Source organism: Streptococcus sanguinis, from assembly GCF_026781265.1.
Taxonomy (GTDB): domain Bacteria; phylum Bacillota; class Bacilli; order Lactobacillales; family Streptococcaceae; genus Streptococcus; species Streptococcus sanguinis_T.
The window spans coordinates 1-57,671 of the sequence record NZ_JAKUVC010000015.1; the positions used below are offsets into that span (position 1 = coordinate 1).

A 57,671-nucleotide genomic window follows, 5' to 3' on the forward strand; every position below is an offset into this window, starting at 1 on the left:
AATTGTCTAACTTTTTGGGGTCAGTACAATTTTGTCCCGGCCTCTTTTTATATTTAACTTTTTACTCTGTAGTCGCATTGACTACTGGCTGACTTTGTGGGGCGCTGACACTAACATCTGCCGCTGGGGCGGAGGAAGCTGCCGGAGCAACTGGAGTCGTATTCGTAGTTCCAACTGTTGTATCTGTCGTCGGATAAGAGTAATTCTCATAGCCATTATTATAAGTTGGCTGATTATAAGGAGGCACGTAGTTACTATTGCTTTCTGTACTGATAGACGTACTGCTGCTATTGCTGCTTCTTAGACTGTTGCCGCCCATAATATCTTCATAGAGAACAGCGTTGGTCTTCAGACTCTTGACTTTGTCCAAGCCCAGAGACTTGCGGATTAGATTCTGCATGCTCAGCAAATGCTCTGAAGTCACCAGCTGATAGCTTCCACCGTCAGGCAAGGTCGCATCTTCTCCACGCAGCTGCTCAGATTTGATGTTTTTAAAGGCATCCTGATAGCCTAGCAGTTGGGGAATGCTTTTTGAATCAAGCGCGATATTGGTCTGCATATTGTTGCTGACAGCTTTTAAAATGGCCTGATAATGGCTGACACTGTTGAGACTGAGAACTTTTTCAACCACTTTCTTAATTACTTCACGTTGACGTTTTTGGCGGCCATAGTCACCCTCTGGATCCTGATAGCGCATGCGAGCATAGACCAGCGCCTGATCACCATTGATGGTTTGCTTGCCAGGTTCCACCTTAGCAGTATACTCAGGCTCATTATCCTCAATAGAAATTGGGAAGTCAAAGGTATTATTGACCTCAATACCACCTACTGCGTCTACTAACTGAACCAAGCCCTGCATATTGATCATCACATAGCGGTCGATGTGGATATTCATCAAGCCCTCAATAGTCGAAATGGCTAACTCTGCTCCGCCAGTTGCATAGGCTGCATTCAGCTTGGCTTCAACTGTCTGACCGTTCTCATCAATCTGAGTCAGAATATCACGTTCCAAACTCATCATGACCGTTTTCTTGGTCTTGGGATTGACACTCAGGAGAATCATGGTATCGCTGTTCCCGACCCAAGTATCCTCGCGGGAGCCGCTCCCTGTATCTACACCCATCAGCAAGATGGTCATGGGCTTAGTCGCAGAAATGACATCTGTCTCATTTCCCAAGCCCTTATAAGTCTTGGACAGTTCATCTGTTGACTGACCATAGATTGTCCAAGCATAAGTACCGATACCAGCTGTCGTTACGACCACGAGGCTGAGAAACATCATTATAATCTTTTTAAACATATCTTTTTTAGTCTATCAGTTTACCCATCAGGTAAACATCAAGAAATATCCCTTCTTTTAAATAGGCTCCTCTTTTTTGTAAGCCTTCAATTTCAAATCCTAAATCTTTATAAAGGTGAACTGCTCGTTCATTTCTAACCTGAACGCTCAATTCCAAACGTCTAATAACTTGAGAATCTTCTGCCCAAGTCAGTGCCTCTTCCAGCAATATGCGTCCCAGTCCTTGGTTCCAGAAAGCTTTCTTCACAACAACAAAGACTTGACCAATATGGCGAATTCGCTCATGGAAATCAGCTGTGATGCTGACTAAGCCAGCAATCTCACCATTTAAAAGCGCCAACAGATAAAGCTGATTACTAGAAGCAGCCTGATGTTCAATGAACGAAGCCATCTCCTCTTGATTCATCAAAATTCCAGCCTCGTCCAGCGTCATATAATCTGACTCAGACCCGACCTGATTGAGGAAGGCAATCAGATTAGCAGCATCTGTTTTTTCTGCTTCACGCAAGCATAATTCATATTCAGTCATTCTGCAGTCCCTCAAGTAGCTCTTGGGCTCGCTTTCCTTGGGCTTCAAAAACCAATTCACGCCCATCTTCCTTTTTCAAGAGACTTAATTTGAGATAGTCTTCAGGTAGATTTTCTCCCAGCAGCTCCCCCCATTCAATGACCGTCACACCCTCCCCAAAGAGAAAGTCATCCAAATCAATGGAATCTGGATCGTCTCCGATGCGGTAGACATCCAGATGATAGAGCGGCAAGCGCCCCTCGTATTCCCGAACAATGGTATAGGTTGGACTTTTAATTATCTGACTGATGCGCAACCCTAGAGCCAGACCCTTAGTAAAGGTTGTCTTCCCTGCTCCTAAATCTCCCGTTAAAACCAGTACATCCCCCGCCTGAAGCAATTTGCCCAGACGCTGACCCCACTGGATTAATTCTTCCTCATTATGACTAAACATTCTCTTATTATACCAGAAAAAATTTTTTTCTGCTTAATTTTGCAAAAGAAAAATCAGCCGCAAAAAGCTGATTTTTTATACTAAAAATATAAGCTATCCAAACTTCACTAGACACAAGGAAATCCAGCAATGCTTAGACTTAATTTAATGCCAGATTTACGAAATTCAAAATAAAGAGAAGATCCAAAATCCAAATCATAGAATGCACATCCTTGGCTTGACCTTTGAAGATTTTGACCAAGGTGTAGGTGATAAATCCAGCTGCTATCCCGTGAGTGATAGAGTAGGCAAATCCCATAAAAATAGAAGTAAAGAAAGCTGGAATGGCTTCTGCCATATCATCCCAATGGATGTTTTTCAGACTAGCCAGCATCATAATCCCCACGATAATGAGAATCGGTGCAGTTGCAGCATTAGGAACAATAGCCAAGAGTGGGCTAAAGAAGCTTGACACCGTAAAGCAGATGGCTACGACCAAGGCGGTCAGACCTGTTCGGCCGCCAGCTCCGATACCAGCTGCAGACTCCACATAAGTCGTCACGTTAGAGGTTCCAGCAATGGCTCCGATAGAGGTCCCGATGAGGTCTGCATAGAGAGCCTTATCCAAGCCTTCTGATTCATGGTTTTCCCAGAAGTCGCCACAATCCCGACCTTTTCACCAGTACCGATTAAGGTACCAATGGTGTCAAAAATATCTGTCAAGGAGAAAGCCAGAATAGCCATAAATGTCTGAGGCCAGCGAGCTGAATCTGCTAAAAGGGCACCCAGACCTTTCGGACCTACTGCCACCCCAAAAATCTGCCCCAGTTCACTAACAGCAGTGCCAATGTTATTCTGCCCAAAGTCAATAGCTGACAAATCAACCAAGCCAACCAGAATAGCTACCACTGTCGTGACCAGAATAGATAGGATAACACCACCCTTGATATTTTTCACGATAAAGAAGATTGTGATGGCCAAACCGACTAAGGCTACGATGACAGCTGGATTGTTAAAGTCTACCAGACCGGGAGTTGCTGCCGAATTAGCCGTAATAGCCGCTGCAGCCTTATCTGCTCCCTTACCAGCTACTGTATAATTGCCTGGATCGATTGAAAACTTGAGCAAGCCAGCATTTTTAATACCTACATAGGCCAGAAAGACCCCGATCCCAGCTGAAATAGCTGCTCGCAAAGAACCTGGAATTGACTCAATGATCATCTTACGCACCTTGGTCAGAGTGATAATGAGCGAAATAATCCCGCAGATAAAGACCATAGCCAAGGCTTCCTGCCAAGTGTAGCCCAAGGCAAAGACGACCGTAAAAGTGAAAAAGGCATTCAAACCCATGCCCGGTGCCTGCGCATAAGGCAAGTTGGCAAAGAAGGCCATCATCAAGGTTCCGGCAACAGCTCCGATAATCGTAGCTAGAAAAACACCCTGCTTGGGCATACCTGTCTGAGCCAGCATGGCCGGATTGACGAATAAAATGTAGGACATGGCAAAAAAAGTCGTCAGACCCGCCAAAACTTCTGTCCGGACATTTGTCCCTTTTTCGGTCAGTTTGAAAAATTTATCCATTTTTCAACAAATCTCCTTTTGAGTAAAATTTCTAATATCTAGTTCAATAACAAAGAAAAACAGATTGGATTTCGTTTATTTGCGAACAATATTTTAAATTATAATAAAAAACATTCACTTTTTCAAGATGAATGTCTCGCTTTCTTATTTTTTATTATCTCTCATCAGAAATACCAAACTCATAAACTGTAAAAAAGTAAAACCAAGAATAAATGGCAGACGATCAGACTGTAAAGTTTGCAAGAGCTTCTGTAGAACCAGCTGAGGATGAAGCAATAAATCCCAGCTATTGAGGCGATCATAACGTCCTATGTAGATAGCCAGACTGGACACAGCCGACAGAGCTGCCGTCAGCAATAAGTCCAAATACCAGTTAAGCTTCCAGCGTTCCTTAATGACATACCAGCTCTCCATACCACAGAAAATACCGAATAAAATACTGGAAACAAAAGCTAAAAAGAGCAGGAAAACACTTGGCTTACTTAGAACATCTGCCACCCAAGTCATATGAATCAAATCAGTAATCATATAGAAAGTGTTGGGGAAGAAAAGCAACCACAGCAGGAAAAGAAGAGGATATACCCACTTCTGCTTCTTGAATAAAAGTGTCAAGACAGCTGCATCATAGCTGATTAAGGCCAAGGTCATATTCCAGATGAGATAGGTCGGACCGCCATTTAGAGATTGGATATAGATAAAAAAGGCAATCATCAGAAAAAGAGCATGAATCATGATTGGTTTACGCATAAAAAAAAGCTCCTCCTTAGTGTGTCATAATTGTGACTGATTAGAGCACCATTATAACATAAGTCGTGTTATTTACACTGAATTCTGTTATAATAGTCTGTATTATCACTGAAAAGAGACTCACATGGCAAAAAAAGTAATCGCTGTGGACTTGGACGGAACCTTGCTGGATTCTAACAGCAATCTGTCTGACTTCACCAAAGAAACTATCAAAAAAATTTCCCAAAAGGGCCACAAGGTTATTATCACAACAGGCCGGCCCTACCGCATGGCTTTGAAATATTATAAAGAATTAGAGCTCAATACGCCCATGATCAACTTCAATGGCTCTTTGACTCACATTCCAGAAAAGAAATGGGACTTTGAAAAATCGCTGACGCTGGATAAATCCTTTCTGCTGGATATGGTTAAGCGCAAGGATGAGATTGAAGCGGATTTCATTGCTGGCGAATACCGCAATAAATTCTATATCACCAATCCCAATGAAGAAATCGCTGATCCCAAACTCTTTGGCATCGATGCTTTCAAACCAGAAAACCAGTTTCAAGCTAATCTGGTAACGGAGAATCCTAACGCCATTCTCCTGCAGACGCGAGCAGCTGACAAATATGCTCTTGCAGAGGAAATGAATGCTTTTTACCAGCATGAACTTTCTATCAACTCTTGGGGCGGCCCACTCAACATCCTCGAGTGTGCTCCCAAAGGGGTCAATAAGGCCTTTGCCCTTCAGTACCTACTTAATATTCTCAATGTAGACCGTAAAAATCTGATTGCCTTTGGCGATGAGCAAAATGATACTGAGATGCTGTCCTTTGCTGGCACTGGCTATGCCATGAAAAATGCTAATGCCGCCCTGCTGCCCTACGCCGACCAGCAATTATCTTTGACCAATGACCAAGATGGCGTTGCCCACGAACTTAACAAACTTTTTTTATAAAAGTAGACAATTAGGCAAACTCTGTTCGAGAGTTTGTCTTTTCTTTTTTGTCTTCTCTCGACCTCAATCATGCTCAAAAGCTTTAAAAATAGGAGCTTATCAGCTATGTCAGAATATTGGAGTGAATTTACGCTTGGATTTTTAAGCGTTTGCTATTTGTTTGAGTTTGTAATATATTTAACATAATCAAAAACTAAATAACAGGAGGAAACTACTTATGAAAGCAGTTGTTGTAAATCCATAGGGAACTAATGTCCAACTCATCGAAAATAAAGAAATGAGTCCTCTTGAAACAGGGTAAGCTCTCGTTGATATCAGATACTGTGGTGTCTGCCATACTGATTTGCACGTCGCACATGGTGACTTTGGCAAGGTATCAGGTCGCGTTCTTGGGCATGAAGGTATCGGTATTGTCAAAGAAAGCGCACTAGATGTCAAAAGTCTCACAGTCGGAGATCGCGTCAGCGTCGCTTGGTTCTTTGAAGGATGTGGTGCTTGTGAATACTGTACAACTGCCCGCGAAACCCTTTGCCGGACAGTAAAAAACGCTGGTTATTCCGTTGACGGTGGGATGGCAGAGCAATGTATCGTAACAGCAGACTACGCTGTAAAAGTCTCAGAAGGACTGGATCCTGCCCAAGCTTCTTCTATCACCTGTGCCTGCGTAACCACCTACAAGGCAATCAAAGAAGCCCAGCTGCAGCCAGGCCAATGGACAGTTATTTTTGGAGCAAGTGGTTTGGGTAACCTAGCGGTTCAATACGCCAAGAAAGTCTTTAATGCCCATGTTGTCGCTGTTGATATCAACAATGATAAACCAGTTTTTGCCAAAGAAGTTGGTGCTGATATCGTCATCAACGGCCATGAAGTTGAAGATGTTGCTGCTCTTATCCAAGAAAAAACTGGCGGTGCGCATTCTGCAGTAGTAACAGCTGTTTCTAAAGTTGACTTCAACCAAGCTGTTGATTCTGTTCGTGCTGGCGGTCGGGTAGTCGCCGTTGGATTGCCATCTGAAATGATGGACCTCAGTATTGTCAAAACCGTTTTAGATGGTATCCAAGTCATCGGTTCCCTCGTGGGTACTCGCAAGGACTTGGAAGAAGCCTTTCAGTTTGGTGCTGAAGGATTAGTGGTTCCTGTCGTTCAAAAACGCTCTGTTTCAGATGCTGTGGATGTCTTTGACGAAATAGAAGCGGGTACCATTCAGAGACGTATGGTACTTGACTTCACACACTAATACTTTAAAGCATTTCAGTCCCAACATTTACCAAACTCTTGGAAACTTATGATGGACAGACTTGATATTATTTAGAAACTTTTGCCATTATAGAGGGAGACTAAAGACATAAGATGCGATTTTCTGTCTTTGGTTCTCCTCTTTCTTTTTTGATAAACAAACACTTTCTCAAACACGATTCTTTTCTTTCATTTCAAAAGTCTCTTTCATATTATTTCATATTTTTTCATATATTAATCTGTTGTATTTTCTGTTTTCCTAATTTATTAAAACATTCCTATAGCTAAGGTTTGCTTATACCTATATTTATCAGGGGTTCAGCAAATAATGACATTTTTGAAAGAAAAAGTCGTTTTTAGGAACAAACGCTTGCATTTTTCATGAAAACGTTTTATAATAAACTTGCCTTAAAGTTTTCTTAAAACTTAAGTCAAACATTTTATAAGGAGGAATGTCAATAATGAGTATCGGAATCATTATTGCTAGCCACGGTGAATTTGCTGCTGGTATTCATCAATCAGGTTCTATGATTTTCGGTGAGCAGGAAAAAGTACAAGTTGTAACTTTCATGCCCAACGAAGGACCAGATGATCTTTATGCAAAGTTCAATGACGCTGTGGCTTCGTTTGATGCGGACGATGAAGTGTTAGTCTTGGCTGACCTTTGGAGTGGCTCTCCATTCAACCAAGCTAGCCGTGTCATGGGTGAAAATCCAGACCGCAAGTTCGCTATCATTACAGGCTTGAACCTGCCTATGCTGATTCAAGCTTATACAGAAAGAATGATGGATGCCAATGCCGGCGTTGAAGCTGTTGTTGCTAACATCATCAAAGAAGCCAAGGAAGGAGTCAAAGCTCTGCCTGAAGAGCTGAATCCTGTTGCTGAAGAAGCAAATGCTCCTGCTGCAGCTGCTCCAGTTGCCCAAGCAGCAATCCCTGAAGGGACTGTAATCGGTGACGGCAAGCTCAAAATCAACCTTGCCCGGATCGACACACGCTTGCTGCACGGTCAGGTAGCAACAGCTTGGACGCCAGATTCAAAAGCAGATCGTATTATTGTTGCTTCTGACTCAGTAGCTCAAGATGAACTTCGTAAAGAATTGATTAAGCAAGCTGCACCAGGAAATGTCAAAGCCAATGTAGTTCCAATTGACAAATTGATTGCTGTTTCAAAAGACCCTCGCTTTGGCAACACACATGCCTTGATTCTATTTGAAACTCCTCAAGATGCCCTCCGTGCTATTGAAGGCGGTGTGCCAATCAAGACCCTTAACGTTGGTTCTATGGCTCACTCAACTGGTAAAACGATGGTCAACAACGTACTTTCAATGGACAAGGAAGATGTTGCTACTTATGAAAAGCTGCGTGACCTTGGCGTTGAATTCGACGTACGTAAAGTACCAAATGACTCTAAAAAAGATTTGTTTGATTTGATTAAGAAAGCCAACGTGCAGTAGAATCAAACGTTTTGCTTTTATTAATTTACGAAAGGATTTAGAACATGTCTATTATTTCTATGGTTTTAGTAGTCTTTGTTGCCTTCTTAGCTGGTCTAGAAGGTATCTTAGACCAATTCCAATTCCACCAACCACTGGTTGCTTGTACCTTAATTGGACTGGTAACTGGTAATTTGGCTGCCGGTGTTATGCTGGGTGGCTCTCTCCAGCTAATCGCTCTTGGCTGGGCTAATATCGGAGCTGCTGTAGCACCTGATGCTGCCCTCGCTTCTGTTGCCGCTGCCATCATCATGGTACTAGGTGGAGACTTCTCAAGCAAAGGAATTGCTGTAGCACAAGGTGTTGCTATTCCGCTTGCTGTTGCTGGTCTCTTCTTGACTATGATTGTCCGTACTTTGTCAGTCGGTTTGGTTCACGGTGCAGATGCTGCTGCGAAAAAAGGAGACATTAAAGGAGTTGAACGCGCTCACTTTATCGCTCTCTTCATGCAAGGAGCACGTATTGCTATCCCGGCAGCACTTCTTTTGATGATTCCAGCTGAGTCTGTTAAATCTGCTCTTGAAGCTATGCCAGCTTGGCTATCAGAAGGTATGCAAATCGGTGGTGGTATGGTTGTAGCCGTTGGTTATGCAATGGTTATCAACATGATGGCAACTCGTGAAGTATGGCCATTCTTCGCTATTGGTTTTGCTTTGGCTGCTGTCAGCGAACTCACTCTGATTGCCCTCGGTGCAATTGGTGTCGCTATTGCCCTCATCTACCTTGCCTTGTCTAAAAAAGGCGGAAATGGTGGCGGTGGAGCAACAGCTTCATCTAACGATCCAATCGGCGACATCCTAGAAGACTACTAAGAAAGGAGACACACTATCATGACAGAATTAAATACTGTAAAACCTGATGAGTCAGGAAAATTGACTCTTTCAAAGGCTGACCGTCAAAAAGTTTGGTGGCGTTCTACTTTCTTGCAAGGTTCTTGGAACTACGAACGTATGCAAAACTTGGGCTGGGCTTATTCACTGATTCCAGCTATTAAGAAACTTTATACTAAAAAAGAAGATCAAGCTGCAGCTCTTGAGCGTCACTTGGAATTCTTCAACACTCACCCATATGTTGCAGCTCCAATCATCGGAGTTACACTTGCGCTTGAAGAAGAAAAAGCAAATGGTGCAGCAATTGACGATGCGGCTATCCAAGGGGTTAAAATCGGTATGATGGGACCTCTGGCTGGTATCGGAGACCCTGTCTTCTGGTTCACAGTTCGTCCTATCCTTGGTGCACTTGGGGCATCTCTTGCTTTGACTGGAAATATCATTGGTCCACTTATCTTCTTCTTAGCTTGGAATGCTATCCGGATGGCTTTCCTCTGGTACACACAAGAATTGGGCTACAAGGCTGGTTCTGAAATCACTAAGGACATGTCTGGTGGTATCCTCCAAGACATTACCAAAGGTGCTTCAATCCTAGGTATGTTTATCTTGGCTGTTCTGGTTGAGCGCTGGGTATCTATTAAGTTTGTCTTTAACGTTTCATCTGTTAAGCTAGATGATAAAGCATATATTCATTGGGACAAATTGTCTAGTGGCTATAAGGGTATCCAAGAAGCCTTTGCTCAAGTAGGTCAAGGACTATCTCAAACCCCTGAAAAAGTTACAACTTTCCAACAAAACTTGGATTCCTTGATTCCTGGTTTGATGGGACTACTTCTAACTTTCGCTTGTATGTGGTTGCTTAAGAAGAAAGTATCCCCTATCACTATCATCATCGCCCTCTTTGTAGTTGGTGTACTAGCTCACGTTGCTGGTTTGATGTAATCAAAAAGAAGGTTTCGGCCTTCTTTTTATTGTGGTATAATAGCTATATTATCTAAAAGGGAGTTACTCTATGGCAAAGTCACAAAACAAAACAGTTGAGTTTAATACTACTGGCGTATCCTATCTTGGATTAGGCGGAAAGGTTGGGAAATTTTTAATCGGCGAGACTGCTCTGGAGTTTTACGCTGATGCCAATGTAGAAGACTATATCCAGCTGCCTTGGACGAGCATAACTGCTATCGGTGCTAATGTTTCTGGCAAGAAAGTCAGCCGCCATTTTGAAATATGGACTGACAAAGGAAAGTTTCTCTTTGCCTCCAAAGACTCTGGTAAGATTCTCAAAATCGCGCGAGAACATATCGGCAACGACAAGGTCGTTAGATTGCCGACCTTGATGCAAAATATTGGCAAATTTTTTAAAAACCTATTTGCAAAAAAATAAATTTTCTAGTATAATCTAGGAAACGGATAAGTACTATTGGGCACTTTTCAGAAAGTCTGCGGTGGCTGTGAGCAGATAAGGAGAAAATAGGAAATTCTACCGTTAGTTTAAAAATGAATAATTAAGCAAGTGCACTTTTGTGAAGTTGGATGGAACCGCGGTTATGCCGCTCCAACAGTTTCATAAAGTGCTTTTTATTTTTGGAGGTACCTATGTTAGATTTAAAACGAATCCGTACGGACTTTGATTCTGTTGCTGAAAAATTAGCTACGAGAGGTGTTGACGCCGCTACCCTTAACCAAATGAAAACCATTGACAAAGAACGCCGGGATTTGTTAGTCAAGGTCGAAGAACTCAAGGCTGAGCGCAATACTGTTTCCGCTGAAATTGCTCAAGCTAAACGCAACAAGGAAAATGCAGATGACAAGATTGATGCTATGCAAAAACTTTCTGCTGAGGTCAAGAACTTAGACGCAAGCTTGGCTGAGCTGGATGCTAAGTTGACTGAATTCACTACCACTCTGCCTAATATCCCGCACGATAGTGTTCCTGTGGGAGCAGATGAGGACGAAAACGTCGAAGTTCGTCGCTGGGGTACGCCGCGCCAATTTGACTTTGAAGCTAAAGCTCACTGGGATCTTGGTGAAGAACTCGACATCCTCGACTGGGAGCGTGGGGCAAAAGTTACTGGTGCTCGCTTCCTCTTCTATAAGGGCTTGGGAGCAAGACTTGAGCGTGCTATCTACAATTTTATGCTGGACGAGCATGGCAAAGAAGGCTACACAGAAGTCATCACTCCCTACATGGTCAACCATGATTCTATGTTTGGGACTGGGCAATATCCTAAGTTCAAAGAAGATACGTTTGAGCTAAGCGATACCAACTTCGTTCTGATTCCGACTGCTGAAGTTCCGCTGACCAACTACTACCGAGATGAAATTTTGGACGGCAAAGAATTGCCAATCTACTTCACAGCTATGAGTCCATCATTCCGCTCTGAAGCTGGTTCTGCCGGTCGTGACACGCGCGGTCTCATTCGTTTGCACCAATTCCACAAGGTTGAAATGGTGAAATTTGCCAAGCCAGAAGAATCATATGAAGAGCTAGAAAAGATGACTGCCAACGCTGAAAACATCCTGCAAAAGTTGAATCTGCCTTACCGCGTTGTAGCACTCTGTACTGGAGATATGGGCTTCTCAGCTGCTAAGACCTACGACTTGGAAGTTTGGATTCCAGCTCAGAACACCTACCGTGAAATCTCTAGTTGCTCTAACACAGAAGATTTCCAAGCTCGTCGAGCTCAAATCCGCTACCGTGACGAAGCAGATGGCAAGGTCAAACTCCTTCATACTCTCAACGGTTCTGGACTGGCTGTCGGACGCACAGTGGCAGCTATCTTAGAGAATTACCAAAACGAAGATGGCTCTGTGACTATCCCAGAGGTTCTTCGTCCTTACATGGGTGGATTAGAAGTTATAGCGCCAAAATAATTCACCTCATCTAACAGATAGTTTGTAGCAGAGATATAAGTCTAGCTCATATCAAAAGCCAGCGCCAAAAGACGCTGGCTTTCACTTTGTTCGAGCCTCATTGCTCTTGACTCGTCACAAGCCTCCCAAAGAGGCGTTTGCATTACTTGCCACTATCTCTACTTAGATATTCACCTTCTTTCAAACTTAATCTATCCATTGCTATATTGTGCTTTTCCTGCTCTTGTATATCTTTCTTGATTGTGGCTTCGTTGAGTTCAACTGTACTCACGTAATAGCTTTCTGCTCAGAAATACCTCTTCTCAAATTTATACTTAGGATTGGCATGTTTACAAAACATCGCAAGAGTACTTTTACCTTTCAAGTAACCCATAAAATTTGAAACACCTGTTTTTGATGGGATATTCAATAACATACACGATCCGGTATAAAGTGTCCTTCTATAATTTCAATATCCCTATAAACACATAATATTCCACCTAAACTACTTTGATATTGATTTTCAATTTATACTTAAGTGTAAACACAATGCGATAGAACACATCCACTTTATATGTGATAAACTATGTACTTTTTGCGCTTTTTTCTCCTTTCACTTTACAATTTGGCTTGAACACCTTTATTGTATCGTATTTGGATTTTTTTTAATATAATCCTTGATGCGCTGCAGAATAGCGGGTGGTTTATTTGTCTCGTACCTTACGGAGCGAGACGAACTGAATGTCACAAATCAAAAAAAGGTCAAGACACTTGTCTTGACCTTCATTTTATTCAACTTATTCAACGATAAATTGACTCAAAATCCCATTAATGAACTTACTGGACTTTTCGTCAGAAAATTGCTTGGAAAGCTCAATGGCTTCATTGACTGCTACCAACTGTGGCGTGTCAAACTCTGTAATCTCAAAGATACCTAGACGCAGGATATTTTTCTCTACCAGCGTCAGACGATCCACAGTCCAGCCCTTTTTGAGGTGCTGGGCAATTTTCTTGTCCAAGTCGTCCTTGGACTGGACCACACCGGAGACCAGATTGAGCAAGAAGGCTGGAATATCAGCTTCCGCTGCTTTGTCAGCCCCTTCGTCCTTATCATAAGAATAGGCAAAGCGACAAGCTTCTACAAGATCCCCTTCATACTCTAGGCTCATCAGGGCCTGAAAAGCCCGCTGGCGCAGACCTCTTCTGGATTCCAACAATATATCAGTCATTGAGGAAGTCCTCATCAAATAGATCTTTCAAGTCTGGCTTCGGTGCCTTTTCTGGAACAATGCCTGCCACATGGATATTGACAGCAGACAGCTCTACCTCAGCCATATCAAAAACAGCGCTTTTTACAGCCTTCTGGATTGCTACTGCAACAGTCGGAACGCTGACACCGTATTCCAAATACAGATAGATGTCTACAGTCACATCACCTGTCTCATCTGTATGGAGCGATACTCCACGACCGAGTGAGCGCATAGAAAGACTGTCTGACATACTCTTATTTGCGAAGGAATAAACACCTTCTACCTTTGCCGTTGCAATGGCAATGATTTTTTCCAAAACACGTGGCGCAATGACGATTTCACCTAATTGTTCAGCTGCCATAGTTATTACCTCTTCTATATTATGCGCGAGAAACGTAAGTTCCTTCTGCTGTGTTGATGATTAATTTTTGTCCAACTTCGATGAAATCTGGTACGTTGACAACAAGACCAGTCTCAAGTGTCGCTGGCTTACCAGATCCGGTAACAGTAGCTCCCTTGATAGATGGCTGAGTATCTGTCACGACCAATTCAACTGTTGTTGGTACTGTCACACCAATCACTTCTGTTCCGTAGAACTGGATTTTCACATCAGAGTTTTCAAGGATGAATTTCAATTCTTCTTCTACATTGACTACTGGAATTTCATATTGATCGTAAGTCTCAGTATTCATGAAATAAGCAGTGTCATCCATTTGGTACAAGTATTGAGCTGGAACAGTTTCAATAATGGCTTGTTCAAATTTTTCTTCAGGACGGTAGCTGGTATCAAAGGTAGAGCCAGTACGAACATCGCGCAACTTCATACGCATAATCGTATTTCCCTTACCTGGCTTGTGGTGGCTCGCTTCCAAAACGCGGATGAGTTTCCCATCAGCTGTTTCGAAGGTCATTCCAGCTTTCAGCTTACTTGCTTCAATCATTCTATATTACCTCTTTTTAAAATTATATTTCTATTTATTCTATCATAAAGCCTGATAATTCTCAAATAACAATCAACTCTTTCGGCGCAAGAGTTAGGACTTCGCAGCCTGTTTCTGTGATGAGGAGATCGTCTTCGATGCGGACGCCGTATTTGCCGTCCAGATAAATACCCGGCTCATCCGTCAGGACCATGCCCGCCTCAATCGGCTCTTCTGACTTGCCAAAGTAAGGAATCTCATGGATGTCCAGTCCGATACCGTGACCAATCCCATGGCTAAAGTAAGGACCGTAGCCAGCATCGTTAATAATCTGGCGCGGAATCCGGTCAAAATCAATCCGGCTAAGCCCAGCCTTGGCTGCTTCTATCAGAGCTTGATTGCTGCGCAGGACAATATCATAAATCTCCCGCTCTTCATCTGACACCTGCCCCACATGAACAGTCCGCGTCATATCACTAACATAGTGATTGTAGTAGCAGCCAAAGTCCATGGTCAGGGTTTCACCCTTTTGAATAACCTTGTCACTAGCCACACCATGCGGCATAGCAGAGCGGTAGCCCGAAGCGATGATGAAGTCAAAAGAGGCACCTGAAGCACCTAGTTGACGCATACGGGCATCTAAAAAGTTCATAACAGCCAGCTCTGTCGTCTCATCAGGCTTGATAAAATCCAGCACATCTAGGAAAGCTTGATCCGAAATCTGACAGGCCTTGCGAATGGTCGCGATTTCGTGCTCATCTTTAATCATGCGCAGATTTTCAATAAAGCCTGTCATGGGAACCAGCTCGTAGGCCGAGAAGACACTTTCCAGCATCTTGAAGTAGGCATAGGAAATCTCATCCTCAAAACCGATTTTTTGCAGCTTGTCATCCGCAATAATCTTGACAATCTCTCTAATCGCGTCGCGGGTTTCGACAATATCAAAACCTTGGACTACTCCCTTGGCAATCAGCGTATAGCGCGCATCCGTCAGGAAAATCCGACGATTCTTGCTGATAAAAACTGTCGCTTCTGTCCCGCTGAAACCAGTCAGATAGTAAATATTTTTCAGATTGGTTACTAAAACAGCATCGCAGTCTGTCTGAGCCAACGTTGCTTCAAACTTTTCAACTCTTGATAACATGAGGCACCTCCGTGAAATAACTAAGCTTATTATATCAAAAAACCAGTCAAATAGGACATTTTTTGACAAAACTTATCTAGGTCTTAGAATCCAACGAGCACTCTCTGACATGAAAAATCCCTGTTTTTAATATCTAACAGGGATTTGATAAATTATTTCACGTGCAGTTTACCTTTCAAGTACTGGCCGGTATAGCTGGCTGGATTAGCAGCGACTTCTTCCGGTGTCCCTGTCGCAATAATCGTACCGCCACCGACACCGCCTTCCGGTCCTAAGTCGATGATATGGTCAGCTGTCTTGATAACATCCAGATTGTGCTCGATAACGAGTACTGTATTGCCATCGTCCACAAAGCGTGATAGCACTTGAAGGAGCTTGGCAATGTCTTCAGAATGCAGACCCGTAGTCGGCTCATCCAGGATATAGAAGGACTTTCCAGTCGAGCGCTTGTGAAGTTCGCTGGCCAGCTTCATCCGCTGGGCTTCACCACCTGACAAGGTTGTGGCTGGCTGCCCTAGAGTCACATAGCCTAGTCCCACATCCTTGATAGTCTGGAGTTTGCGGGCAATCTTGGGAATATGCTGGAAGAACTCTACTGCATCATTGACCGTCATGTCCAGAACCTGAGCGATATTCTTCTCCTTGTAGTGAACCTCTAGAGTTTCGCTATTATAGCGGGTGCCGTGGCAGACCTCACAGGCCACATAGACGTCAGGCAGGAAGTGCATCTCAATCTTGATAATCCCATCACCCGAGCAGGCCTCACAGCGACCGCCCTTGACATTAAAGCTGAAACGGCCCTTCTTATAGCCACGAATCTTGGCTTCATTGGTTTTAGCAAACAGATCGCGAATATCGTCAAAGACTCCAGTATAAGTAGCTGGATTAGAGCGCGGTGTCCGGCCAATCGGACTTTGGTCAATATCAATCAGTCGATCCACATGCTCAATGCCGCTGATTTTCTTGAACTTACCTGGCTTGGCAGAGTTGCGGTTGAGTTTCTGGGCAATGGCCTTTTTGAGAATAGAGTTGACCAGCGTTGACTTACCGGATCCAGAAACTCCTGTCACAGCTATAAATTTGCCCAAGGGGAATCTGGCCGTGATATTCTGCAGATTATTTTCCTGAGCCCCGATCACTTCAATAAAGCGACCATTGCCTACACGGCGTTCCAATGGTACTGGGATCTCGCGCTTACCTGACAGGTATTGGCCAGTGATGGATTTTTTGCTCTTAGCCACTTGTGCAGGAGTGCCGGCTGCGACGATTTCACCGCCGAAAACACCGGCTCCTGGTCCCACGTCAATCAGCCAGTCAGCCTCCCGCATGGTGTCCTCATCGTGCTCAACCACGATAAGGGTATTTCCCAGGTCGCGCATCTTCTTGAGGCTGGCAATCAGGCGGTCATTATCACGCTGGTGCAAGCCAATAGAGGGCTCGTCCAAGATATAGAGGACACCACTCAAGTTAGAACCAATCTGAGTCGCCAAGCGAATCCGCTGACTCTCACCTCCCGATAAAGTCCCAGCCGAGCGAGACAAAGTCAGGTAATTAAGGCCAACGTTATTAAGGAAGGTCAGACGGTCATGAATTTCTTTGAGAATAGGACGCGCAATCGTAGCTTCATTGTCAGTCAAGCTAAGCTTGTCCAACTGAAGCAAATGATCTGCAATGGACAAGTCTGAAACTTCACCGATGTGCAAGCCATCTTCGCCACCAACACGGACAGACAAGGCCTGGTCATTGAGACGGTAGCCCTGGCATGTTCCACAGGTCAGCTCATTCATGTAGAGACGCATATGGGTGCGGGTGTAGTCACTATTGGTTTCATGGTAGCGACGCTTGATATTATTGACAACTCCTTCAAAAGGAATATCGATATCGCGCACACCACCAAATTCATTTTCATAGTGGAAATGGAATTCCTTGCCATCTGAGCCGTAGAGAATCAAGCTCTTATCTTCTTCTGACAAGTCCTCAAAAGGCTTATCCATATCCAATCCAAAGGCTGTCATGGCCTGCTCTAGCATGTTTAGATAGTAGTTAGACGAGATAGGATTCCAAGGCGCAAGAGCTCCCTCACGCAAAGTTTTGCTGGTATCAGGAACCACCAAGTCAACATCCACCTCCAGCTTGATGCCCAAACCATCACACTCACTACAAGAGCCAAAAGGCGCATTGAAGGAGAAGAGACGTGGCTCTAGCTCTGGCACCGTAAAGCCACAGACTGGACAGGCATAGTGCTCCGAAAAGAGCAACTCCTCGCCGTCCATAGTGTCAATCACCACATAGCCCTCAGCAATCCGCAGAGCAGCTTCGACCGAGTCAAAGAGGCGGCTGCGCACCCCTTCCTTGATAACAATTCTGTCTACTACGACTTCAATATCATGCTGCTTGCTCTTAGAAAGCTCTGGCAATTCCGTCACATCGTAAATATCCCCATCCACTCGCACCCGGACATAACCGTCCTTCTGAACCTTGTCAAAAACGGTCTTATGCTGGCCCTTTTTCTTACGAATGACCGGCGCTAAAATCTGCAACCGCTGACGCTCCGGCAATTCCAAGACCTTGTCAACGATCTGCTCGACAGACGAAGCCGTAATAGCTCCATGACCGTTGATACAGTATGGCGTTCCAACACGAGCATAGAGCAGACGCAGGTAGTCATTGATTTCGGTTGCAGTTCCCACTGTTGAGCGGGGATTTTTGCTGGTTGTCTTCTGGTCGATGGAAATAGCCGGGCTGAGACCATCAATCGAGTCCACATCAGGCTTTTCCATATTGCCCAAAAACTGCCGAGCATAGGCCGACAGACTCTCCACATAGCGGCGCTGCCCCTCAGCATAGAGGGTGTCAAAAGCCAGACTAGACTTGCCTGAACCAGACAACCCCGTCACCACGACTAGCTTGTCCCGTGGAATTTCTACATCAATATTTTTTAAATTATGAGCTCGCGCTCCATGAATCACAATTTTATCTTGCATCTTGACCTCGTTTCACTTATAAACCTTCTCCATTATAACAAATTTTTCTGCAAACTTTTGCCCCAAAAGCCTGAATTTGTAGTATAATAGTACGGTATGCAAAAAACACTCTGGAAAGGAAAAGATCATGAAGCAAGTCTTTTTATCAACTACGACAGAATTCAAAGAGATTGATGCGCTCGAATCGGGCACTTGGATCAATCTTGTCAACCCTTCCCAGAGTGAATCAATCGAAATCGCCAACGCCTTTTGCATTGACATCACCGACCTGCGAGCGCCGCTCGATGCAGAAGAAATGTCCCGGGTCACCATCGAGGATGAGTACACGCTGATCATCGTTGACGTGCCCATCACAGAGGAGAGGAATAACCAGACTTACTATGTCACAATCCCCCTTGGTATTATCATCACGGAAGAGGCTATTATTACCACTTGTTTGGAAAAATTACCTCTGCTGGACATCTTCATTCACAGGCGCCTGCGCAACTTCTATACTTTTATGAAGTCACGTTTCATCTTTCAGATTCTCTACCACAATGCTGAACTATATCTGACAGCCCTGCGCTCCATTGAACGCAAGAGTGAGCAGATTGAAAGCCAGCTGCACAAGTCCACGCGAAATGAAGAACTGATTGAGCTCATGGAGTTGGAAAAGACCATCGTCTATTTCAAGGCCTCTCTCAAAACAAATGAGCGCGTGATTAAGAAGCTGACCAGCTCCACTAGCAATATCAAGAAATACCTAGAAGACGAGGACTTGCTGGAAGATACCTTGATTGAGACCCAGCAGGCCATTGAGATGGCTGATATCTACGGCAACATCCTCCACAGTATGACTGAGACCTTTGCCTCTATCATTTCTAATAACCAGAACAATATCATGAAAGCCTTGGCTCTGGTGACCATTGTCATGTCCATCCCGACCATGATTTTCTCAGCCTATGGGATGAACTTCAAAAATAACGAACTGCCTCTCAACGGCGAACCACATGCCTTCTGGATTATCATGTTCATCGCCTTTGCCATGAGTGCCTCGATCATGGCCTATCTTATGCACAAAAAACTATTTTAACCTTTAGAAAGAACGCCTATGTCACAAGTATCCCTCGACAAACTCAGCAAAAAAAACAAAGAATTTATCCATATCGCGACTAACCAGCTCTTACAAGACGGCAAATCCGATCAGGAAATCCAGACAATCTTAGAAGGCATTCTGCCGGAAATCCTGGAAAATCAAGTCAAGGGAATCACTGCCCGCGGTCTCTACGGAGCCCCAACTACTTGGGCATCTTCTCTGACCGCAAAAGAGCACTATGATGCCGAACATCCAAAAGAAAATGACGATCCTAAATGGATGATGCTGGACTCTGTTCTCTTCATCTTTGGTTTCTTTACCCTCCTGACCTCAATCGTCAATCTAGCTTCCTCTCAGCCATCTGTCTATGGACTGACGACTCTCGTACTCGGAAGCATCGTCGGCGGCCTTTCTTTCTATGCCCTCTACCACTTTATCTACCGTTTCTACGGACCAGATAAGGACCGCAGTCAGCGCCCTAAGCTGCTCAAATCTATCCTTACAATGGCAGCGGCTATTCTCCTCTGGAGCATGTCCATCGTATTGACCAGCCTCCTGCCTGAATTCCTCAATCCTCGCCTGTCCAATATCGTAGTTGCTATTGTCGGTGCTATTACCCTAGCCCTGCGTTTCTATCTCAAAAAACGCTTCAACATCAAGAGCGCGACTATGGGACCGACGAGGTACTAATCAGAAAATCAAATGAAAATAATGAAAAGACAGTTCAACTTTGACTGTCTTTTCATTATGTTTTCTTCAATCATATAGTATTTAAAAATCCCCCGCCATAGGCAGGGAATCTAATTAGTCTTCATTTACGAAAGGCATCAAAGCCATTACGCGAGCGCGTTTGATAGCTGTTGTTACTTTACGTTGGTTTTTAGCTGAAGTTCCTGTTACGCGACGAGGAAGGATTTTCCCACGTTCTGAAACGAAACGGCTAAGAAGCTCAGTATCTTTGTAATCAACATATTCAATTTTGTTCGCTGCGATGTAATCAACTTTTTTACGGCGTTTGAATCCGCCACGACGTTGTTGAGCCATGTGTTTTCTCCTTTATATTATAGTTAGATTCAATCCTTAGAAAGGTAGATCGTCGTCTGAGATATCCATCGGGTTAGAATTGCCAAATGGGCTCTCATCACGAGAAAAGTTCGGTACTTGGTTAGACGAGTCTGCACTGCCATAACTTGGAGCAGAGCTGCCGCCGAAGCTGTTTCCACCGTAAGCGCCAGATGATTGACCATCACGATTAGAGCGGCTTTCCAAGAGTTGGAAATTGTCCGCAACAACTTCTGTAACATAGACACGCTGGCCTTGCTGATTCTCGTAGTTACGCGTTTGAATACGACCTGTAATTCCGATTAGGGCTCCTTTTTTAGCCCAATTTGCAAGATTTTCTGCCTGCTGACGCCAGATGACAACATTGATAAAATCTGCTTCTCGCTCGCCACTTTGATTTTTAAAGTTGCGATTGACAGCCAGAGTAAATGTTGCGACCGCTTGGTTCTGCGGTGTATAGCGAAGCTCGGCATCACGGGTCATGCGACCCACCAGTACAACGTTATTAATCATAGTCTACCTTCTTAAGCGTCAAGTTTGACGATCATGTGACGAAGAATGTCAGCGTTGATTTTTGAAAGACGGTCAAACTCTTTAAGAGCTACGTCGTCGTTTGCTTCAACGTTAACGATGTGGTAAAGTCCTTCACGGAAATCTTGGATTTCGTATGCAAGACGACGTTTTTCCCAGTCTTTTGATTCAACAACAGTTGCACCATTGTCAGTCAAGATAGAGTCAAAGCGTGCTACCAAAGCGTTTTTAGCTTCTTCTTCAATGTTTGGACGAATAATATAAAGAATTTCGTATTTAGCCATTGATTTTTCCTCCTTTTGGTCTAATGACCCCAAGACTTTGCAAGGGGTAAGTGAGGTTTGCTCACAAATAATTATTATAGCAGACTTCCAGCAGAATGGCAAGGGAAAGTTTTGATATAAAGAAAACTCTCCCTGTCACCAGAGAGAGTCCGAAAAATACGATTCGTTTGTAGAGAGGCTAGACAATTCTTCCTTGATCGACGACCAGTTTTCCTGCCTTGTAAACCTGATGGGTCAGGTTAGTCGCAAAGAAATAAAGTGGATAATCAATATTCTTAGCATCTAGGATGGTAATGTCAGCCTGCTTGCCAGTATCAAAGCTACCAATCCTATCTTGACGGTTAACTGAGTAGGCCGCATTGATGGTTACGGCATTGAGAACTTCCACTGGCGTCAGACGCATCATAAAGCAACCAAGCTGCATAACGAACTGCAGGTTAGCTGTTGGACAGGAGCCTGGATTGCTGTCGGTAGTCAGAGTGATGGCCATACCAGCTTCCAGCATCTTGCGGGCTGGTGCATAGGTATCTTCCATCAGACTGAAGGTAGTCGCTGGCAGGAGATTGCCGATAACCTTGGCTTCTGCCATCTTGCGAATGCCATCATCAGTCGCCATCATCAAGTGTTCCGCACTGGTTGCTCCTAGCTCAGCCGCTACATCCACCCCGCCGATAGACTCGATTTCATCAGCATGGATACGAAGTTTGAAGCCCATCTCCTTAGCTTTAGAAAGCAGGTAGCGTGACTCGTCAGCTGTAAAGACGCCTTTTTCACAGAAAATATCACAGAACTCAGCTAGATTCTCTTCTTTTACCCTAGGCAACATTTCCTCGACGATGAGCTCTAAATACTCCTGAGAACGTCCCTTATATTCTGGTGGAACGGCATGGGCAGCCATAAAGGTCGAAACGAGATCAATCTCGTGGTCACGGTCCAGAGCCCCAACGACATCTAGTTGGCGCTTCTCTGTTTCCCAGTCCAAACCATAGCCACTCTTGGCCTCAACCGTTGTCACCCCATGCAGCAACATATAGTCCAATAACTTCTTAGATTTATCGTACAGATTTTCAAAAGAAGCTTCTCGCGTTGCTCGAACTGTACTGAGAATTCCGCCACCTTGAGCAAGAATTTCCAGATAAGGAACACCGGCTAATTTCTTAGCAAATTCATGCTCCCGGCTGCCACCGTAGACCAAGTGAGTGTGGCAGTCGATTAAGCCGGGCGTAGCAATCTTACCCTCATAAGACTGGATCTTAGTATCTGGTCCAATCAGACTAGCATCTGGTTCTCCGCTGCCAACAGCTAAGATTTTTCCGTCTTTGACTGCAATGTAGCCGTCTTCTAACACTCGAGCTTCCTTCATCTCCGCTCCAAAAAGGGGGTGCCCAAGATCATTAGGACAAAAGACTTGATTAAAGTGAGTTAATAGTAAATCAGCAGTCATGTTTCTTCCTCCATTTTATTTCTAACATTTTTACTTGCTTTTCATCATAATACACTATCGTCAAATTATAGTCAAAAGCTTTTAAAAAATAGGAAATTCTCTTTTTTTCTATTTTATGTTTTTTTCTTGACTTTTTATGGACGGGGGTCTTATAAAATAAGGTCGAAACATATTTTATACTTGACTTAATAAGGAGGAATCTTCATGTCATACTTTAGTGAAAATGAAATTGCAGCAGCAATGACCGTCAAATTAGACGATGTATTACCTGAAAAAACGGTTTTCCAAGAAGGCATCCGCCGTGCACCTGACCGGGGCTTCCGTCTCACTCAGGCGCAAACAGAAATCGCTCTAAAAAATGCCCTTCGCTATATTCCAAAAAAATTCCACGAAGAAGTGATTCCAGAATTCTTGGAAGAATTGAAAACTCGTGGACGGATTTATGGCTACCGCTGGCGTCCAAAAGAACGCATCTATGGTAAACCAATTGATGAATATAAAGGAAACTGTACCGCAGCTAAGGCTATGCAGGTCATGATTGACAACAACCTGAGCTTTGAAATCGCCCTCTATCCTTATGAATTGGTTACTTACGGGGAAACTGGATCTGTCTGCGCTAACTGGATGCAGTATAATTTGATTAAAAAATATTTGGAAGTGATGACCGACCATCAAACTTTGGTTGTAGAATCTGGTCACCCTGTTGGCCTCTTTAAATCTAAACCAGAAGCTCCGCGTGTCATCATCACCAATGGTCTCTTAGTCGGTGAATACGACAATATGAAAGACTGGGAAATTGCAGAAGAAATGGGCGTGACCAACTACGGTCAAATGACAGCCGGTGGCTGGATGTACATCGGTCCTCAAGGTATCGTCCATGGTACTTTCAACACCCTTCTCAATGCTGGGCGCTTGAAACTGGGTGTAGCTGATGACGGTGACCTAACCGGTAAACTCTTTATCTCTTCTGGTCTGGGTGGCATGAGTGGAGCTCAAGGGAAAGCGGCCGAAATTGCTAAAGCTGTAGCAATCGTGGCAGAGGTAGACTATTCTCGGATTGAAACTCGTCACTCCCAAGGCTGGATTAGCCAATTAGCCGAAAGTCCAAAAGAAGCAATTGACTTGGCTCAGAAAGCTCTAGAAGCTGGCGAATCCACTTCTATCGCCTACCATGGTAACATCGTAGACCTCTTAGAATATGTCAACGAGAACAATATCCATGTCGATTTGCTGTCCGACCAAACTTCTTGCCACAATGTTTATGACGGCGGCTACTGTCCAGCTGGTATCAGCTTTGAAGAGCGGACTCGCCTCCTAGCTGAAGACAAGGAAACCTTTGTTAAGTTGGTTGACCAAACCTTGGAACGTCACTTCAAGGCAATCAAGACCTTGACTAACAACGGCACCTACTTCTTTGACTACGGTAATGCCTTTATGAAGGCAGTCTATGACTCTGGCATCAAGGAAATTTCTAAGAACGGCTTTGACGACAAAGACGGCTTCATCTGGCCTTCTTATGTAGAAGATATCATGGGGCCAATGCTCTTTGACTATGGTTATGGTCCTTTCCGTTGGGTATGTCTGAGCGGTAAGCACGAAGACCTAGTCGCTACTGACCATGCAGCTATGGAAGTGATTGACCCTAACCGCCGCTACCAAGACCGCGACAACTACAACTGGATCCGTGATGCAGAAAAGAACCAGTTGGTTGTTGGAACCCAGGCTCGGATTCTCTACCAAGACTGTATGGGACGTGTCAATATCGCCCTCAAGTTCAATGAATTAGTGCGCGAAGGCAAGATTGGCCCTGTCATGATCGGCCGTGACCACCACGACGTATCTGGTACTGACTCTCCATTCCGTGAAACTTCTAATATTAAAGATGGATCTAACGTTACCTGCGACATGGCTGTGCAATGTTATGCTGGTAATGCAGCTCGCGGTATGAGTCTGGTAGCTCTCCACAACGGTGGCGGAACTGGTATCGGTAAAGCAATCAATGGTGGCTTTGGCTTGGTACTGGACGGCAGCGAACGCATCGATGAAATCATCAAATCTGCTATCGCTTGGGATACAATTGGCGGAGTCGCTCGTCGTAACTGGGCTCGCAATGAGCATGCTATTGAGACAGCTATCGAATACAACCGTCTCCACCAAGGAACAGACCACATCACCATTCCGTACTTAACTGATGAAGATTTGGTCAAAGAATCTGTTAAGAAATTGTTCGAATAGGAAAAACTTGTCTCCCAACTTCCGACCTGGACTGGGCTCAGCCTAGCTCAGGAGGAGGTTCTGCTTTATTAAGTTCATATTATAAATTAAAATTATTGATATCACGAGGTAATATCTTATGGCAAAAATTGTTGAATGTATTCCTAACTTTTCTGAAGGCCGCAACCAAGCGGTCATTGACGGTCTAGTGGAAACAGCTAAGAGCGTGCCAGGAGTGACACTTTTGGACCACTCTTCTGATGCCAGCCACAACCGCAGCGTCTTTACCTTGGTCGGTGATGACCAAAACATTCAGGAAGTTGCTTTCCGTTTGGTAAAATACGCTTCTGAAAATATTGACTTGACCAAGCACCAGGGTGAACACCCTCGTATGGGCGCAACTGATGTCCTGCCTTTTGTACCTATCAAGGACATCACAAGTGAGGAATGCGTAGAAATTGCGAAGACCGTATCTGAGCGAATCAATCGTGAGCTCGGTATCCCTATCTTCCTCTATGAAGATGCAGCGACTCGTCCAGAGCGCAAGAACTTGGCCAAGGTTCGTAAAGGACAGTTTGAAGGCATGCCTGAAAAACTCTTGGAAGCTGACTGGGCACCTGACTACGGCGAAAGAAAGATTCACCCAACTGCTGGTGTCACTGCTGTCGGAGCTAGAATGCCGCTCATTGCCTACAACATCAACTTGGATACAGACAATCTGGAAATTGCCAACAATATTGCCAAAGTCATCCGTGGATCAAGCGGTGGTTACAAGTACTGTAAAGCTATCGGTGTGATGCTGGAAGACCGCAACATTGCTCAGGTTTCTATCAACATGGTCAATCTGGAAAAATTCCCACTCTATCGCGTCTTTGAAACAGTTCGCTTTGAAGCCAAACGCTACGGAGTTGGAATCCTCGGCTCAGAAGTCATCGGTTTGGCTCCAGCTAAGGCTTTGATTGACGCAGCAGAATACTATCTGCAAATCGAAGACTTTGACTATGGCAAGCAAGTTCTGGAAAACCATTTGCTGGGCTAGGAGGACAGAAACCTATGAAATTAGTAGATTTAAGCTTGACAGAATTTGCCCAAGTCCTAGGCTCAGATGCTCCTGCACCAGGAGGCGGCTCTGCCGCTGCTCTTTCCGCAGCGAACGGTATTTCCCTGACCAAGATGGTTTGTGAATTAACCCTTGGCAAGAAAAAATACGCAGAATTTGAAGCAGAAATTGCTCAAGTGCATGCAGAAAGTGCCCGCCTCCAAGAAAGCCTGCTCACAGCTATCGACAAGGATACTGAAGCCTTCAATCTGGTCTCCGCCGTCTTTGATATGCCTAAGGAGACAGAGGAAGACAAGGCTGCCCGTCGGGAAGCGATGCAACAAGCCCTCAAAGAAGCGACCAAGTCACCTTATGGCATGATGGAAGACATCTTAGCTGCCCTGCAAACAACTCAAAAAGCTGTTGGCAAGTCCAATACCAATGCTGCCAGTGACCTGGGAGTAGCAGCTCTCAAGCTTAAGGCTGGCCTGCAAGGGGCTTGGCTCAATGTCCTCATCAACCTATCAGGTGTTAAGGACGAAGCATTCGTCGCAGACTACCGCAGCAAGGGGGAAGAGCTCCTACAAAAAGGCTGCGCTCTAGCAGATGAAATTTATCAAGAAATTTTGAAAGTTGTCTAATAGATAAACGGAAGAGAAGCCCACTCTTTCCCATGAATGGACTTCCTTTTCTCAAGAGGTAACAATATGGTTTTATCAGATATTGAAATTGCGAATTCGGTTCAAATGAAGCCCATCAAAGAGGTAGCAGAAAAGCTAGGAATTGCTGAAGATGCCTTGTCTCTTTATGGAAATTACAAGGCAAAAATCAGTGCAGGCGAGCTGGAAGCCCTCAAAGACAAACCAGACGGCAAACTGATTCTCGTGACAGCTATTTCTCCGACACCAGCAGGAGAAGGCAAGACCACGACTTCTGTTGGATTGGTCGATGCACTAGCTGCTATCGGTAAAAAAGCCGTTATCGCTTTGCGGGAACCTTCACTTGGACCTGTCTTTGGTATCAAAGGCGGAGCTGCTGGCGGTGGTCACGCTCAGGTGGTGCCGATGGAGGACATCAACCTCCACTTCACTGGTGACTTTCACGCTATCGGTGTTGCCAACAACCTACTGGCGGCCCTCATTGATAACCACATCCATCATGGCAATGCCTTAGGCATCGACTCTCGCCGCATCACTTGGAAGCGGGCAGTGGATATGAATGACCGGCAACTGCGCCACATCGTAAATGGCTTGCAGGGCAAGGCCAACGGTGTTCCACGTGAAGATGGTTTTGACATCACAGTTGCTTCTGAGGTTATGGCTATTCTATGTCTGTCAGAAAATATCACTGACCTCAAGAACCGTTTGGAAAAGATTATCATTGGCTACAGCTTTGAAGGTAAGCCAGTAACTGCCAAGGACTTAAAAGCTGGTGGTGCTATGGCTGCTGTACTCAAAGATGCTATACATCCAAACTTGGTTCAAACTCTGGAACACACACCAGCCTTGATTCACGGCGGACCTTTCGCCAACATCGCCCACGGTTGTAACAGTGTTCTGGCGACCAAACTGGCTCTCAAATATGGCGACTATGCTGTCACAGAAGCTGGTTTCGGTGCTGACCTTGGTGCTGAAAAATTCATCGATATCAAATGCCGAACATCTGGTCTTCGTCCATCGGCTGTAGTTCTGGTTGCTACCATCCGCGCTCTCAAGATGCACGGTGGTGTGGCTAAGAGTGATTTGGCTGAAGAAAATGTCCAAGCTGTTGTAGATGGTCTGCCAAACTTGGAAAAACATCTGGAAAACATTCAAGATGTTTATGGATTGCCAGCAGTCGTTGCCATCAATAAATTCCCGCTGGATACCGAAGCAGAGTTGCAAGCAGTTTATGACGCCTGCCAAAAACGCGGAGTTGACGTAGTGATTTCCGACGTTTGGGCAAATGGCGGAGCCGGCGGTAAAGAGTTGGCTGAAAAAGTCGTTGAACTGGCCGAAGGAGACAATCACTTCCAATTTGTATATAATGAAGAGGACTCCATTGAAACCAAGCTCAACAAAATTGTTACTAAGGTTTATGGAGGCAAGGGCGTTCGCCTGACTCCTGCTGCTAAACGCGAACTCAAACAACTGGAAGAGCTGGGCTTCTCCAACTATCCTATCTGTATGGCTAAGACTCAGTACTCCTTCTCAGACGATGCTAAAAAGTTAGGTGCGCCTAAAGACTTTGTCGTGACTATCAGCCAGCTCAAAGTTTCTGCTGGTGCAGGCTTTATCGTTGCTTTGACTGGTGCAATCATGACCATGCCAGGACTGCCTAAAGTACCAGCCAGCGAAAAGATTGATGTTGACAAAGACGGCAATATCAGCGGTTTGTTCTAATAAATACCAAAAATGACAAATGTAACCCTTCTAAGAGTAAATGATTTTCAAGTTTCCGATTGGTCGGGGGGAAAGACAAAACGGCTTTATCTTTCCCCGCCAACTGGCCACTATGGCAAGCGTGACTTTGACTATCGACTCTCAACAGCGACTGTGGAGTTGGCTGAAAGTCAGTTTTCTGACCTCAGCGGCTTTCACCGCATTCTCATGAGCCTGGACCACACACTTCATCTCCACAATGCCAGCCGGCAGGAGGAAACGGTTCTAGCTCCCTTTACTCCCTATGTCTTTGAAGGGAGTGATTCTATCACAAGTCGTGGAACTTGTACCGACTTTAACTTAATCTACAGCAACCATTATCAGGGACAGATGATTGCTATCTCAAATGGGCAAGAGATTAGCCGAGATGACGAAATTCAATTTATCTATGCCTTAGGTAATTTGACGGTGACAGGAACAAACCTGCCAGTGCTTAATCTAGAGGCAGAGCAGCTTCTGATAGTGGAAAAAGAGACTCAGGAAACTGAGCTGCATATAATGTTTTCGAGTAACCAGCCAAAGGGAACGCCCCTTGCTATTTGGGCTGGTTTGACCCACATCCCTACTAAGTAAAGATACCAAGATGACTTGTCACCACTCTATCTTTACTTGGAAAGGATCCCATATCTCTAAAGGAGAAACATTATTATGGACGCAACTAAACTCACTGCACAAGAACGAGAACAGGAAAAAGCGAAATTCAGCTTTTCCGGTGCAACACTCTACGGTATCAATGCCGTTATCGGTTCAGGGATTTTCCTCCTACCGCAAAAGATTTATAAAGGACTTGGTCCTGCCTCTCTAGCTGTCATGCTTGGAACTGCCCTCCTCGTTATTCTCTTAGCCGTCTGCTTGGCAGAAACTGCTGGTTATTTTAATAAAAATGGCGGAGCCTTCCAATATTCCAAGGCTGCCTTTGGAGACTTTATCGGATTTAATGTTGGTTTCCTAGGCTGGGTCGTGACTGGTATCGCTTGGTCAGCTATGGCTGCCGGTTTTGCCAGACTCTTTATCATTACCTTCCCAGCTTTCACTCCTTACGAGCGTTTGCTTAGTATCGCTTTGATTATCTTGCTTAGCTTGATGAATATTGCCGGTTTGAAAACCTCTAAGTTTTTCACGCTGGCTGCAACAGTAGCTAAGCTCATTCCAATCATTGCCTTTGCAGCATGTGCTATCTTCTTTATCAAAGGCGGTGTAGACAAAGGAAACTTCACTCCTTTCCTACAGCTTGAACCTGGAAGCAATGTCATGACTGCTGTTGCCAACACAGCTGTCTATATCTTCTACGGCTTCATTGGATTTGAAACCATGTCGATCGTTGCCGGTGAAATGCGCAACCCAGAAAAGAATGTGCCTCGCGCCATTCTCGGATCTATCAGTATCGTTTCTATCCTCTACATGCTCATCATCGCTGGAACCATCGCCATGCTGGGCAGCCGTATCCTACAAACAGATGCTTCTGTACAAGATGCTTTTGTCGAAATGATTGGCCCTGCTGGCGCTTGGATTGTTTCTATCGGAGCCCTCATCTCTATCGCCGGTCTTAATATCGGGGAATCCATCATGGTACCGCGTTTTGGAGCTGCCATCGCAGAAGAAGGTTTGCTGCCTAAGAAAATTGCAGAAACCAACTCTAAAAACGCTCCTGTATTTGCTATCTTGATCTCTGGAGCATTCTCTATCGCCTTACTCTTCTCTGGTAAATTTGAAGAATTGGCTACCCTCAGCGTGGTCTTCCGTTTCTTCCAATACATTCCAACTGCTTTGGCGGTCTTGAAACTCAGAAAAATGTATCCAGAAAAGAAGGTTGTCTTCCGTGTACCATTCGGCCCTATCATCCCAGTCTTAGCTGTTGTTGTCAGCCTGATTATGATTGTTGCTGATAATCCGATGAACGTCGTTTACGGTGTCATTGGAGCAGCTGTGGCCAGCTTAGTATACTTCCTGATGCACGGCCGAAAACAGGTTCCTACTAACCCTGACTAACTCAAAGCATTATATCCCATAATGGAGGATTCTATATGTCAAAATTGATTCACTTAGACGGAAACAGTCTAACACTTGAAGACGTCATTGCAGTGGCTCGTCATGGAGCCACTTGCGAAATCGACCAAGAAGCTAAGAAAGCTGTAGAAGCTTCACGCAAAATCGTGGATGACATCGTCCGCGAAAAGCGGGTAGTCTACGGTGTTACAACTGGATTTGGCTCTCTCTGCAATGTCAGCATCTCACCAGAAGATACGACGCAGCTGCAAGAAAACCTAATTCGTACGCACTCCTCAGGCTATGGCGATCCCCTACCTGAAGATGCAGTCCGTGCTATCATGTTAATTCGGATTAATTCCTTGGTCAAGGGTTATTCTGGTATTCGTTTGTCCACTGTCGAAAAACTTCTGGAATTGCTCAATAAAGGCGTAGTCCCTTACATTCCAGAAAAAGGCTCTCTCGGTGCCTCTGGTGACTTAGCACCACTAGCTCATATGGTTCTGCCTATGCTAGGACTGGGTCGCGCTTACTATCAAGGCCAACTGCTCTCTGGGCAAGAAGCTTTGGACAAGGCTGGTATTGAGAAAATTGCTCTAGCAGCCAAGGAAGGGCTGGCGCTGATTAACGGAACGACTGTCCTGACAGGTATCGGAGCTCTGGCTACCTACGATGCCATCAAGCTGCTTAAACTATCAGATGTCGCTGGCGCTCTTTCCATGGAAGTCCATAATGGTATTACCAGTCCATTTGAAGAAGACTTACACACCATTCGACCTCAGAGCGGTCAGCTAGCTACAGCCCGCAATATCCGCAACCTTCTGGAAGGCAGTGGCAACACAACCGTAGCCACTCAACAACGGGTCCAAGACCCTTACACCCTGCGTTGTATTCCGCAGATTCATGGTGCCAGCAAGGACTCTATAGCTTATGTTAAGGCCAAGGTTGAGATTGAAATCAACTCCGTTACAGACAACCCTATCATCACCAAGGAAGGTCATGTCATCTCAGGCGGTAACTTCCATGGAGAACCAATGGCACAGCCATTCGACTTCCTCGGCATCGCTATTTCTGAAATCGGTAATGTATCCGAGCGTCGTGTGGAACGTCTGGTCAACAGTCAACTGAGCAAGCTTCCATCCTTCTTGGTCAAACACCCTGGCCTCAACTCTGGCTTTATGATTACCCAGTATGCTTGTGCTTCGCTTGCTTCTGAGAACAAGGTCTTGTCTCATCCAGCCAGCGTAGACTCTATCCCATCTTGTGAAAACCAAGAAGACTTTGTCAGCATGGGAACTACTGCAGCACGCAAGGCAGCTGAAATTCTCAAGAATTCTCGCCGCATCGTAGCAACAGAAATCATGGCCGCCTGCCAAGCTCTGGATCTGAAACCAGAAAACCATGAACTTGGTAAGGGAACCAAGCCAGCCTACGACCTCTTCCGTCAGCATGTCCGCTTTATCGAGTTTGACAAGGATATCGAAATCTATGAAGAGCTCAACAAGGCTTCTGAGCTGATTGAAAACGAAGAATTCCTAGCAGCCGTTGAAAAGGCTGTGGACTTGAGCATTCAGTTCTAAAGCTGATGACTCTGTAAAAAAGCTAACCTAAGAAGCCCACTCTCATGCAGCTGGGCTTCTTTTCCCGCCAAAAGTCATTGACAGGCTTGGCGGAAACTCTTATAATAAAGTCGCAAGTATCGTTATGGAAAAGGACAAAATCATGTTAGAAGATTACTATCAGCTAGATAACAGCTACTATCATAAGAGACTGGATGATGATTTATATGCTGCCAAGTGGGGGATGGTTATTGAGTTTTTGGACTTAAATGACCCTAACTTAAAACCCTTTGACCGCGTCAACTTTGCCCTAATTGGCTTCAAGAGTGACAAAGGGGTATATATCAACCACGGCCGAGTGGGGGCTGTCGAAGGACCACAAGCCATCCGAACTCAGCTGGCCAAGCTTCCTTGGCATCTGGGCAGAAATATCCGCGTCTTTGATGTTGGCGATATTGACGGACCTAACCGCTCTCTAGAGCAGCTGCAGCAAAGCTTGGCTCGGGCAGTCAAACGCCTGCGAGAGCTCAATCTCCGGCCTATTGTCCTAGGGGGTGGCCACGAAACAGCCTATGGCCACTATCTGGGCCTAAAGTCGTCACTAGCACCTGACCAAGACTTGGCCGTTATCAATATGGATGCCCACTTTGATTTGCGTCCCTATGACCAGACTGGTCCCAACTCCGGTACCGGTTTTCGCCAGATGTTCGATGACACTCTGGCTCAGAAGCAGGCCTTTAACTACCTTATCCTAGGAATTCAGGAGCACAATAACAATCTCTTTCTATTTGACTTTGTGGCAAAATCCAAGGCCATCCAGTTTCTGACTGGAATGGATATTTACCAAATGGGCTACAAGGAAGTCTGCAAGGCGGTCGATACTTTTCTAGCCGGCAAGGAGCAGGTCTATTTGACCATTGATATTGACTGCTTCGCAGCTGGTGCCGCTCCCGGTGTCAGCGCCATTCAGTCACTGGGTGTGGACCCTAATCTAGCTGTTCTAGTCTTCCAGCACATCGCAGCGTCAGGCAAACTGATCGGCTTTGATATCGTCGAAGTCTCTCCGCCTCACGATATAGACAGCCATACGGCCAATCTGGCAGCCTGCTTTGTCTTTTACCTGACCCAAGTCTGGGCGCAAGCACATGATTGATAGATTTTTGGCTATTTTAAATATTAAAAAGAGGATGAAGATAGCTTTCATCCTCTCTTATTTTTTGTTCAAGCCCTGACGCAAGTTTTCCAATTCCTTTAGCTGGTGCCGGTCACGGTAAGGATTGAGCTGGCTCTTAGCCGTTTCATAGTAGGTCTCAAAGTCCTGATCCAGCAAGTCTTCAAAGTCTGCTTGCTGCAAACTGCCAGTCAGCAGGCGATACTTAATCACAGCCATCAGATAGTAGATTAGCCCCTTGTCCCGCGGATTGCCATAGCGGCTGATGAGGCTATCCTTTTTCCGAAGCAGATCAAGCACTGGCTGGTAATCTCTCTTCTCACAGCCAATCAAGGCCAAATACACTTCCAACTGGGTCTCTTTCCAAGGGAAGCTGAGAGATTTCAAGGCTGTTTTAGCTTTGAGGAAAATCCGCTCCGCCTGCTCATAATCTTTCAGCTGATAATAGGTCATACCCAAGCCGATGTAGAAAGCAAAAATCGAAGGCTCTGCTATTTTATTTTCCGTCAGCTTAATGGCCTCCTTCTGATGGGTCAGCGCAGTCGTGAAATTTCCGCGAATCTGCTCTATCTCTGCCAGATAGTCTAGAGCCGCCGCAATCTGAATTGAGTACTTGGAACGCAGCGAAGCTGTCAAACTGAAACAATCAATAGACTGGTAGAGATGGTGAAGCGACTGCTCCTCATCTCCAATCATGAGATGATAGAGCCCCTTGAGCCGAAGGTTGATAGCAATGGCCTCGTGATTGTTGGCCTGGACCGAAGCATCTAGAGCCAACTCCGTATAGTAGCGCATCTCAGAGATATTCTCCGTCTGGATGCAGTAATAAATCATCTGCCGATAGCCTTCTAAGAGAAAATCCATCTGCTGCAGCTCCTTGGCCGAAATAATCACCTGCTGGATATTGTCCATTCCCTGCTGGTAATTCCCCGTCCGAATGGCATAGCGCCCTTCTAGATAGAGAAAGCGAAGAAGCAAAAGCTGAAAATCCTTGTGATTCTGGTGTTTTCTCTCTAAACCCTCTATCTCCCGACGGATACGGTCAAACTGGTCTAAAACCGCTGACTGATTGCTACCATCCGTCTTTTCGATGAAGCCAAATTCCCGCGAATAAATCGGAAAGAGCTCGTGATGAAACTGCAAGGTGGCCTCAAGATAATGCAGCTCGTACTCCAGAGACTTAATCGGCTGCTTGGACATCTTGTAGTGATAGGCGATTTCATTGAGCAGCTGGGCATGATGGAGAGAGTCTCCCAGCTGGTCTTCCATGCCTTGGGCAATCTGGTGATGCAGCATTCGCTTCTTAGCAAGTGACAGGCTATCATAGGCGTAGATTCTCAAAAGCTCCTGGCTGAACCGCACTACCAATTCCTCGCCCTGCTCCTCTTCCATCAACAGCTGCTTCTGTCCAACCCCCTCAGTGATTTCGACCACTTCTTCCATCTGAAGGCCTAGCAGTCTGGCTAAGAGCGAAACCGAGGCAGGAGCCCTAAAGCAAGCCAGATAGTCTACCAACTCCTCCTCTTGGCTGCTTAAATAATCCAGCTTCAGAGACAGCTTAGCCTTAATAGCCGGAGTCAGCGGATGAAACTTCTCTCCTCGCAGGAGCTGCTCAGCATACTCTGATAGGAAGAAAGGGATACCTTGACTGACCCGATAAATATCCTCAAGGCCTTCTTCAGATATGGATAAATGCCCCGTTTGGGCTTGCAAATAAGCCGCACTATCCTTAAAATTCAGCGGCTGCAGCTCAATAAAGCCCAGCTTATTGCGTACCAGCAGGTGATTGAAAAAATGTTCCAAATAAGAAGGGGTGCTCAGATGCTTGGTCATCACAAAGGCCACAGGATAACCAGTTAAATGATTCATGACCTGCTCCAATACAGCAACGCTGGCCTTATCCATCCAGTGACAGTCCTCAATCAAGATTATCAAAGCTTTTTTCTTAGAAATCTTTTGCAGAATATCCACGACAAACTGAGCCAGCTTGTCCGCATCCAACTGAAGACCAGAAGTGCCGCCTGTCAAAATGGGAAAATAACTCTCCAAAATGACCTGCCACTGGCTGATAGAGAGAATCTGGTGCTGAATAACCAAGTCGCCAAGGCCGTCCAGCAAGCTACGCCAAGGCTGCAGTTCTGTCTTCATCTCTTCCTTGAAGCACTCAGCCATGACAATCTGGAAATACTTGGTCTGATTGGCCAGTACTTGACGAGTCACTGTCCGCTTTCCGATACCAGTACCACCGACTAGGACCAGAGCACGCGCCTCCTGAGCCTCTATCACTTTGGAGAAATAAGATTCCAAGCGCTTGATTTCATTGACCCGCCCGAAAAAGTGGTCGGTATTGCGCAGAAACTGCTTGGTCTTACGCTCGCTACGGTCCTTGGCAAGCACCTCATGATATAGTTGCTGAATAGGTTCCGTAGGACTAATGCCCAGTTCCTTATCTAAAATATTGACCAATTTATAATAGGTCTCAATCACCTTGCCAGGACGATCATTATCCTGATAGAGCTTCATGAGCAGATGATAATTCTTCTCATCAAACTCATCAATGCTGATCAAGCGACGCAAATTCCGCTCAGCCTCTTCCAAATCCAGCTGGTCTTTTTCTGTTTCCAGCTGTTGGTAGCAGGCTTGGATATAAAGCTGCTCATATCGCGTCCGCATCTTAGACACCCAGTAATCAAAGGCCTCGCTGCCCTTGAGATAGAAGCCCTGCAGAAAATCACCCTGATAGAGAGACAGATGCTCTGCAGGATGGTTCGTAAAAAGTTCTACATCACTTTCAATCGCACACTCGGGATTAAGCGACAGCACAGTCCGGTTGGGAGCGACAATCCACTCCCCACCTAGTAGCTTGTTAGCTTGATAAATCGTGTTGCGCAGATTCTTTTTGGCGGTCTGATTATCCTTATTTTCCCAGAGGATTCCTGCAATCTCTTCTCTATTGACTGCACCATTGATATGAAGATAGTAAAGCAGAGCATTGATTTTGGCAAAAGGAAAAAAGACTTCCTCCTGATTGAGAAAGACACTCGGACTTCCTAGTAATTTCAACCTCAACAGATTTTTCGACATGCAAACGCCTCCAAGAAACCTTATAGAACTAATATAAACAAAAAGAGACAGTTTGGCAAGTAAAGTATTATACTAGCCCTTAATTTCCAGTTTTTAAATTGGTTTTATGTAAGATTTTTTTGTTATACTAGGATGAAAAATAAAATTTTAGAAAGTTACTTATGAAGAAAAATATTGTTCTTTTCATTTTTCTCCTTCTGAGCGCGATTGGCTTAGAATACGAGACACAAGCCTATACTACTGGCAGTATGTCAGGTACTTCCTATGGGATTGTCGGACTGTCAGCCCTCTTGGCTCTGCTCTATATCGTCCCTGCCCTGCTCTTGATTCGTCAACTGGGAAAAAAATGGCAGACGCCTGCACTTAGTCTTGGTGTAGCTCTGCTAGGTGGCCTTTTCATTTCTGGCTGGACCTCTGGCTTGGCTAATACCTATATCCACGAATGGGTCAGCACCAGCTTCCCCAATACTCTGCTCAGTGACCTAGAAAATGCCATCGCAGCTCCGCTGGTTGAAGAACCCCTCAAGCTGTTGGCAGTTGCCTTCGCTGTCTATCTAGTCCCAGTCAAAAAACTCAAATCCTTCTTGATGCTGGGGATTACGGCTGGCATGGGCTTTCAGATTAGCGAGGACTTCTCTTACATCCTCTCTGACCTGCCCGAAGGCTTCTCCTTCACCATCTCTGGTATCCTAGGACGTATCACTGGCGGCATTGCCTCTCACTGGCTCTACACCGCCCTGACCACTCTCGGTCTAGCTCTCATGCTACGCTATGCCAAAACTCAGAAAAATTACTTCCGAGTGGGGCTCTTCTACTTCCTAGCAGCCTTCGTTCTCCACTTCTTCTGGAACTCACCGCTGACTGCTATCGAAACAGATATCCCAATCATCGTACCAGCTATGACTGCTCTGGCTGTCTTTATCTTTTACCAAGCCTACCGAACAGCCCATAAAATTGATCAGGAAGAATTGGGAGGGGAGTAATAATAATAAAAAAACAACCGTCAGGGTTGTTTTTTGGTATTACAGGAATATGTTTTCTTAATATTCTACATTTAAGATATACCAATTAATTGCAAAAATCGTAATGACCTATTTTTAGAAGTATCCACATAAGTCCCTTGTCATACTCTAACATTCATTTCGCAAAGTCTCTCTAATCCTCTCCCCACCGGCATTTCTATCCTATTTTCCCTATGCTCTTTCCTTAAAGAAATGTTAACATTTCCTTAAAACTAACTTATATTAGGAATCTTTAAGCCGCAGTCTGTATACTTTCTAAAAATCATCTAAGAAAGAGGTATGGATATGGATTATCTAGTGATTCCGGCCTATGAGCCTGATTATAATCTTATTAAGCTGATAAAAAAAATTCACCAGAAAAGTGATTTTCATATCATTGTTATCGATGACGGCAGCTCTTCCAAATGCCAGATAGTCTTTGAGCAGGCAGAGCAGTACGCGACCGTGCTCCGTCATCAGATCAATCAAGGCAAGGGGAAAGCGCTGAAAACTGCTTTTACCTTTATCCAAGCACTGAAGATATACGGAACGGTGGTAACAGCAGATGCGGACGGCCAGCACAAGGTCTGGGATATTTTCCGCGTAGCGAGAAAGGCTTCTGAAAATCCCAATCGGCTGATTCTGGGAGCACGCGCCTTTACTGGCAAAGTGCCTCTGCGCAGCCGCTTCGGCAATAGTCTGACTCGGGCTCTTTTCAAGCTTCAGACTGGGGTGGATGTTTCCGATACTCAGACAGGCTTACGAGCCTTTACGACCAACATGATTCCATTTATGCTAAAGATAGAGGGGCAGCGCTATGAGTATGAAATGAACATGCTCCTAGAAGCCAGCAAGGAATATCCCATTTTGGAAGTGCCTATTGAGACGGTCTATATCAATGACAATCAAGGCTCGCACTTCCGACCAATTCGGGATGGACTCATGATTTATAAAAATATTTTCAAATTTGCCCTGACTTCTCTCAGCAGCTTCGTCGTGGACTACATTGTTTACGCACTGGCTCTCTTGTTTTTAGCCGCTGTGCCAACCAGCCTGAGAATACTTCTAGCTAACGGGATTGCCCGCGTGACCAGCTCAATCTTTAACTATTCGACCAATAAAAGGCTGGTCTTTAAGAACGACGACAGTATACTCAAGACAGGAACTGGCTATTTCAGCCTAGCTGTAGTGCTCTTTATCCTAGACACACTGCTGATTCGCCTCTTCTATGCTGTCTTTGGTCTTAATCTTCTGATTGTCAAAATCATCGTCGGCATCTTGCTCTTTACCGTCTCCTGGATGGTGCAAAAGAGATTTATTTTTAAGGAAAGGACTCACACCGCATCATGAAATTTTTAAAGAAACGCTATGTCTACGCCTCCATTTTCGGGCTGCTTCTGATAGCTTCTTTCAGCTACTCCATGCTGAAAACCTTTGTCATCGCAGAGACCATTTCCACGGTTTCAAGTACGAGTTCATCGTCCAATGCCGAGGCTGCCAGCAAGGCTGCCGAAACAGCGACTGTGACGGATACCAGCTATTCAGACGACAACATCTCGGTTACGCTAACTGAAAAGACCGTCAGCAACACCCAAGTCTACATCGCTGATGTGACCGTCAGCTCATCAGAATATCTAAAAACGGCCTTTGCCCAAAATACCTACGGAAACAATGTCACCGCCAAGACCTCGGAAACGGCCGCCAACAACAATGCTATCCTAGCGATTAACGGCGACTACTACGGGGCCAATACGACTGGCTATGTCATCCGCAATGGCGTCGTCTACCGCAATACCGTCCGAGAAGACTCCAGCAATGGTGATTTGGCTATTTACAAAGACGGCTCCTTCAAGATTATCTATGAAGATCAAGTCTCTGCCGATCAACTGGTCAAAGACGGTGTGGTCAATCTCCTGGCCTTCGGCCCATCTCTTGTAGAAAATGGCGAAATTGCCGTTGATACCAACTCCGAAGTCGGCCAGTCCATGTCTTCCAATCCTCGGACAGCTATCGGTATCATTGATGAAAACCACTACATCATCATCGTTTCAGACGGACGAACCTCAGAAAGTGAGGGACTTTCCCTCTACCAGATGGCAGAAATCATGAAATCTTACGGTGTCAAGACTGCCTATAACCTTGACGGTGGCGGCTCCTCTACACTTTACTTTAACGGTCAGGTCATTAACAAACCTACAACCAACGGAAATACTATCTCAGAAAGGTCGGTGAGTGATATTGTCTACATCGGTTACTAATCCCAGCAAAAGACGTTTTAGAAAAACAGCCCTTATCTACGTACTATTAACTATTTTCTTCTTTGCTTTTAGCAGAATCTATGAATCCTTCAGTTTCGGCGAAACATCTAGCCACATGCACTATCTCTTTGTCATTCCTCTAGCGGGCGCCATCCTACTCCTGCTCTTCATGAAGGTCATCCCTAATCTCTCTCGGCTCAGCCTCAACCTCTGGAACTCAGCTGTAGCCATCATGACAGTCGGCATGCTCTTCCGTGGTATCGTCAATCTGTCTGGCCGCTCTACGACGCTGGATATGCCCTACTGGTATGTGGGAGCAGCATTTGTGGCTCTGGCACAACTCTCCCTGGTCTTTACTCGAAGTGTATGGACAAAAAAGACTTAAATACCAATAAAAATATTTACAAAAAACTAGTTCCAGAAATAATTCTGAAGCTAGTTTTTTCTGCTTAGTGCTACTATTTTTATAAATTTCTACCTTTCCTCAAAACGTTTTTCCAATAAAGCCTGCTAGGAGTTCGACTGTACTAGCTTCATTGTGCTCTGCGAATACCGTTGCATCCTTATTTATAGTTTTAATTTCTTCCATATCTGCTTCTGTCAATTCAAAATTAAAAATATCAAAATTTTGGCGAATACGCTCTAAAGTCGCAGACTTAGACAAAGATACAATTCCTCGTTGCAGCTGCCAACGTAACATAACCTGAGCAGTTGTTTTACCATGTTTTGCAGCAATCTCCATTAGCACCGGATTTGTAAAGACATCAAACTTAGCTTCCGCAAAAGCTCCCCAACTCTCAGTCTGAATTCCTTTCCCAGTTAGATACGCAACTTCAGCTTCTTTTTGGTGGAAAACATGTAGCTCAATTTGATTAACGGCAGGCGTGATTTCGTTGAAAAGGGAGAGATTAGCTATTTGATCTGGCTTAAAGTTAGAAACCCCAATAGCACGGATTTTCCCTTCCTTATAGAGCTCTTCCAAAGCCTTCCATGCACCAAATGTATCCCCTACCGGCTGATGGAGTAAATAGAGGTCTATATAGTCTAAATCAAGTTTAGACAGCGATTCCGCAAAAGCTTTTTTGCACCGTCATAGCTCATATCCGAAATCCAAAGCTTGCTTGTAATAAATAATTCCTCCCGGGGTACGCCAGACGATTTTATGGCTTTTCCGACAGCTTCTTCATTCCCGTAAGATTGAGCGGTGTCAATCAAGCGGTAACCTACTTTAATGGCTTCTTCTACCGCCTTTTGAGTAGTTTCGTCGTCACGAATCTGGAATACTCCAAAACCAACCATGGGCATTTTAATTCCATTGTTTAAAGTTGTATAGTTCATCTTCTTGTCTCCATTCTTTAATTGCTAACCATATTATACTCCCAACCTTGCCACTTGAAAATTACTTCTTTTGTATGATAGTATACAGATAGCGAATACTCATGGAGGTGGATATGAACCGACAGTTACTAAAGCAACTCATCGCATTTGAACAATACGGAACCCTAGCAGAAGTTGCCGAACATCTCTTAATCATTCAACCGACCGTTACTCGAGGAATGCGAAAGTTAGAAGAAGAGTTAGAAGTTGTCCTTTTTGACCGCAAACCAAATAAAATTGAGCTGACTGAAACTGGACTCTTAGCAGTCCAAGAGGCAAAAAAGCTGCTGCAAGCCGAGGACGACTTTGTCCAAAAAATTCAGCAATTTAACTCCAAAAACTCCATGCTGAAAATTGCCGCTACTGAACCCGGCCCTCGCTTGTTTCTTCAACGCTTTTCCGAGGAAATATTTGATATTTCCCCAGACAATATTTCCATTTCCTCTATAGAGCATGGACTAGAGCAATTGGAATTTGATGCCATCATCTCCAATCAAGAAATCCATAGCCAAACACTGGAATCTCTCTATTTAGGAAGAGAAAAACTGGCCTTTCTAGTTGATACTCTTACTATTTCTTCTGATAAGAAGAGCAGCACTTTCGCTGAGATGGATGGAGTGAGCTTCATTCTCCTTGAAAATATCGGTATTTGGAGTGATATTATCCAGAAAAAAATGCCCCACTCAAAATTTCTCTATCAGCGTGATCGAGAAGCTTTTCATGAAATTCTTGACCATACCAACTTTCCGCATTTTGGAACCAACCTCAGTATTGATGTTAAAACTCTAGCTACCCAGCGCCGGCAGCTTTTGCCGATTAAGGACCCAGAAGCAAACTTGGATTTCTATATTGTGTACCGTATCGAAGAAAGGGACAAGATTATTTCTCTAGCAAAGAAGCTCAAAAACCAGTGGCCAAAATTTTTTTAAACAATAGCTACAAAAAAGGAAAACACTATAATTTTCCTTTTTTTAATCTAAAATCAATTGTCTATAGATGCCAAGAATATGCTCTTTCTTCATTCACACTCATACACATCACCCGTCAGCGGGTCAATCACTTCCGCCAGCTTAAAATATCCCTGCTCATAATGGTAATGACAGATGGCACAATTACCAAAGCGCACCTTGGGATCCAGAGCTTGGGCCGCAATCTTGAGATAGAAGGCCCACATGGCACCACCGTGGCTGACGGCCAAGACTGGCTCTGCATCCGCCTGCTCCATGACCTCAGTCAGAGTAACCAGCACGCGCTCACCGACCTGGTCCACACCTTCTCCACCATAGGGTACAAAGAGGTCTTCAAAGGACGTAGCTCCGGGTCGAAACTTCGGCTGCAGGTGTTCGGGCTGGGCCTCAAAAAGACCAAAGTTCCATTCTTTAATACCCTTAAGACGAGTATAGTCGGTTCGACCAGAGACAAGTTCCAGCGTATCAGAAGCCCGCTCCTGAGTGGACGAGTAGAGATGCCCAAAACGAATGCCCCGCTCTTGCAAATAAGCTCCTGCTTGCCGGGCTTGATCCTGCCCCAGTTCAGTCAAAGGAGAGTCGCAAGCTCCCTGCACCAAGCCCTCTTGGTTGAAAAAGGTCTGGCCATGCCGCATCAAGTATAAATCTTTCATTTATTTTTCCTTCCAGCTGCTAAAATCGTGGCCAATGATCTCTTCTAGGTAAAATTTGTCCTGTTCAAAAGTAAACTTCAAAATACCGCAATTGGTCATGTGACCTAGACTTTCCAGACGCCAATTTTTCTGCCAAGCTCTGGCAAAATTGGCCATAGCTGCGCCATGAGAGACCATGAGCACGGACTGGCCATCTGTCTCTTGCATGAGCTTGAGAACGGTCGCAGCCATGCGCTCCCTGACCTGATCTTGTGATTCACCACCATAGGTCACAAAGAAATCTCCATAGGGCAGGGGCGGATTAAGATCCTCGCTTTCCCCTTCAAAGGTCCCGAAGTTCCACTCCTTGATTCCCTTGATACGCTTATAGGGAAGCTTCCCGTCCGTTACCAATTCGAAGGTATCACAGGCCCGCTCTTGAGTAGAGCTATAAGCATCGTCAAATGTAATATCGGCATCCTTAAAATATTGCCCTGCCACCTTGGCCTGATAAATACCAAAATCGGTCAAAGGAGCATCACACCAGCCCTGCACCTTGTGGCGCAGGTTGAAAAGCGTTTGGCCATGCCGCATCAGATAAAGAGTTTTTGCCATCATTCACATCTCCTTTAGATGAGTTCTAACTTTTCAAAGGCCTTGTAGAGACCGTCTTGTCTGACCGATTCTGTCACCAGATCAGCCATGGCCTTGATTTCCGCTCCGCCATTTCCCATAGCGACCCCGACCTGACAATAGTCCAGCATAGGAATATCAACCTTGGCATCACCGAAAGCCAGAGTATCCGCCTTATCAGCATGAAGGTGCTTCAGAAGAACCTCAATAGCATGCGCCTTGGTAATATCTTTGACGCCCAAATCACCAAAGAGAGCGTGCTCGCCCTTTCCTCCCCAAGTGCCCGCCTGGAGTTCAGGAAAAGCTGCCTTAGAGTCCAGATGGTCTTGGTAGCTCTTGAAGATAAAGCTGACTTTATTCAGGTCGTCTCGGTAGAGCTCCCCACCATAAACCAGGCCGTGAAGGGCTTCTTCTGCCTCCATATTTACGACTTCTTCTGGCTTGGCACCTTTTCCAAGTACATAGGTCCGAAGCACTGGTCGCGCTGCTTCGCGGAAGCCCCTGCTTGCAAAGAGACCGTTATTACTCTCTAGGTAAAACTCTAGCCCCCGCTCCTGAAGCCAGTCGACTAGCCTTTTAGCGACAGCTCGCGGAATCAGCTGGTGCAGAACAACCTGCCCCTCATGCTCCACATAGGAGCCGTTGCCACCAATCATGCCATCAAAGCCAATATCCCAGATTTCCGGCGGCATCTCAGCCTTGCTGCGACCTGTGCAGACATATACCAGATGGCCCTTTTCCCGTGCCTTGCGAATGGCAACCACCGCAGACTCCGGTATATGATTATCATAGTCGATGAGGGTCCCATCCACATCCAGAAAGATGATTTTTCTCGTCATAAGGCTCTCTCTTTCTCATGATCTTCCTCGCATTTGCTGAATGCTTTCTTATAATAATCCAAGCTGGCAAATGCTTTCTTCATGTTTACAAATTCTCTCATTCTGAACCAGCTTCATTTTATAAAAGCTTCACTTGATTATATACCTTTTTGAAAGCCTTTTCCTATAGAATTATCAGAGATAATGGTACTATCCTTTTTTTCTCAGAAAAAAAGCAAGAAGTACAGCTTTTAATCAGCTTGTTCCTTCTGCTCTTTTTATTCCCCATCTTATCTACTCATCTTCTGCTTCAAAAAGCCAGAGTTTGGAATCAAAGTCATAGCTTGGCTTTTGCTCAGAATCCTCCAGAAGCTGACCGCTGGAAGCATCCGTGGTGACTAGCCCAACTCGCATAAGCTCAGCCCCAGTATAGGCACGCCCCTCTAGTCGATAGACCTTATCCACAGCCAGCCCTTTCAGTTGCAAGCGCTGATGAGAGCGATTGACTTGATTGAGGACCTTGAAAGTGCCTAAAAGTGCAGTGTTCTGATCCTGACTGACAACCATCCAAGCTGTCTGCCCATCTCCCTTAAATGGCGACTGCAGTCGATAAAAAGTTCCATTATGAATCAGCTCTCGATGGCGCTTGTAAAAAGCTATCTGTTCCCTGACTTCAGTCAATTCTTCTGGACTTAGCTGATTAAGATCCAGCTCATAGCCAAAAGAACCGAAAAAGGCGACATTGCCCCGCGTCTTCAACGGAGTCAGACGGTTGGTCTGGTGATTGGGCACGATGGAGACATGAGCTCCCATGGACGAAAGCGGATAGAGAAGACTGGTCCCGTACTGGATTTTCAAGCGCTCAATAGCATCCGAGTCATCGCTGGTCCAAGCTTGAGGAGCATAGTAGAGCATACCTGGATCAAAGCGGCCTCCACCTGAAGAGCAGGACTCAAATAACAAGCTTGGATAGCGACTGATTAAACGCTCATACAAGTCATAAACCCCCAAGACATAGCGGTGAAAAATCTCTCCTTGCTGATCGGCTGGCCAGGCAGCCGAGAAGACATCTGTCAGAGGGCGATTCATATCCCATTTGATATAATCCAGCTGCGCTTCCTCGATAATCGCTGACAGACGCTCAAAAATCTCATCCACTACTTCCGGCCGAGAATAGTCCAAAACAAACTGATTCCGACCATGGTGGGGCTGTCTATCTGGCACTGCAAGCAACCAGTCAGGATGAGTTCGGTAGAGTTGGCTATCCTTATTGACCATTTCCGGCTCAAACCAAAGACCAAACTTCATGCCCAAACCATGAATACGACCTGCTAGCGAGTCCAGCCCCTGCGGCAGCCTTTCTGGATTGACAAACCAATCCCCAAGCCCAGTGCGATCGTTAGTCCGCTGGCCAAACCAGCCGTCATCTAGCACAAAGAACTCTACTCCTACTTCCTGAGCCTTTTCAGCAAGCTCCAACAGCTGATTCTCACTAAAGTCAAAATAGGTAGCTTCCCAGTTATTGATGAGAACAGGACGCACTCGCTCGCGCCAGTAGCCCCTAGCTAGACGTCGACGAAATAGCTGATGAAAGACTTGACTCATGCCATTGAGGCCCCCCTCAGAATAAACCAACAGAGCTTCTGGACTGGTAAAGGACTGGCCCGCGGCCAGCTTCCACTCAAAACCGAAAGGATTGATGCCTAGCTGCAACCGGGTCACATCATAGGTGTCTACCTCAGCCTGAATGAGAAAATTGCCCGAGTACACCAAGGCCGCTCCTAGCACTGGACCTGAAAACTCAGTCGTTTTCGAGCGCTTAAGAGCTACAAAAGGATTGTGATGAGGACTGGAAATGCCGCGGGTTGACTCAATGGACTGAATCCCCTGCTGAAGCGGGCGCTCCTTGATATGGCGTTCCCGAGCCCATGCTCCTGATAGCTGCAGCCAGTCATAATTAGCATCTGGCAGATCCAGCGACAGACTAGCTAGGGATTCCAAATAGCAAGTTTCCCCGCCTTGATTAATCATTTTGCTGGAGCGAGCGATAACCGGCCAATCAGCAAAAATCGTATAAAACAGCTGAACTTCTACTTCTGTCAACGCATCTCGCAGGGTCAAGATAAGCGTCTTAGCCTCCGTTTGAGCCTCTATATAAGTAGCGGGCAGCCCCTCTAAAGCTGGCTTACCATCTACCATCTGATGACTGACATAGACAAAATCAGTAATCCGCGAGCCATTTTCCTGTCGCAGACAGATAGCGGGATGACGAAAATCTGTCGTGCCGTATTCTGGAAATTCCTGCCGCACATGCTCCAAAGAATAGCGCAAATCCCTTTCTTTCCGATAGGTCGTCATGGGCCGATGCTGCAGCTCCATCAAATAAGAATAATCCCGCTCCGGTACCGCCACGCCGTAGTAAAGCTGCAAGAGTTTACCATCCTCCGAAACCCGAAAAATATAAGAAACCTCGCCATTAGTCAGATGAAATTGCCTGCACTCTTCCTTAAACAAAATACTCACCTTATTCATGACCTTCTCCTTTCACATTCTGCAATCACGCTTCTCCTTTCATTATAAAAAAGGCTCCCCTTTTTAGTAAGCCTTTCTTTCTAGTATTATTTATCCAAATGTGACTTTTTACAGCTCCTGCCCCAGATGAGAGCTAGCCTTGCGGAAATTCAAGGGCGACTGACCACGCGCCTTCTTGAAAGCTTTTGAAAAGCTCTGTGTTCCGGCGAAGCCCGTCTTATTGGCAATCTCTTCCACCGAAAGCTGGCTGCTCGTCAGCAAATCAGCTGCCATATTGAGTCGCAAATCATTGCTGTACTCCTTAATCCCCTTGCCTACTTCATCCTTGAAAAGCCGAGATAGGTAGGAAGGGTGCAGCGCCAATTTCTGCGCCAACTCCTGCACAGATAGACTTTCTGGCAGATGGCTGCTCAGCAGTTCCAAGACCTGCTGGACATAAGGATTGACTCGACGGCTTTCCGTAATTAAGGATGTCTGCTTAAGACGCTGGGACAAGAGCTCTAAGAAGCGATAAACTTGCCTTTGCAGAGCTAGTTCAGCTGTTATTCCGCTGCCTTCGTAAGCCAGACTTTCAAAGACCAAGGCCTTAAATTCCTGCAAAGAAGTCAGCTCAAAAGACCACTGGCCCGACTGTAAGCCCAGAGCCTGCAGATAAGGAGGCAAGAGGCGCCCACCCAGTCCCATCCAGACATAAGACCAAGGCTCTTCTCCATCAGCCTGATAAAAGACAGACTGACCCGGTGGCACCACAAAGCCCTGCCCTTCCTGCAAATCATAGCGCTGATTGCCCACGGAGTAAGTCCCCCATCCCTCCAGTACGATGTGGATGACATAGACATCTCGAACAGCCGGCCCAAAGCTATGATGGACTTCCGTTTTTGAATAACCACAGAAAGCAAAAAAGCAATCTTCTTGGCCAAACTGCATAGACTTAACCAAGGTCAGCGAATGCTCCATCAGCTCCTCCTTAGATTTGGATAATTTTTTTATCCTTATTATAAAACAAAAACCACTAAACAGCAACTGAATCTGATTAGTGGTTTCTTCATTCATCTTAAAAAGATTGGACGGATGGATTATGATTGAAGAGAGCATGGGTAGCCTTATAGATATGGTAGGCTGTTGCAGCATTATTCATAGTGTAAAGGTGTATGCCCGCTACATCTTGGGTCACCAAGTCAACAATTTGATCCACAGCATAAGCCAGACCAGCTGCTCTCAGGGACTCTGGGTCATGTTCGTACTTATCCAGAATAGCCCGGAATTTTCTTGGCAGCTTGATATTCTCACAGGTCTTGAGCAGGCGCAGAGCCTGATTGCGATTGAGAATCGGCATAATCCCAGCATGGATTGGCACTTCAATACCCGCTAAAATGCACTTGTCCTGAAAATCATAAAAGCGCTCATTGTCAAAGAAGAGCTGGGTCACCAGACTAGAACAGCCTGCATCGACCTTTTTCTTGAGATTTTGAATATCCGAAATCTGATTAGGCGAATCCGGGTGGCCCTCTGGATAGCAGGCTCCGATGATGTCAAAATGCGGCGCTTCTGTCTTGATGTATTCGATCAAGTCAGTCGCATAGGTAAAATCATCCTTAGGCGCCACATCTGGAAAAATATCCCCTCGCAAAGCCAAAATCTGATGGACGCCAACCCGATCCAAAGACTGCAAGATATTAGACACTATGTCCTTGGTCAGATAGACCGCAGGTAGGTGAGCAATCGTCGGAATCTTGAGGTCGTTGGCGATGAACTCCGTCAAACGAACCGTCGTCTCCTCAATGTCAAACTTATTATTGCTGGCTGTCACACTGATAAAGTGAGGAGCCAGATCTTGCATCTCTCTCAACGCCTGAAAAATCTTATCATTGCCTACTGCCGGATTGGGAGGAAATACTTCAAATGAGAGACTGGGTGTGTGACGACGAACCATATAACAAAAAGTTCCTTTCAATGATGGTAGTGATAGCTGAGGACAATCCTAGAAGAACAGCTTCTGCAGGATTGTCAGCTCTGCTTCATTTTTTGGGGGTATCCTCCATCAAGTTCAACTTTTGAGGTTCCAGGAGGATTATTTCAAATGTTGTCTAGCTGCTTTGGCTGCTTCTACTAAGCGCACCAAGCTAGCCTTAGTTTCTGGGATACCACGAGTTTTGAGACCACAGTCAGGATTGATCCAGACCTTGCTGCTTGGCACCTTAGCCAAGATAGCTTCAATCGTATGGTCGATTTCCCCTTCATTTGGCACGCGCGGTGAGTGGATATCGTAAACTCCAGGTCCTACTTCTGTCTGGAAGTTCTTAGCCTTGAGCTCATCCAGGATTTCCAAGTTAGAGCGACTAGCTTCAAAGGAAATCACGTCCGCATCCATGTTGTCAATAGCAGGGATGATATCTGTAAATTCTGAGTAACACATGTGAGTGTGGATTTGTGTGTCTGGCGCTACTGTAGAGTGTACCAAGCGGAAGGCTGGAATTGCCCAGTCAAGGTAGTCTTCATACCAGTCGCTGCGACGGAGTGGCAATTTCTCACGAAGAGCAGCCTCGTCGATTTGGATAATCTTCACACCTGCAGCTTCAAGGTCAAGCACCTCGTCCTTGATAGCAAGAGCAATTTGAAGAGTAGAGTCCTTGATAGAGATGTCTTCACGTGGGAATGACCAGTTGAGGATGGTTACAGGTCCAGTCAGCATGCCCTTAACAGGTTTGTCTGTACGGCTTTGTGCATAGCTAGACCATTTCACAGTGATTGGGTTGAGACGAGTCACATCACCCCAGATGATTGGTGGTTTCACCCCACGCATACCGTATGATTGTACCCAACCATTCTTAGAGAAGAGGTAACCTGACAGGTTTTGACCGAAGTACTCAACCATGTCATTACGCTCGAACTCACCGTGCACCAGCACGTCAAAGCCGACTTCTTCTTGCCACTTGATCCATTCATCAATCTGCTCAGCCAAGAACTTGTCATAGTCTTCTGCTGACAGCTCACCCTTGCGGAAGGCCAAACGTTTGGCACGGACTTCCTTGGTTTGAGGGAAGGAACCAATTGTCGTAGTTGGCAATGGTGGCAGATTGAGCGCCTTGTGCTGAATTTCCTCACGCTCTGCAAAGACCGGCAGGCGAGTGTAGTCTGCATCTGTCAAGCCAGCAATCCGAGCAGCCAGCTCTGCATTTTGCCCAACACGCTCTGCTGCAAAGAGAGCTTTGTTAGCAGCAAGTGCTTCTGCACCACCACCATTATGGATAGCATCCAAGTCACGGATTTCATCCAATTTTTCCACCGCAAAGGCAAAGTGGTTCAAGATTGCTGGTTCAAATTCTTCGTTAGCAGTCGTAAATGGCACATGGAGCAGCGAACATGAGCTTGTCAAGACGATGTTTTCAGCTGGGATTTGCTCAAGAACAGCCAAGCTCTTTTCATAGTTGTTGCGCCAGATGTTTTTACCATTGACGATACCCGCATAGAGTGTCTTATCAGCTGGGAAGCCACCTTTAACAAGTTCAAGTGTTTTCTTACCTTCAACGAAGTCCAAACCAATCGCATCTACTGGCAACTCTACAAGGTCTGCATAGATGTCACGAACGTCACCAAAATAGGTTTGAACCAAGACTTCCAAGCCTTTCTTGTCTGCCAAAAGCTTCTTATAAAGGTCCAAGAAGAGAGCTTTTTCTTCTGCTGACAGGTCTTTGACCAGACTTGGCTCATCCAGCTGGATACGCTCTGCACCTAGCTCTGCTAATTTTGCAAAGACTTCTTGATAAGCTGCAGCTAGGGCATCTACAAAGTCCGCTGCCGCCACACCGTCTTCAAAGTCAGATACTTGCAGGAGGGTGAATGGGCCAACCACAACTGGACGGGTTACCAAGCCCAACTCCTTAGCTTCTGCAAATTCATCAAAAATCTTATGCCCAGCCAGCTTGACTTGGGTTTCTTTTTCAAATTTAGGAACGATATAGTGGTAGTTGGTGTTGAACCATTTCTTCATCGGAAGGGCACGAACATCTCCTTTTTCACCCTGATAGCCACGAGCCAAGGCAAAATACCGCTCCAAGTCAGTCAAATCCAAGCCTTGCACAGATGACGGCACCACATTAAAGAGAAAGGCCGCATCCAGCACATTGTCATAATGAGAAAAGTCATTGGACGGAAGCTCTGAAATTCCTTTTTCCTTAACAATATTCCAGTGCTTAGCGCGCAGCTCTTTGGCCGCAGCCAGAAGCTCTTCTGCTGAGATTTCATGTCTAAAGTATTTTTCAGTTGTAAATTTCAATTCGCGGAATTCGCCCAAACGTGGGAAACCAATGATAGTCGTTGACATAAACGTCCTCCAAAATTTTTCTTGATTTTATCTTATCAGAAAATCCCCCCTCTGTATAATTGGAATTTCCCAGAGTTTGATATAGCCTAAAACTATAACCAACCTCATCAACCAATCCAAAATCCCTATTTTAACAACACTATTGACTGAAATTATTGTTTGCTATAGGTAGAAATTATGACCTTGGAACTTGGAAAAAGAAAAACCAGCGATTTTTATTCTCGCTGGTTTCTTTTCATTCTTTTACTAGTGCTTTTTTCTCCTCCTTCTCCACAACAAACTCTCTAACCAAGCGGTAGATAACTGCGAATATAGGGGTGAAAAAGATCATACCAACCAGGCCGAAGAGATTGCCTCCAATCAGGGCTGCGGCTAGGGTAAAGAGTGTTGGAAGACCGACGGACTGGCCGACCACACGCGGATAGATAACATTGCCCTCAATCAGCTGTACTAGCTGAAAGACTGCGATTGAAAGAAGGGCTTTCCAAGGGCTGTCGGTGAAGATAAAGATAGCACCTAGAGCACAAGCTGAGAAAGGCCCGATGTAGGGAATGAAAGAGAGCACTCCGGCCAAAACCCCTGTCAAGGCGGCATAAGGCAGACCTGTCAGAGAGTAGGCGATAAAGACTAAAATCCCAACAATGACGGCCTCTATCATCTGCCCCATCAGAAACTTATCATAGGTCTCAACAATGACAGAACCGACATAGGATAGGCGTTTGACAGCCTTCTCAGGAAGCAAAACCTGCAAGAGACGGCTAGTGATTGTCTGCAAATGCTCCTTGCTGCTCAAGAAGGCAAACATGAGAAAAATAGACATGATGACAGAAAAGAAATTGCCAAAAATAGCTGAGATATTACCTGTCAGACTGCCCAGAAGAGAGATGGCTCGGTTGACAATGTCGCTGTTTTGCAGTTGCTTGGTCAAATCTTTCAGTTGGCTAGAGGAAAGCAAACCAGACTGCTGCAGCCACTTGGCTACCTGAGGCGCTACCTTGCCGATTGTCGCGCTTAGCTGATTGACCGCTGTGGTCAAAGTCGGCACTACGATGGAGACAATCCCCGTCATAATGAGAGCTAAAATCAGTACCTCCAAGGCCAAGGCTAAGCCGCGCTGGAGCTTCTGCGGTACGCGGCATCTGTCCAAGAAGTCTTCCAACTTTTTCATGGGCACATTAAAGATAAAGGCTAGGACTCCACCCAATATAATGGGTGAAAAAACCGAAGTTAGACTCTGCAGGCCAGACCAGATGTTCCCAATATAGAGAACCAGAGCCATAGCGAGCGTCGCAAAGACGATTAGTTTATAGGATTCATTTATTTTTTTCATAAGGCTTCCTTTTAAGTTTTTGTCATTCCCTTATTTTATCATAATTTTCGAGGGCTTTCGAGCAGGAGGAAGCATGGGTTAGTCCGCTTTGTCATCGCTCTTGAATTTGGGTACATCTTGAAGATAAAAAATCCCCGATATGATAGCTAGAACGCCGGCCAAGTTCCCCAAAAATGGAATGATTCCTGCAAGAAAGGCGAAAAAGAGAAGCTTATGGCTCATCTTATTGACTCTTGGCTCTTCACTATAATGAGCCATTCCAGCTAGGGAAAGACAAAGAAACAGCAAGCTGATCAGTATGATCAGGACGCCCCAGTCAGACTTTTCGACCATCTTGGGAACTAAAGCAACTATTTCCCAGTGCCATCTCTGAGAAGAAGCGTAAAGGATGATGAGGCCTCCTAAAATTCCAGTAATTCCATTTACCAATAACAATTTCTTTGACTTCATAGCAATCTCATTCTTTCTTTTTTAAACATAGTATACCTAGCCACTTTCTAATCTGTCAACCTTTATAAAAGAATGACTGTTTCATCCGATAAATCCGTTTTCATTCAAATTATCTTATGATAAAATAGCTTTATGCACAAGAAAACGATTATTGATTTTAAGCAGTTGGGCCAACGCCTGATTTTTACGAATCCCATCAAGGAGCTAAAGACTCGCCGTCTTGACCAAGTGGAGGAACTTTTGACAGAGATTGAGGGCTGGCAGGAGAAAGGATACTATGCTGTCGGCTATGTCAGCTATGAAGCAGCGCCAGCCTTCGAGGAAAAATTCCAAGTTCATTCGGCTCCGCTCCAGAAGGAATATCTCCTCTACTTTACTATCCACGATAAGGCCGAGCAGGCTTCCATTCCCTTGACCTATGAGGAAGTGGAAATGCCAGTGGCTTGGCAGGGACTGACTTCTGAGCAAGAGTACCAGAAGGCTATCGAGACTATTCATCATCATATCCGCCAGGGCGATACCTATCAGGTCAACTACACGGTACAGCTTTGCGCGGAGCTCAATCCTGAGGACAGCTTGGCTATTTACAACAGGCTAGTCGTTGAGCAAAATGCTGCCTACAATGCCTATGTGGAGCATGATGAGACCGCCATCTTGTCCATCAGTCCTGAGCTCTTTTTCGAGGAGCACCGAGGTGAGCTGACCACTCGTCCTATGAAAGGAACTACCAATCGGGGACTGACCTTAGAGCAGGATAGAGAGCAGGCTGCATGGCTGGCCCAGGATGCCAAAAACCGAGCAGAAAATATGATGATTGTCGATTTGCTCCGCAATGACATGAATCGCATTTCTCAGACAGGCAGCGAGCGGGTTGAGCATCTCTGCAGCGTCGAGCAATACTCTACAGTCTGGCAGATGACCTCTACTATCAAAAGCAATCTGCATGAGGGAATTGGGCTGGCAGAGCTTTTCAAGGCGCTCTTTCCTTGCGGGTCCATCACAGGCGCTCCTAAGATTTCGACCATGGCGATCATCAAGGCGACAGAAAAAGCTGCTCGCGGGGTCTACTGCGGTACAGTCGGCATCTGCCTGCCAGATCAGAGACGGATTTTTAACGTTGCCATTCGCACCATCCAGCTAGAGGGAAGAAAAGCTATCTACGGCGTTGGCGGCGGCATCACTTGGGACAGCACGTGGAAATCCGAATACATCGAAACCCAGCAAAAATCTGCCGTCCTCTATCGGAAAAATCCGCGATTCGACCTGATTTCTACAGGAAAAGTGACAGATGGAAAGCTGACCTTGCAAGACCAACACCTGCAAAGACTGACAGAAGCAGCCAGCTACTTCGCCTATCCTTTTGACCAAGACAAACTGAAGCAAGAGCTAGAAGAAACCTGCGTTCAGCTGGATAAAGGGCAGGATTACAGGCTGCGTATAGCTCTTAAAAAAGACGGCAGTATTGGGCTAGAAACGGCTCCTCTGCTGCCGCTGACAAAGGCTTTCAGAAAGGCAAAATTGGTCGAGCAGACAGCCAATCTAGCCCAGCCTTTCACCTATTTCAAAACCAGCCATCGGCCACATCTGACCTTGGAGCAGCAAGAACAGATTTATTACAATTCCCAAGGCCAGCTGCTGGAAACTTCTATTGGCAATCTGCTGCTGGAGCTTGACGGCAAGCTCTACACACCTCCAGCAGAACTGGGCCTGCTCAAGGGCATCTACCGTCAGCAACTACTGGATAATGGACAGGCTACTGAGAAAGTTTTAACTCTGGCTGATCTGGATCATGCTGAGAAAATCTACGCCTGCAATGCAGTCAGGGGATTGTACGAGCTGGAGATTGATAAAGGAGAGCTCTGACATGAAAGTTATCTTTCTGCACGGACTAGGACAAGATGAGCATTCTTGGAAGGAAGTTCAAGAAGCTCTAGCTGATGTCCCGACGGAGTCGCTGGCTCTTTTTCCGAAGGGCAATGAAAACTACCAAGAAATTAGACAAGAAACCCTCCAGCACCTTCAGGCCGAGAAACAGCCTTTTATCTTAGTCGGTTTGTCACTCGGTGGCTTGCTGGCACTGGACCTGGCTGACCAAGCTCTTCCTCATCTGAAGGGTTTGATTTTATCCGGGACTCAATACAATTTAGCAGATAATTTTCTCTACAGACTGCAGATTCTCGTCTTTAAACTGATGCCCAAAAGCGTCTTCTCCAAGCAAGGAGCCGATAAGGAACAGATGCTGCAGATTTTGACCGAGCTGCGTAAGGTAAATCTTACTGATAAGATAAAGAAAATCAAGCTCCCCAGCCTGCTTGTTTGCGGCAGCAAAGCCAGCCCAATCTAACAGCTTCCTATGAACTTAACAAGCTACTGAACGGTTCTCAGCTTTGCATTATAGAAAAGGGCGGCCATACTCTGAATAGCCAAGCGCCAGAAACATTTGCTCAAATAATTGAGAAATTCCTACATGAATTCTGACTCTTTTATAAGGTTCAATCAAAAACTTTAGAAATATTTGAGAAATTCTTTATAAATATTTGAAGGTTTGGCGATATACTAATTAATAGGAAGAGGAGTTTTCTCTCCTAAGATCATGAAAAGGAGAATTGATCATGGAAAATGTTTTGGTTTTACAGCAAGTCAGCAAAAAATTCGGCCGGCAGTACGCTCTGACCGATGTGAGTCTGACGATAAAAAAAGGAGATATTTACGGTTTAATTGGCAAGAACGGGGCCGGAAAGACCACTCTGATCAAGGTCATCACCCAGCTCTTGGAAGCGAGTAGTGGCAATGTCTCCCTCTTTGGCTCTCAGAACTATCAAGAATGGACGCAGAGCCTCAAACGGGTCGGATCGGTCATCGAAACACCGGTCGCTCACAACCACCTGACAGCCTATGAAAATCTCAGCTACTACTGTAAGCTCCGCCATATTCCCCATGCAGATAAGGTCATCCGTGAAACCTTGGAATACGTAGACTTGACAGATACCGGCAAGAAGAAATTCCGCGACTTCTCACTCGGGATGAAACAGCGGCTGGGTCTAGCTATCGCGCTTCTTACCAGACCTGACCTGATGATACTGGACGAGCCTATCAATGGCCTGGATCCAGTCGGCATCAAGGAATTCCGCCAGCTGGTACAGCGGCTAAACGAAGAGTTGGGCATGACCTTTATCATCTCCAGCCATATTCTGTCTGAACTCTACCTAGTGGGGACCCGGTTCGGCATTATCGAGGAAGGACGGCTGATTCGCGAGATTTCAAAAGAGGAGTTTGAAGAACAGAGCGAAGACTATATCGTGCTTAAAACATCGCAGTTGGAAGAAGCCAGCCGGCTGATTCACGACCAGCTCATGCATCGTATCAAGGTGGTCAATGCTTCTGACGAGATTCATATCTTTACCCATTCGCATGAGATTAGCAAGATTGTCAAGGAACTTGCGACTGCAGATATACCAGTGCAGGAGATTTACTATGCACGACAAAACCTAGAAAACTTCTTTACAGACTTGGTCAAATGACAAAGGGAGGCTTATCATGATGGATTTCATTCGAGCTGATTTATACCGGCTCATGCGTTCAAAAGGCTTTTGGATTACTGAATTTTTATTAGTCTGTGTGATTTTCTCAGCAACCTTTTTCCATGCAAATATTCATTTTGGAGCAAATATCTCCAAAAATGAGGCTGCTACTCAAGCTCTAGGAAATCTAACCGGCCTTCAAGCTCTGGACTATTTTGCAGGCAATACAGACAGTCTGCTCTTTTTCACCATCATTGGTATCGGTATGGTCCTTGGAGTGGACCTATCTCGGAAACTTTATAAAAACTGTCTGAGCTATGGCATCTCTAAGCTCAGCTATTATTTTTCTAAATTCTTTGTCTGTGTTAGCATCGCAGCCTTTCACTTCCTGATGATTTTATCTATCTCCTTTGTGACCGCTAGTCTGTCCAACGGAATTGGAAGTGCCCCCAGCTCTTTTTTGCCTCAGCTGGGAGCTGCTCTCTTCGTCCAATTTCTTAGCACGATTATGTGGATTGCCATCATTTCTTTTGTACTCTATGCCAGCCACTCCATGTATCTAGCTTTCTGACCTATTTCCTTGGCGGTACCTTACTGACTATTCCCCTCATCTTTTACCCGGACAATGAATGGCTGATCTATCTGACTCTGCGATTTAACACAAATATGGCAGTAGATAGCGGGGCTGTTATCAAGGCTATCCTGACACTGCTAACGGTCACCCTGCTCTTTCTAGGTGGCGGGCTGATGGTTTTCAAAAAGAAAGATTTATAAAAAGCAGGAACAATCTTAAACATTCAGAGGAGATTTCATGTTACATACCATTCAGGCGGAACTCTATCAGCTTGTCCGCTCCAAACCTTTTTGGCTAATAGAAGGCTTGCTCTTTTTTCTCATTTTCATCAGCTCTCTTGGTGAAAGCAACTTTATCATGTGATTTACATTGCTAAAAATCCAGTTACTGCAGATAGTGTTCGTAAGAAAATTAAGTTGCTACTTGGCGAAAAGAGTTTAGCAATGGTGCAAGTTGTTCTGAACGTTGAGAATATCTACTTGTATTTGACGCATGAGAGTAAAGATGCTGTTGCTAAGAAAAAGCATCTTTATGATAAGGCTGATATAAAGCTTATTAATAATTTTGATGTTGATCGCTATGTGACGTTAGACGTTGAAGAAAAAGTAGAACTTTTCAATGTGGTTGTTTCTCTTATTTTAAATAGTTATATTGTATCTCTAAAAGAAGAACTTAAACAATATTACAATTCCTATCTTTCACCAAAGATTTTTGAATATGAATTACTTAAATAATTAAAAGACGATTTCCGCTCGGAAGTCGTTCTTTTTGTTATTTTCGTAAATACTATATGTTGTGGTTGGTGTAAACTGGTATATAGTTCCCAAAATAAATACTTGAAAAAGGCTGAGACATTCATATCTCAGCCTTTTTCCTATTTCACAGATTCTCCATTAGTCGCGATGACTTCCTTATACCAGTCAAAGGATTTCTTCTTGGAGCGCTTGAGTGTTCCCTTGCCTTCATTGTCCCGGTCCACATAGATAAAGCCATAGCGCTTCTTCATCTCGCCAGTACCGGCTGATACCAGGTCGATACAGCCCCAGGTCGTGTAGCCCCACAGCACCACACCGTCCTCATTGATGGCATCCCGCATAGCCTTGACATGGGCCGCCAGATAGTCAATCCTGAAATCATCAGCCACATAGCCATTTTCATCCGGAGT

At 45.2% G+C, this 57,671-nt stretch carries 48 protein-coding genes and 7 pseudogenes (1 of these 55 running past the window's edge); 28 read left to right on the plus strand and 27 right to left on the minus strand.

Annotation, left to right across the window (positions count from 1 at the left end; all coding sequences use genetic code 11):
• Positions 1–61: 61 nt before the first annotated feature.
• The 5 genes and pseudogenes from brpA to MK370_RS10950 form a co-directional block, all read right to left on the minus strand.
• On the minus strand, positions 62–1,300 hold the full coding sequence (gene brpA, locus MK370_RS10930; protein WP_268685268.1) for a biofilm formation/cell division transcriptional regulator BrpA: 1,239 nt from the start codon (positions 1,298–1,300) through the stop codon (positions 62–64).
• A 7-nt stretch (positions 1,301–1,307) separates the two neighbouring features.
• Positions 1,308–1,829, minus strand: coding sequence for a GNAT family N-acetyltransferase (locus tag MK370_RS10935; RefSeq protein ID WP_268685269.1), 522 nt, complete (start codon positions 1,827–1,829; stop codon positions 1,308–1,310).
• Positions 1,822–2,262 carry a tRNA (adenosine(37)-N6)-threonylcarbamoyltransferase complex ATPase subunit type 1 TsaE gene (gene tsaE / locus MK370_RS10940; protein ID WP_268685270.1) on the minus strand — a complete coding sequence of 147 codons (441 nt, stop codon included), beginning with the start codon at positions 2,260–2,262 and terminating at the stop codon, positions 1,822–1,824. The genes MK370_RS10935 and tsaE overlap by 8 nt, the downstream gene beginning before the upstream one ends.
• Before the next feature lie 139 nt (positions 2,263–2,401).
• Positions 2,402–3,822 (minus strand): annotated as a pseudogene (locus MK370_RS10945) (NCS2 family permease).
• Between the two features lie 144 nt (positions 3,823–3,966).
• Positions 3,967–4,569, minus strand: coding sequence for a DUF1361 domain-containing protein (locus tag MK370_RS10950; protein ID WP_268685271.1), 603 nt, complete (start codon positions 4,567–4,569; stop codon positions 3,967–3,969).
• 124 nt (positions 4,570–4,693) lie between these two features.
• On the opposite strand from MK370_RS10950, the gene MK370_RS10955 reads away from it, so the two are divergent.
• From MK370_RS10955 to serS, 7 genes and pseudogenes are all read left to right on the plus strand, one after another.
• On the plus strand, positions 4,694–5,506 hold the full coding sequence (locus MK370_RS10955) for a Cof-type HAD-IIB family hydrolase (protein WP_268685272.1): 813 nt from the start codon (positions 4,694–4,696) through the stop codon (positions 5,504–5,506).
• A gap of 277 nt (positions 5,507–5,783) precedes the next feature.
• Positions 5,784–6,743 (plus strand): annotated as a pseudogene (adhP, locus tag MK370_RS10960) (alcohol dehydrogenase AdhP).
• Positions 6,744–7,203: 460 nt separating this feature from the next.
• Complete coding sequence (locus tag MK370_RS10965) at positions 7,204–8,199, plus strand: PTS sugar transporter subunit IIB (protein WP_049553138.1); 996 nt, start codon at positions 7,204–7,206, stop codon at positions 8,197–8,199.
• A gap of 44 nt (positions 8,200–8,243) precedes the next feature.
• Entirely contained in the window at positions 8,244–9,050 is an 807-nt protein-coding gene (locus MK370_RS10970; RefSeq protein ID WP_002893578.1) for a PTS mannose/fructose/sorbose transporter subunit IIC, read from the plus strand.
• A gap of 18 nt (positions 9,051–9,068) precedes the next feature.
• A complete protein-coding gene (locus tag MK370_RS10975) occupies positions 9,069–10,010 on the plus strand; it encodes a PTS system mannose/fructose/sorbose family transporter subunit IID (protein ID WP_002893579.1) in 942 nt (313 codons plus the stop codon).
• Positions 10,011–10,080: 70 nt separating this feature from the next.
• Positions 10,081–10,452, plus strand: a complete 372-nt coding sequence (locus tag MK370_RS10980; RefSeq protein ID WP_268685273.1) for a DUF956 family protein — start codon at positions 10,081–10,083, stop codon at positions 10,450–10,452.
• Positions 10,453–10,664: 212 nt separating this feature from the next.
• On the plus strand, positions 10,665–11,942 hold the full coding sequence (gene serS, locus MK370_RS10985) for a serine--tRNA ligase (RefSeq protein WP_268685274.1): 1,278 nt from the start codon (positions 10,665–10,667) through the stop codon (positions 11,940–11,942).
• A 142-nt stretch (positions 11,943–12,084) separates the two neighbouring features.
• Here serS and MK370_RS10990 read toward each other — a convergent pair.
• The 6 genes and pseudogenes from MK370_RS10990 to uvrA all read right to left on the minus strand — a co-directional run bounded on the left by MK370_RS10990 (position 12,085) and on the right by uvrA (position 18,219).
• A pseudogene (locus tag MK370_RS10990) lies at positions 12,085–12,486 on the minus strand (transposase).
• Positions 12,487–12,718: 232 nt separating this feature from the next.
• The gene (gene nusB / locus MK370_RS10995) at positions 12,719–13,150 is read right to left on the minus strand and encodes a transcription antitermination factor NusB (protein ID WP_033179114.1); all 432 of its coding nucleotides are present in this window, start codon (positions 13,148–13,150) and stop codon (positions 12,719–12,721) included.
• Complete coding sequence (locus MK370_RS11000; protein WP_002896484.1) at positions 13,143–13,532, minus strand: Asp23/Gls24 family envelope stress response protein; 390 nt, start codon at positions 13,530–13,532, stop codon at positions 13,143–13,145. The genes nusB and MK370_RS11000 overlap by 8 nt, the downstream gene beginning before the upstream one ends.
• Before the next feature lie 19 nt (positions 13,533–13,551).
• The gene (efp, locus tag MK370_RS11005) at positions 13,552–14,112 is read right to left on the minus strand and encodes an elongation factor P (RefSeq protein WP_002896485.1); all 561 of its coding nucleotides are present in this window, start codon (positions 14,110–14,112) and stop codon (positions 13,552–13,554) included.
• A 61-nt stretch (positions 14,113–14,173) separates the two neighbouring features.
• Positions 14,174–15,235, minus strand: coding sequence for a M24 family metallopeptidase (locus MK370_RS11010; RefSeq protein WP_268685275.1), 1,062 nt, complete (start codon positions 15,233–15,235; stop codon positions 14,174–14,176).
• Positions 15,236–15,387: 152 nt separating this feature from the next.
• Positions 15,388–18,219 carry an excinuclease ABC subunit UvrA gene (gene uvrA, locus MK370_RS11015; RefSeq protein WP_268685276.1) on the minus strand — a complete coding sequence of 944 codons (2,832 nt, stop codon included), beginning with the start codon at positions 18,217–18,219 and terminating at the stop codon, positions 15,388–15,390.
• A gap of 127 nt (positions 18,220–18,346) precedes the next feature.
• On the opposite strand from uvrA, the gene MK370_RS11020 reads away from it, so the two are divergent.
• Both MK370_RS11020 and MK370_RS11025 read left to right on the plus strand, forming a co-directional pair.
• Positions 18,347–19,291 carry a magnesium transporter CorA family protein gene (locus MK370_RS11020; RefSeq protein ID WP_268685277.1) on the plus strand — a complete coding sequence of 315 codons (945 nt, stop codon included), beginning with the start codon at positions 18,347–18,349 and terminating at the stop codon, positions 19,289–19,291.
• Positions 19,292–19,309: 18 nt separating this feature from the next.
• The gene (locus MK370_RS11025; protein ID WP_268685278.1) at positions 19,310–19,984 is read left to right on the plus strand and encodes a DUF1129 domain-containing protein; all 675 of its coding nucleotides are present in this window, start codon (positions 19,310–19,312) and stop codon (positions 19,982–19,984) included.
• Positions 19,985–20,098: 114 nt separating this feature from the next.
• Here the strand turns inward: MK370_RS11025 and rpsR are convergent, their stop codons facing one another.
• From rpsR to hutI, 4 genes are all read right to left on the minus strand, one after another.
• A complete protein-coding gene (gene rpsR / locus MK370_RS11030) occupies positions 20,099–20,338 on the minus strand; it encodes a 30S ribosomal protein S18 (protein ID WP_000068664.1) in 240 nt (79 codons plus the stop codon).
• 36 nt (positions 20,339–20,374) lie between these two features.
• The gene (locus tag MK370_RS11035) at positions 20,375–20,869 is read right to left on the minus strand and encodes a single-stranded DNA-binding protein (protein WP_268685279.1); all 495 of its coding nucleotides are present in this window, start codon (positions 20,867–20,869) and stop codon (positions 20,375–20,377) included.
• 11 nt (positions 20,870–20,880) lie between these two features.
• Positions 20,881–21,171 carry a 30S ribosomal protein S6 gene (gene rpsF, locus MK370_RS11040; protein ID WP_001151775.1) on the minus strand — a complete coding sequence of 97 codons (291 nt, stop codon included), beginning with the start codon at positions 21,169–21,171 and terminating at the stop codon, positions 20,881–20,883.
• A 178-nt stretch (positions 21,172–21,349) separates the two neighbouring features.
• Positions 21,350–22,615 (minus strand): imidazolonepropionase, encoded by a 1,266-nt coding sequence (gene hutI / locus MK370_RS11045; RefSeq protein WP_268685280.1) that lies wholly within the window; start codon positions 22,613–22,615, stop codon positions 21,350–21,352.
• A 204-nt stretch (positions 22,616–22,819) separates the two neighbouring features.
• Between hutI and MK370_RS11050 the strand changes: the two genes are divergently transcribed.
• From MK370_RS11050 to hutG, 8 genes are all read left to right on the plus strand, one after another.
• The gene (locus MK370_RS11050; RefSeq protein ID WP_268685281.1) at positions 22,820–24,850 is read left to right on the plus strand and encodes a urocanate hydratase; all 2,031 of its coding nucleotides are present in this window, start codon (positions 22,820–22,822) and stop codon (positions 24,848–24,850) included.
• 118 nt (positions 24,851–24,968) lie between these two features.
• Positions 24,969–25,868, plus strand: coding sequence for a glutamate formimidoyltransferase (ftcD, locus tag MK370_RS11055; protein WP_125373398.1), 900 nt, complete (start codon positions 24,969–24,971; stop codon positions 25,866–25,868).
• 14 nt (positions 25,869–25,882) lie between these two features.
• A complete protein-coding gene (locus MK370_RS11060; RefSeq protein WP_268685282.1) occupies positions 25,883–26,509 on the plus strand; it encodes a cyclodeaminase/cyclohydrolase family protein in 627 nt (208 codons plus the stop codon).
• Positions 26,510–26,575: 66 nt separating this feature from the next.
• Positions 26,576–28,249, plus strand: a complete 1,674-nt coding sequence (locus MK370_RS11065) for a formate--tetrahydrofolate ligase (RefSeq protein ID WP_268685283.1) — start codon at positions 26,576–26,578, stop codon at positions 28,247–28,249.
• 12 nt (positions 28,250–28,261) lie between these two features.
• On the plus strand, positions 28,262–28,861 hold the full coding sequence (locus tag MK370_RS11070) for a HutD family protein (RefSeq protein WP_268685284.1): 600 nt from the start codon (positions 28,262–28,264) through the stop codon (positions 28,859–28,861).
• A gap of 75 nt (positions 28,862–28,936) precedes the next feature.
• A complete protein-coding gene (locus MK370_RS11075; RefSeq protein ID WP_268685285.1) occupies positions 28,937–30,277 on the plus strand; it encodes an APC family permease in 1,341 nt (446 codons plus the stop codon).
• 35 nt (positions 30,278–30,312) lie between these two features.
• Positions 30,313–31,854: a histidine ammonia-lyase gene (hutH, locus tag MK370_RS11080; protein WP_268685286.1), complete on the plus strand. Its 1,542-nt coding sequence runs from the start codon at positions 30,313–30,315 to the stop codon at positions 31,852–31,854.
• Positions 31,855–31,996: 142 nt separating this feature from the next.
• Positions 31,997–32,986, plus strand: a complete 990-nt coding sequence (gene hutG / locus MK370_RS11085; protein WP_326845095.1) for a formimidoylglutamase — start codon at positions 31,997–31,999, stop codon at positions 32,984–32,986.
• Positions 32,987–33,043: 57 nt separating this feature from the next.
• Here the strand turns inward: hutG and MK370_RS11090 are convergent, their stop codons facing one another.
• The gene (locus MK370_RS11090; protein ID WP_268685288.1) at positions 33,044–36,088 is read right to left on the minus strand and encodes an AAA family ATPase; all 3,045 of its coding nucleotides are present in this window, start codon (positions 36,086–36,088) and stop codon (positions 33,044–33,046) included.
• Between the two features lie 161 nt (positions 36,089–36,249).
• Between MK370_RS11090 and MK370_RS11095 the strand changes: the two genes are divergently transcribed.
• From MK370_RS11095 to MK370_RS11110, 4 genes are all read left to right on the plus strand, one after another.
• Complete coding sequence (locus tag MK370_RS11095) at positions 36,250–37,071, plus strand: PrsW family intramembrane metalloprotease (protein WP_268685289.1); 822 nt, start codon at positions 36,250–36,252, stop codon at positions 37,069–37,071.
• 318 nt (positions 37,072–37,389) lie between these two features.
• The gene (locus MK370_RS11100; protein WP_268685290.1) at positions 37,390–38,439 is read left to right on the plus strand and encodes a bifunctional glycosyltransferase family 2/GtrA family protein; all 1,050 of its coding nucleotides are present in this window, start codon (positions 37,390–37,392) and stop codon (positions 38,437–38,439) included.
• Positions 38,436–39,347, plus strand: coding sequence for a phosphodiester glycosidase family protein (locus tag MK370_RS11105; protein WP_268685291.1), 912 nt, complete (start codon positions 38,436–38,438; stop codon positions 39,345–39,347). The genes MK370_RS11100 and MK370_RS11105 overlap by 4 nt, the downstream gene beginning before the upstream one ends.
• Positions 39,328–39,732 (plus strand): hypothetical protein, encoded by a 405-nt coding sequence (locus MK370_RS11110; protein ID WP_268685292.1) that lies wholly within the window; start codon positions 39,328–39,330, stop codon positions 39,730–39,732. Before MK370_RS11105 ends, MK370_RS11110 begins: the two co-directional genes overlap by 20 nt.
• A 99-nt stretch (positions 39,733–39,831) precedes the next feature.
• Here MK370_RS11110 and MK370_RS11115 read toward each other — a convergent pair.
• A pseudogene (locus MK370_RS11115) lies at positions 39,832–40,685 on the minus strand (aldo/keto reductase).
• Positions 40,686–40,798: 113 nt separating this feature from the next.
• Between MK370_RS11115 and MK370_RS11120 the strand changes: the two are divergent.
• Complete coding sequence (locus MK370_RS11120) at positions 40,799–41,653, plus strand: LysR family transcriptional regulator (RefSeq protein WP_268685293.1); 855 nt, start codon at positions 40,799–40,801, stop codon at positions 41,651–41,653.
• 89 nt (positions 41,654–41,742) lie between these two features.
• Here MK370_RS11120 and MK370_RS11125 read toward each other — a convergent pair whose 3' ends face one another.
• From MK370_RS11125 to MK370_RS11165, 9 genes are all read right to left on the minus strand, one after another.
• Positions 41,743–42,345, minus strand: coding sequence for a histidine phosphatase family protein (locus MK370_RS11125; RefSeq protein WP_268685294.1), 603 nt, complete (start codon positions 42,343–42,345; stop codon positions 41,743–41,745).
• The gene (locus MK370_RS11130) at positions 42,346–42,942 is read right to left on the minus strand and encodes a histidine phosphatase family protein (protein ID WP_268685295.1); all 597 of its coding nucleotides are present in this window, start codon (positions 42,940–42,942) and stop codon (positions 42,346–42,348) included. It abuts the gene before it with no gap.
• Positions 42,943–42,953: 11 nt separating this feature from the next.
• Entirely contained in the window at positions 42,954–43,796 is an 843-nt protein-coding gene (locus MK370_RS11135; protein ID WP_268685296.1) for an HAD family hydrolase, read from the minus strand.
• Between the two features lie 273 nt (positions 43,797–44,069).
• Positions 44,070–46,307: an alpha-galactosidase gene (locus MK370_RS11140; RefSeq protein WP_268685297.1), complete on the minus strand. Its 2,238-nt coding sequence runs from the start codon at positions 46,305–46,307 to the stop codon at positions 44,070–44,072.
• A gap of 108 nt (positions 46,308–46,415) precedes the next feature.
• On the minus strand, positions 46,416–47,360 hold the full coding sequence (locus tag MK370_RS11145) for an AraC family transcriptional regulator (RefSeq protein WP_268685318.1): 945 nt from the start codon (positions 47,358–47,360) through the stop codon (positions 46,416–46,418).
• A 1-nt stretch (position 47,361) separates the two neighbouring features.
• Complete coding sequence (gene metF / locus MK370_RS11150) at positions 47,362–48,240, minus strand: methylenetetrahydrofolate reductase [NAD(P)H] (RefSeq protein WP_268685298.1); 879 nt, start codon at positions 48,238–48,240, stop codon at positions 47,362–47,364.
• A gap of 138 nt (positions 48,241–48,378) precedes the next feature.
• The gene (gene metE / locus MK370_RS11155; protein WP_268685299.1) at positions 48,379–50,631 is read right to left on the minus strand and encodes a 5-methyltetrahydropteroyltriglutamate--homocysteine S-methyltransferase; all 2,253 of its coding nucleotides are present in this window, start codon (positions 50,629–50,631) and stop codon (positions 48,379–48,381) included.
• Positions 50,632–50,866: 235 nt separating this feature from the next.
• Positions 50,867–51,961 carry an AI-2E family transporter gene (locus MK370_RS11160; RefSeq protein ID WP_268685300.1) on the minus strand — a complete coding sequence of 365 codons (1,095 nt, stop codon included), beginning with the start codon at positions 51,959–51,961 and terminating at the stop codon, positions 50,867–50,869.
• A 78-nt stretch (positions 51,962–52,039) separates the two neighbouring features.
• Entirely contained in the window at positions 52,040–52,411 is a 372-nt protein-coding gene (locus MK370_RS11165; RefSeq protein ID WP_002901428.1) for a hypothetical protein, read from the minus strand.
• Positions 52,412–52,543: 132 nt separating this feature from the next.
• Here MK370_RS11165 and pabB point away from each other — a divergent pair, with 132 nt between their 5' ends.
• From pabB to MK370_RS11195, 6 genes and pseudogenes are all read left to right on the plus strand, one after another.
• Entirely contained in the window at positions 52,544–54,274 is a 1,731-nt protein-coding gene (gene pabB, locus MK370_RS11170; protein WP_268685301.1) for an aminodeoxychorismate synthase component I, read from the plus strand.
• 1 nt (position 54,275) lies between these two features.
• Positions 54,276–54,889: pseudogene (locus MK370_RS11175) on the plus strand (alpha/beta fold hydrolase).
• Between the two features lie 134 nt (positions 54,890–55,023).
• A complete protein-coding gene (locus tag MK370_RS11180) occupies positions 55,024–55,932 on the plus strand; it encodes an ABC transporter ATP-binding protein (protein WP_268685302.1) in 909 nt (302 codons plus the stop codon).
• Positions 55,933–55,948: 16 nt separating this feature from the next.
• Positions 55,949–56,706, plus strand: a pseudogene (locus tag MK370_RS11185) (ABC transporter permease).
• Positions 56,707–56,743: 37 nt separating this feature from the next.
• Positions 56,744–56,860 (plus strand): annotated as a pseudogene (locus MK370_RS11190) (lantibiotic ABC transporter permease); the annotation flags it as partial.
• 5 nt (positions 56,861–56,865) lie between these two features.
• Positions 56,866–57,240, plus strand: coding sequence for a Rep family protein (locus tag MK370_RS11195; protein ID WP_268685303.1), 375 nt, complete (start codon positions 56,866–56,868; stop codon positions 57,238–57,240).
• A gap of 140 nt (positions 57,241–57,380) precedes the next feature.
• Here the strand turns inward: MK370_RS11195 and MK370_RS11200 are convergent, their stop codons facing one another.
• Positions 57,381–57,671, minus strand: the end of a protein-coding gene (locus MK370_RS11200) for a 6-phospho-beta-glucosidase (protein ID WP_268685304.1). The gene runs 1,149 nt beyond the window's last position; 291 of the gene's 1,440 nt are visible here — the last part of the coding sequence; its start codon lies off the right edge, out of view — the gene reads right to left on this strand; the stop codon is at positions 57,381–57,383.

Excerpts from the sequence above, each read along its gene's own strand:
- MK370_RS11060 (WP_268685282.1), top strand. The coding sequence starts at position 25,883 with ATGAAATTAGTAGATTTAAGCTTGACAGAATTTGCCCAAGTCCTAGGC.
- MK370_RS11035 (WP_268685279.1), bottom strand. The coding sequence starts at position 20,869 with ATGATTAATAACGTTGTACTGGTGGGTCGCATGACCCGTGATGCCGAG.
- MK370_RS11100 (WP_268685290.1), top strand. The coding sequence starts at position 37,390 with ATGGATATGGATTATCTAGTGATTCCGGCCTATGAGCCTGATTATAAT.
- tsaE (WP_268685270.1), bottom strand. The coding sequence starts at position 2,262 with ATGTTTAGTCATAATGAGGAAGAATTAATCCAGTGGGGTCAGCGTCTG.
- hutH (WP_268685286.1), top strand. The coding sequence starts at position 30,313 with ATGTCAAAATTGATTCACTTAGACGGAAACAGTCTAACACTTGAAGAC.
- MK370_RS11140 (WP_268685297.1), bottom strand. The coding sequence starts at position 46,307 with ATGAATAAGGTGAGTATTTTGTTTAAGGAAGAGTGCAGGCAATTTCAT.
- brpA (WP_268685268.1), bottom strand. The coding sequence starts at position 1,300 with ATGTTTAAAAAGATTATAATGATGTTTCTCAGCCTCGTGGTCGTAACG.
- MK370_RS10955 (WP_268685272.1), top strand. The coding sequence starts at position 4,694 with ATGGCAAAAAAAGTAATCGCTGTGGACTTGGACGGAACCTTGCTGGAT.
- MK370_RS11020 (WP_268685277.1), top strand. The coding sequence starts at position 18,347 with ATGAAGCAAGTCTTTTTATCAACTACGACAGAATTCAAAGAGATTGAT.
- MK370_RS11180 (WP_268685302.1), top strand. The coding sequence starts at position 55,024 with ATGGAAAATGTTTTGGTTTTACAGCAAGTCAGCAAAAAATTCGGCCGG.
- MK370_RS10935 (WP_268685269.1), bottom strand. The coding sequence starts at position 1,829 with ATGACTGAATATGAATTATGCTTGCGTGAAGCAGAAAAAACAGATGCT.
- MK370_RS11135 (WP_268685296.1), bottom strand. The coding sequence starts at position 43,796 with ATGACGAGAAAAATCATCTTTCTGGATGTGGATGGGACCCTCATCGAC.
- MK370_RS10980 (WP_268685273.1), top strand. The coding sequence starts at position 10,081 with ATGGCAAAGTCACAAAACAAAACAGTTGAGTTTAATACTACTGGCGTA.
- MK370_RS11050 (WP_268685281.1), top strand. The coding sequence starts at position 22,820 with ATGTCATACTTTAGTGAAAATGAAATTGCAGCAGCAATGACCGTCAAA.
- serS (WP_268685274.1), top strand. The coding sequence starts at position 10,665 with ATGTTAGATTTAAAACGAATCCGTACGGACTTTGATTCTGTTGCTGAA.
- MK370_RS11065 (WP_268685283.1), top strand. The coding sequence starts at position 26,576 with ATGGTTTTATCAGATATTGAAATTGCGAATTCGGTTCAAATGAAGCCC.
- metF (WP_268685298.1), bottom strand. The coding sequence starts at position 48,240 with ATGGTTCGTCGTCACACACCCAGTCTCTCATTTGAAGTATTTCCTCCC.
- hutI (WP_268685280.1), bottom strand. The coding sequence starts at position 22,615 with ATGACTGCTGATTTACTATTAACTCACTTTAATCAAGTCTTTTGTCCT.
- MK370_RS11105 (WP_268685291.1), top strand. The coding sequence starts at position 38,436 with ATGAAATTTTTAAAGAAACGCTATGTCTACGCCTCCATTTTCGGGCTG.
- MK370_RS11125 (WP_268685294.1), bottom strand. The coding sequence starts at position 42,345 with ATGAAAGATTTATACTTGATGCGGCATGGCCAGACCTTTTTCAACCAA.
- MK370_RS11075 (WP_268685285.1), top strand. The coding sequence starts at position 28,937 with ATGGACGCAACTAAACTCACTGCACAAGAACGAGAACAGGAAAAAGCG.
- hutG (WP_326845095.1), top strand. The coding sequence starts at position 31,997 with ATGTTAGAAGATTACTATCAGCTAGATAACAGCTACTATCATAAGAGA.
- MK370_RS11120 (WP_268685293.1), top strand. The coding sequence starts at position 40,799 with ATGAACCGACAGTTACTAAAGCAACTCATCGCATTTGAACAATACGGA.
- MK370_RS10975 (WP_002893579.1), top strand. The coding sequence starts at position 9,069 with ATGACAGAATTAAATACTGTAAAACCTGATGAGTCAGGAAAATTGACT.
- MK370_RS11025 (WP_268685278.1), top strand. The coding sequence starts at position 19,310 with ATGTCACAAGTATCCCTCGACAAACTCAGCAAAAAAAACAAAGAATTT.
- MK370_RS11000 (WP_002896484.1), bottom strand. The coding sequence starts at position 13,532 with ATGGCAGCTGAACAATTAGGTGAAATCGTCATTGCGCCACGTGTTTTG.
- rpsR (WP_000068664.1), bottom strand. The coding sequence starts at position 20,338 with ATGGCTCAACAACGTCGTGGCGGATTCAAACGCCGTAAAAAAGTTGAT.
- uvrA (WP_268685276.1), bottom strand. The coding sequence starts at position 18,219 with ATGCAAGATAAAATTGTGATTCATGGAGCGCGAGCTCATAATTTAAAA.
- MK370_RS11130 (WP_268685295.1), bottom strand. The coding sequence starts at position 42,942 with ATGATGGCAAAAACTCTTTATCTGATGCGGCATGGCCAAACGCTTTTC.
- MK370_RS10965 (WP_049553138.1), top strand. The coding sequence starts at position 7,204 with ATGAGTATCGGAATCATTATTGCTAGCCACGGTGAATTTGCTGCTGGT.
- efp (WP_002896485.1), bottom strand. The coding sequence starts at position 14,112 with ATGATTGAAGCAAGTAAGCTGAAAGCTGGAATGACCTTCGAAACAGCT.
- MK370_RS10950 (WP_268685271.1), bottom strand. The coding sequence starts at position 4,569 with ATGCGTAAACCAATCATGATTCATGCTCTTTTTCTGATGATTGCCTTT.
- nusB (WP_033179114.1), bottom strand. The coding sequence starts at position 13,150 with ATGACTGATATATTGTTGGAATCCAGAAGAGGTCTGCGCCAGCGGGCT.
- MK370_RS10970 (WP_002893578.1), top strand. The coding sequence starts at position 8,244 with ATGTCTATTATTTCTATGGTTTTAGTAGTCTTTGTTGCCTTCTTAGCT.
- MK370_RS11145 (WP_268685318.1), bottom strand. The coding sequence starts at position 47,360 with ATGAATGAAGAAACCACTAATCAGATTCAGTTGCTGTTTAGTGGTTTT.
- ftcD (WP_125373398.1), top strand. The coding sequence starts at position 24,969 with ATGGCAAAAATTGTTGAATGTATTCCTAACTTTTCTGAAGGCCGCAAC.
- MK370_RS11010 (WP_268685275.1), bottom strand. The coding sequence starts at position 15,235 with ATGTTATCAAGAGTTGAAAAGTTTGAAGCAACGTTGGCTCAGACAGAC.
- metE (WP_268685299.1), bottom strand. The coding sequence starts at position 50,631 with ATGTCAACGACTATCATTGGTTTCCCACGTTTGGGCGAATTCCGCGAA.
- MK370_RS11090 (WP_268685288.1), bottom strand. The coding sequence starts at position 36,088 with ATGTCGAAAAATCTGTTGAGGTTGAAATTACTAGGAAGTCCGAGTGTC.
- rpsF (WP_001151775.1), bottom strand. The coding sequence starts at position 21,171 with ATGGCTAAATACGAAATTCTTTATATTATTCGTCCAAACATTGAAGAA.
- MK370_RS11165 (WP_002901428.1), bottom strand. The coding sequence starts at position 52,411 with ATGAAGTCAAAGAAATTGTTATTGGTAAATGGAATTACTGGAATTTTA.
- MK370_RS11160 (WP_268685300.1), bottom strand. The coding sequence starts at position 51,961 with ATGAAAAAAATAAATGAATCCTATAAACTAATCGTCTTTGCGACGCTC.
- MK370_RS11095 (WP_268685289.1), top strand. The coding sequence starts at position 36,250 with ATGAAGAAAAATATTGTTCTTTTCATTTTTCTCCTTCTGAGCGCGATT.
- MK370_RS11070 (WP_268685284.1), top strand. The coding sequence starts at position 28,262 with ATGACAAATGTAACCCTTCTAAGAGTAAATGATTTTCAAGTTTCCGAT.
- pabB (WP_268685301.1), top strand. The coding sequence starts at position 52,544 with ATGCACAAGAAAACGATTATTGATTTTAAGCAGTTGGGCCAACGCCTG.